Consider the following 57,083-nt stretch of genomic DNA (forward strand, 5'->3'; position numbering starts at 1 on the left):
CTGCGCACCATCCTGACCCGCGTCATCGCCCCGGTCGCCGGCCCCGGCATCGCCGCCACCTCGCTGATCTGCTTCATCTTCAGTTGGAACGAGATGCTCTTCGCCCGTGTGCTGACCGGTGTCCGGGCGCAGACCGCGCCGGTCTTCCTCACCAGCTTCATCACCAGCCAGGGCCTGTTCCTGGCGAAGGTCTGCGCCGCGTCCGTCGTGATCTCCCTCCCGGTGCTCGCCGCCGGGTTCGCCGCCCAGGACAAGCTCGTCCAGGGCCTGTCGCTAGGAGCAGTGAAATGAGGACCGCGCTCATCGAGTCCGTCGGCAAGGTCACCGTGACAACCGTTCCCGATCCCACCCCCGGGCCGCGCGAGGTCGTCGTGGACGTCGCGGCCTGCGGCCTGTGCGGAACGGACCTGCACATTCTGGAGGGGGAGTTCGCGCCGACCCTGCCGATCGTGCCCGGCCACGAGTTCGCCGGCGAGGTGGTCGGCCTCGGCAGCCAGGTGAGCGAACTGGCGATCGGCGACCGGGTGGCCGTCGACCCCTCCCTGTACTGCCAGGCGTGCCGCTACTGCCGCAGCGGGCGCGGCAACCTGTGCGACAACTGGAACGCCATCGGCGTCTCGGTCGCCGGCGGCGCCGCCGAGTACGCCCTGGCGCCGGTCGGCAACTGCGTGAAGCTGCCCGACCACGTCTCCCTCCAGGACGCCGCGCTCATCGAGCCCCTCTCGTGCGCCGTACGCGGCTACGACGTACTCAACAACCACCTGGGCGCCGAGGTGCTGATCTACGGCAGCGGCACCATGGGCCTGATGATGCTCGAACTGGCCAAGCGCACCGGCGCCGCCAGCGTGGATGTCCTCGACCTCAACCCGGACCGGTTGGCCACCGCCCGCGCGCTCGGCTGTTCCCGCGCGGCGGCCGGCGCGCGGGAACTGGACCAGCCGCGCGGCTGGGACGTGGTCATCGACGCCACCGGACACGCCGAGGCCATCCAGGACGGCCTGCGGCGGGTCGCCAAGGCGGGAACCTTTCTGCAGTTCGGTGTGGCCGACTACGCCACCACCGCGACCATCGAGCCCTACCGCATCTACAACCAGGAGATCACCATCACCGGTTCGATGGCGGTGCTGCACAGCTACGAACGGGCGGCGAACCTGTTCGCCGCCGGGGTGCTCGACCCCGCCGTGTTCATCAGCGACCGCCTGCCGTTGGAGAGCTACCCGCGGGCGCTGGAGCAGTTCCGCGCCGGTGTGGGTCGCAAGATCGTGGTGGTGCCGTAGAGCACACGCACCGAGTGCCTCTCCCGTGGACATCCGACGAGGCGGCCGGGGCATGCCCACCCCCGGCCGCGTCCACCGGGGACGAGGCCGCGTCCCCCGCGCGGCCCGTCCCCGACCCGCGCCCGCCTCTACGCTCGCCCGGCGCGGGCCTCGGCGTGCGCGGTCGGGCTCCGAGGGGCTCGCGACGGAGGGCGCCTGGCTCAGGCGTGCTTGCGCCGGCCGGCCGAGCGCTCCGCCGCCTTGGGCTGGGCGGACTTCGCGGTCTTGGTCGTACGCCCGGACTTCGGTGCCGCGCTCTTCTTCGCGGCCGCCTTGGTCGTACGGCTGGTGCCGGAGCCGGAGCCGGCCTTGGAACTGGCGGACTTCTTGCGCGCCGTGCCCTTCCCGGTGCCCGATCCGGCGGCCCTCTTGCCGCCGCGTCCGCCCTCCGGTTCCGCACGCGCGTCGATCGACGCCTGGAGCGCGGACATCAGGTCCACGACGTTGTCCGGCGGCGGTTCGGCCTCCTCACCCGAGGGCGGGGCCTTGCCCTCGAGTCGGGCGGTGACCAGTTCGTCGAGCGCGGACTGGTAGTCGTCGTGTAGCGAGTCCAGGTCGAAGTCCTCGGAGAGGGTGTCCATCAGGGACGTCGCCATCTTCAGTTCCTGGGGCCGCACGGTGACCTTGTCGGAGGGGGCGAGTCCGCTGGCGGCGCGGATCTCGTCGGGCCAGTGCATGGTGTGCAGCACCAGCACGTCCTCGTGCACCCGCAGGATGGCCAGCGACTCGCGGGTGCGCAGCGCGACCTTGGACACCGCCACCCGGCCGCTGTCCACCAGCGCCTCCCGCAGCAGGACGTACGGCTTGGCCGCCGCCGTCGAGTCGGCCCCCACGTAGTAGGCGCGCGAGAGCCGCAGCGGGTCCACGGCGTCCGCGTCGATGAAGGCGATGACGTCGATGAGCTGCTTGCTGGGCAGGGGCAACTGGGTCAGGTCGTCCTCGGTGAGCACCGCCGTGCGGCCGTCGACGTCCTCGTACCCCCGGGCGATGTCCGCGTAGTCGATCTGTCGCCCGCACTGTTCGCAGACGCGCTTCATCCGGATGCGCCCGCCGTCGGCGGCGTGCACCTGGTGCAGTCGGACTCCGTGTTCCTCGGTGGCCGGATAGAGCTTCACCTGGATCGACACCAGCCCGAAGCCGATGGCCCCTTTCCACATCGAGCGCATGACGCTGACCCCTTCTGGTGGGATATCCACCCTATGTCCGCGATCGTCCGGCGGCAGCGTGGGCGGGTGGCTTGCGGGTACGCGTCCAGTCGGTGAGCTGTCGCGCCGTCCAGGTGTTGATCACCCGTTCGGGCGGCACGCCGCAGGCGGCGGCGCGCGCACAGCCGTAGTCCAGCCAGTCCAACTGGCCCGGCGCGTGCGCGTCGGTGTCGATCGCGAAGAGCACGCCGGCCGCCACCGCCTCGCGCAGCAGCGCGCGCGGCGGGTCGAGACGGTCGGGGCGGCAGTTGATCTCCACCGCGGTGCCGGACGCGGCGCAGGCGGCGAACACCGCCCGGGCGTCGAAGTCGGAGGGGGGTCGCCCCCGCCCGGTCACCAGCCGCCCCGTGCAGTGCCCGAGCACGTCCACCAGCGGATCACCGACCGCCCGCACCATGCGTCGGGTCATCGCCGCGCCGTCCATCCGCAGCTTGGAGTGGACGGAGGCCACCACCACGTCCAGCTCGTCCAGCAGCTCGCGGTCCTGGTCCAGCGACCCGTCGTCGAGGATGTCGCACTCGATACCCGTCAGCAGCCGGAAGGGCGCGAGGCCGGCGCGCAGGTCGTCCACCACCGCGAGCTGCTCGCGCAGCCGCTCGGCGCTGAGTCCGCCCGCGATCGTGAGCCGGGGCGAGTGGTCGGTGAGCACGGCCCACGCGTGGCCCAGGTCGGCCGCCGTGCGCGCCATCACCTCGATCGGGCTGCCGCCGTCGGACCAGTCGGAGTGCAGGTGACAGTCGCCGCGCAGCGTGGCTCGCAGCCGCTCGCCCCCCGTCGCCAGCGGCTGCCGCGCCGCACTGGAGAGCGTGCGCAGATACTCGGGCTCCTCGCCGGCCAACGCCTGCTCGACGACGGCGACCGTCTTGGGCCCGAGCCCCCGGACGGACCGCAGCGTCCCCGCCGCCGCCCGGCGTCGCACCCCGTCCCCGCCCAGCTCGACCAGGGCCGCGGCGGCCGTCCGAAAGGCCCGTACCCGATAGGTCTCGGCATCCGCGCGCTCCAGCAGGAACGCGATCCGCTCCAGGGCCGCCACCGGTTCCACGGGCACCGCCTCCTTCCCACCCCCGCTAGTGCTTCGCTCGGCTGGGCCGCACCCGCTTGGGCTCGCCCGCCATCTTGGGATGGTCGGGTGGGTAGGGCAGGTCGCCGAGCCCGTGCTCGCGCTCGTCCCGCGCGGCCAGCTCCAGGGCCGCGTCGAGCGGGAAGGCGTGCGTGTCCAGGTCCGCGTGGACGTCACCGAGCTCGGCGTAGCGGGCGGGCATGGTCGCCAGGTCGAAGTCGCGCGGTCGGGCGTCGGCGACCTCCGACCAGCGCAGCGGCGCCGAGACGGGGGCATGGGGCCTCGGCCGCAGCGAGTAGGCGCTGGCGATGGTGCGGTCCCGGGCGGTCTGGTTGTAGTCCACGAAGATCCGCGCGCCCCGCTCCTCCTTCCACCAGGCGGTCGTCACCCGATCCGGAGCCCGCCGCTCAAGTTCCCGACCGATCGCGATGGCACTCCTCCTGACCTGCACGAACGTCCACTGTGGCGCGATGGGCACATAGACGTGCAGCCCCCGGCCGCCCGAGGTCTTGGGCCAGCCGCGCAGCCCGAGGCCGTCCAGCACCTCGCGGAGCTCGTGGGCCGCGCGCACCGCGTCCTCGTAGTCCGTCCCCGGCTGCGGATCGAGGTCGATGCGCAGCTCGTCGGGGTGCTCGGTGTGGCTGCGACGTACGGGCCAGGGGTGGAAGGTGAGCGTGCCCAGGTTGGCCGCCCAGGCCACGGCCGCCACCTCGGTGGGGCAGATCTCGTCCGCGTGCCGGCCGCTGGGGAAGGCGATCCGACCCGTCGGAATCCACTGCGGCAGGTTGCGCGGCGCCCGCTTTTGGAAGAACGACTCGCCGGCTACCCCGTCCGGGTAGCGCTCCAGGGTCGTCGGCCGGTCGCGCAGCGCGCGCAGGACGCCGGGGCCGACGGCGAGGTAGTAGCGGACCACGTCCTCCTTGGTGAACCCCCGCTCGGGGAAGTAGACCTTGTCCGGATGCGAGACCCGCACCGTGCGCTCACCGACCGTGATCTCCAGGGCCTCTGCCATGCGGCCACGCTAGGCCGCCGACCGCCAGCCCGCCCGTCGACGCCGCCCCGACGCCCGGGGCCGGCGGCGGGGCGCCGTGCTCGGCGGGCGGAGGCCGTGGCGGGGCCGCACAATCCAGACCATGGACCTTCCGGTGATGCCGCCCGTACGGCCGATGCTGGCCAAGGCGGCGGCGGGGATTCCGCCCGACATGAGCTACGAGGCCAAGTGGGACGGCTTTCGCGCCATCTGCTTCCGCGACGGGGCCGAGGTGGAGCTGGGCAGCCGCACCGGCAAGCCCCTCACCCGCTACTTCCCCGAACTGGTCGAGGCGCTGCGGGCCAACCTGCCCGAGCGCTGTGTCGTCGACGGCGAGATCGTCATCGCCCGAGCGGACCGGCTCGACTTCGAGGCCCTGCTCAGCCGTATCCACCCGGCCGCCTCCCGGGTCCGCACGCTCGCCGAGACGATCCCGGCCAGCCTCGTCGCCTTCGACCTGCTGGCGCTCGCCGACCACTCGCTGCTGGCGGCCCCCTTCACCGAGCGCCGCGCCGCCCTCGCCGACGCCCTGCGCGAGGCCAGGCCCCCGGTCCACCTCGCCCCCGCCACCACGGACCTCGGCCTGGCCCGCGCGTGGTTCGAGCAGTTCGAGGGGGCCGGGCTCGACGGCGTCATCGCGAAACGGCCTGATCTTCCCTATCGGCCGGGGGAGCGGGTCATGGTCAAGGTCAAGCACGAGCGCACGGCCGACTGCGTGGTGGCCGGGCTGCGTCCGCACAAGAGCGGCCCCGTCGTCGGCTCGTTGCTGCTCGGCCTCTACGACGCCGACGGCCGGCTCCAGCACGTGGGAGTGTGCGCCTCCTTCCCCATGCGTCAACGCGAGGCGCTGATGGAAGAGTTGGCGCCCCTGCGGATGGCCGACGTCCAAGGCCACCCCTGGGCGCAGTGGGGCGAGGAGAGCGCCCACGCCCACAGCAGGATGCCCGGCGCTCCGAGTCGCTGGAGCGGCGGCAAGGACCTGACCTGGGTGCCGCTGCGCCCGGAGCAGGTCTGCGAGGTGGCGTACGACCACATGGAGGGGGACCGGTTCCGGCACACGACGCGCTTTCGCCGCTGGCGGCCCGACCGGTCCCCCGGGAGCTGCGGCTACGCCCAGTTGGAGGAGCCCATCAGCTACGACCTGACCCGGGTGCTCGGCGCGTAGGACGCCCCCGTCGCGTCGCCCACGGCCCGCCGGGGGTGGCAGCCGTGAGCGGGGGGAGCCGGTGTGGAGCGGAGCGTCAGGCGGAGTGCGCCGGAAGCGCCGCCCACACCGTGCGCCCCTCGCCCCGTTCGCCGAACACCACGCCCCAGGTGTCGGCGAGCATCTCCACCAGCAGCAACCCCCGCCCGTTCTCGTCACCGGCCGCCGCGTCCCGGGGGGTGGGCCGGGTAGCGCTTCCGCCCTGGTCGCGGACCTCTATGCGCAACTGCCCCGGTATCGCCTGGAGGACGCAGGATATGGAAGTGCTGGTGGTGTGCACGACGGCGTTGGTGAACAGTTCGGATATGACCAACTGCGCCATGTTCCGGGCGTCTTCGGATACGTGCTGATAGGTGAGCCAACTCCGCACGCGATGCCGGGCGTCGGCGACGGCCGAGCGCTCGGCCGGCAGGTGAAACGCCTGGTCGTAGGGCGCGTCCAGGGTGCTGGACGACACGGGGAAGGGCGTCATTTCAGGAGCGATCACGGCCGTTCGCCTTCCAGGTGCCTTGCGGGGGGAGGTGGGTCGTGGGGAGGAACATAGGGCGCCCGCGACTCGTTAGGGTCGCCGAGCCGCGACCGCGATGCGAAGGGTGGCCACGTCTCTATGATCGCTGCCTCACTCAGTCAGCACGGGGCATTATGCGAAATGCAGAATAGCGAGCGCAGTCTGTTGGTGTCAGCCGAACCGTGGCACACTGCTGGGAACAAGCCACGTGCGGAGGTGGGATGTGGGTGAGGCGCGATCTGCCCCGACCGTTGGGCAGATAGTCCTCGGCATGCGGCTACGTGACCTTCGGGAGAAGGCCGAGGTCTCGTACGAGCAGGCGGCGAAGGCGCTGCACGTCAATCAGACGACGGTGCGGCGTATGGAGAAGGCCGAGGTCGGTCTGAAGCTGCCGTACGTGGAAAAGCTGCTCCGCACCTACGGTCTCGCGGACGAGGAGGTCAGCTCCTTCCTGGAGTTGGCCGAGGAGGCCAACCAGCCCGGCTGGTGGCACCGCTTCCGCGACGTACTGCCGGACTGGTTCAGCCTCTACGTCAGCCTGGAGGGCGCGGCCAGCCTCATCCGGGCCTACGAACCGCACTTCGTCCCCGGCCTGTTGCAGACTCCCGAGTACGCCGGCGCACTGCTGCGCGTCGGCTTCCCGCACGCCGACGACGAGGAGATCGACCGTCGCGTGGCGCTGCGGATGGAGCGTCAGCAGCTCCTGACCGGGCCCGAGGCACCGAGGCTGTGGGCCATCGTGGACGAGACGGTGCTGCGCCGTCCGGTCGGCGGCGCCGAGGTGATGCGGGGTCAGATCGACCGACTCGTCGAGGCGTTGGAACTGCCCAACGTGACGCTGCAGATCGTTCCGTTCAGCGCGGGGCCGCACCCGGGGATGTTCGGCCCTTTCCAGCTGTTCAGGTTCCGGGTGCCGGAACTGCCCGACGTCGTCTACAGCGAGGGCCTGACCAGCGCCTCCTACCTCGACGAACGCGCCGACGTGGCGGCCTACCTCGAGGCCCTCGACCGCATGGGCACCCAGGCCGTCCCAGCACCACGCACTGAGGCCCTCCTCGGTGACCTTCGCAAGGAGCTCTGACCGTGAACAAATCCGTGGCAGACACCGACCACGTCTACAACGGCATGCCCGCCAGCAATCTCGGCAGCGAGGGCTGGCGCAAGCCGTGGAGCGGCCCCAACGGCGGCAGTTGCGTCGAGGTCATGAAGCTGGCCGACGGGCGGGTGGCGCTGCGACAGTCCACCGATCCCGACGGTCCCGCGCTGATCTACACCGTGCGCGAGATGGAGCAGTTCCTGCACGGCGCCAAGGGCGGCCAGGCGGACTTCCTCCTCACCTGACGGCGTAACACGACACCACCCCGCACTACTCGCACCACTCGCACCAGCGTCCCCATCACCGCGACGCAGCCCTCGACCGCCGCGGTGGCGACAGCACCAGGAACCGGAGGAACAGATGGCCGAAGTCGGTCGCGCAGCGGGCCGGATCGACACCAGCAAGCCGCATCCGGCGCGCATGTACGACTACTACCTCGGTGGCAAGGACCACTACGAGGTGGACCAGCAGGCGGCCGAGACGGTCATCGGGATCAACCCCGGCATCAAGACCTGCGCCGGCACCAACCGCCGCTTCATGCACCGGGCCACCCGGTACCTGGCGGCGGCGGGGGTACGGCAGTTCCTGGACGTCGGCACCGGCATCCCCACCGAGCCCAACCTGCACCAGGTCGCCCAGGGCGTGGCCGCGGACGCGCGGGTGGTCTACGCCGACAACGACCCCATCGTGCTGACCCACGCCCAGGCGCTGCTGCGGAGCACCCGCGAGGGACGTACCGCCTACATCCACGCGGACGTGCGCGAGCCGGAGAAGATCCTCTCGGCGGTGGAGCTACGCGAGACGCTCGACATGAGCCAGCCCGTCGCGCTCTCGCTCAACGCGCTGCTGCACTTCGTACCCGACGAGTTCCACGCGTACGAGCTGGTCGAGCGTCTGGTCGCGGCGTTGGCCCCGGGCAGCTACCTGGTGCTCTCGCACGTCACGTCGGACTTCGCGCCCGACGTGTGGGCCCGGGTGGTGGACATCTACCACCGCGGTGGCATCCCCGCCCAGACCCGCTCGCGTGTCGAGGTCGAACGGTTCTTCACCGGCCTGGAACTCGTCGAGCCCGGCGTGGAGGTGCCCCACCGGTGGCGGCCCGACGCCGAGACCGACGGGAGCGTCACGGACGCCGACGTGTCCCTGTACGCCGGGGTGGCGCGCAAGCCGTAACCGCGCCACCGCACCGGGAGCGCGCCGCGCTCCCACTCGGACGAGGACGCCCGCCTCGGGGGTGGCGGGCGTCCTCTCGGCGTGCTCGGGACCAGCCGGCGTACGCGCGGCGTCGGGCCCACGCGCGGCGCTCAGCGCGTGGCCGCGCGACGCGGGAGGGCGCAGGCCGCGGTGCCGCCCGGCATCTGATGGCGATGGTTGGCCACCAGGCGGTAGACGGCGTGGCCGACCCAGCGCAGCGGCGGCAGGTTCAGCAGCGCGCCCAGCGGGGCCCAGCCACCGCCGGCGCTCAGCAGCGCCTTGGCGATCGCCCGCACGCCGCCGTACACGGCGCCGCTCGGCGTCACCCACAACACCTCGCGCTCGGCCCTGGCCCGCGTGGTGCCCAGGCCCGCGAGGTCGGCGAACTGCGAGGGAAGCACCTCGCAGCGGGGCCGGACACGGCGCTCGGCGAAGGTCACGCAACGGGTGCAGAAGGCGCAGTCACCGTCGTAGATCAGCACAGGTCGGGTCCGCATGAGCCCATCATGCCTCGCCGGCCCCCGGCCCCGTGACCGGGGGCCGCCCCCCCCGGGCGGGCCGGTTCGGTCCCTGGCCCTCGGCCCGGGTCGGCCGCGCCCCGCGCGGGCGGGCCGACGGGCGCAACCGTGACCTCCGTACAACCCGAGGCAGTGGCGGGCGGTCCACTCGTGTGACCGGCAGCTCAACCCTGTCTGACGGCACGGTATCGGTGAGCTGAACACGCGACGCCCGGAGGACCCATGCACCCGCGCTCCCTCGCCCTGACCACGGCCCTGTCCGCCCTCGTGGCCACCGCCGCCCTGACCGCGCCGGCCGGGCACGCCGCCGCCCGGGCCCCGGCCGCGCCCTACGACATCAACGGCGACGGTTTCCGGGACGTGGTGGTCGGCGTCCCGAACGGCACCGTCGAGGGCCGTACGCAAGCCGGATACGTCACCGTCGTGCCCGGCTCGGCGACCGGACCCGCGACCGCGCGCCGCTGGACGGTCAGTCAGGCCGGCCCCGCGGTGCCCGGCGCCCCCGAGCCCTTCGACCGGTTCGGCGCCCAGCACGCCAGCGCGGACCTCGACCGGGACGGCTACGCCGACCTCGTCGTCGCCGCGCCCGGCGAGGACGGTCCGTACGAGGACGCCGGACGCGTCGTCATCCTGTGGGGCGCGGCGGGCGGCATCGACAAGGTCACCACCCTGTCCGGCGGCACGGCCTACGGGGGCCTCGGGGGACGCGGCCTGGCGGTGGCCGACACCGACGGCGACGGGCAGTGGGACATCGTCACCGCCAACGACGGCGAGGAGCTGGACACCCTCGCCCTGGCGCGCGGCCCGTTCGCGCCGGGCCGCACTCCGGCGCCCCCCACCCGCGTCGCCGACACCGGGATCACGCACTTCAGCAGCGTGGTCGGACTGGCCGTCGGTGACGTCGACGGTGACGGGCGCGACGACGTGGCCGCACCCTGGCTCGGCACCGAGGGCAACGGCACCGCCCTGCTGCGCGGCACGCCCACTGGCCTCACCCGCCCGAGCGCCTGGCACCGGGAGACCGGCGGCCAGACCGTCGCCGCCGGCGACTTCGACCGGGACGGCTACACCGACCTGGCCATGGGCGGCGCCCGCAGCGTCGGCCCCGACGACGAGGACTGGGAGCCGCGGTACCCCGTGGCAGGCGGCGTGGGCGGCACCGTACGGGTGCTGTACGGGGGCCCGCAGGGCCCGGCCGGGGACCGGGCGCCCGCCGACCTCAGCCAGGAGACGCCGGGCGTACCGGGCGGCGGCGCGGGCGACAGCGAGCGCGAGGACGCCTTCGGACACGCGGTCTCGGCCGCCGACGTCGACGGCGACGGGTACGACGACCTGGCGGTCGGCGCGCCGGGGGAGGCCAGCGGGGCCACGGCCGGCGCGGGCCGCGTCACGCTGCTGTACGGCTCGCCCGCCGGGCTGCGGGCCGACCGCGCGCACGCGGTCCACCAGGACACCCCCGGCGTGCCCGGCAGCGGCGAGGCCCAGGACGCCTTTGGCGCGAAGGTGGTGCTGCGCGACACCGACGGTGACGGGCGCGGCGACCTGCACGCCGCCGCGCCCGGCGAGGACGGGGGCGACGGCCGCGTCTGGTCACTGTCCTGGACCACCGCTGGCGGGACCGTCACAGGGGTCGGCTACAGCGCCGCCAGCCTGCACCTGCCGGCGCCCACCCGTGGCCTGGAGTTCGGGCGCGGCCTGGGCGGCTGAAACCCCGCTCGGCGCGACACGGGCCGCCCCGCCGCCCGCGCCCGGGCCGGTCCGGAGTCGGGTCAGGGCGCGGACCTGGCCGCCGCCGGGGGCCGGGTGGCCATGCCCGCGTCGCCCAATGCGCCGTGGCCCAGGGCGCGTTCGGGGTCACAGTGTGGGCAGGGCCGGGTGCCGGGCGTGGCGAGCAGGGCCAGCGCGGCCTCGGTCGTCACCAGGTCCGCGCACGGTGCGGCGGCCCGACACACATCGCGGTGCAGCACCAGCCGGCCGCCATCCGCCGCGTACGCCGCGGACTCGTGGACCCGCCACCAGCCCGCTCCCGCGTCCTCCTCGACATGCATGGGTACGCCCCTCCCGGTCAGACGACACGTTGACATCGGCGCATGAGAGCGATGCTTGTGGCTGACGGAGGACCGATCAAGTACCTACAAAAAAGTGCGTGCGCGGCCTCGGGTGATTCGGCCAGCTACGCGCGGTACACGCCCGGCTGGGCCACCACGCAGGCCCGGCCGCCCAGGGGCAGCCCTCGCACGGCGTAGGCCGCGGGCGAGCGGATCGACGGCCAGCGGGTCGTGGAACGAGGTCCCGGGCGCGTGGTGCGCCGCGTGCGCGCGGGCGTACGGGAGGGAGGGCAGCAGGGTGCGCGCCATACCGTCGCGGCCGCGCGCGGTGGGGGAGTAGGCCGTGTTCGTGGGCCCGTCGGGCCCCGCCGACCCCGTCACGGCGCCGACCGGCCACGCCTCCCGCGTACCACCGCGCCGGCGCGCACCGGAGGCGGCCGGCGGACGGGATGGCGCGGCCGACACGGAGCCGGGCCCCGCGAGGCGCGCGGCCTGGGCCCGAACGGGCCGTGCGCTCTGGCCGGTTCCTGGCCCAGGCGCGTGGCACGCCCCCGTACCGTGGGTTTCGCGCGCGGCGGCGCGCGCGTCCGCCCGGCCCGGGTGGGCGAGGCGGGCCGACCTCCCGCGCGACTCGGGCGGCCCGCCGACGGCCCGCCCCGGAAGGAGCCCCCACCGTGCGTCACCCACCCACCTGCGTGCTCGGCGACGACGGCCCGCCGCGCGTGAGCCACGGGCACGACCCGGACCGGTACGTGGAGATCGGCTCCCTGACCAAGGTGCTCACCGGCACCGCCCTGACGCGCCTGGCGGCGGCCGGGACGCTCGACCTGGCGGACCCCGTGGAGCGGTGGCTGCCGGCGCCGCCGGACACCGGCATCACCCTGCGGCATCTGGCCGAACACACCTCGGGACTGCCCCGGCTGCCCCCCGGCCTCGGTGGCCGCGACCCGTACGCCACCTTCGACGACGCGGCGCTGCACAGGGTGCTGGGCCGGCTGGACACACTGGCCGACAGCCCGGCCGGAGCCCGGGAGGAGTACTCCAACCTCGGTTACGCCGTGCTGGGAGCGGCGCTGGTCGCCGCGACGGGCCAACCCTACGAGCAGGTCGTCCGCGACCACGTCACGCACCCGCTGGGTATCGAGGAGATGGCCGTGCGCCCGCCGGCGGGCCGGGCCCTGCGTGCCGCCGGGCTCTTCGGCCGGCCACGTGGGACGTGGACCATGGACGGCGCGATCCTGCCCGCCGGCGGGATGTGGGCCACTCCGCGCGCCGCGGCCCAGCTGGTGACCGGACTTCTCGTGGACCGCGCCCTGGGGGACCCGGCCCCGACCTGGCGCCACGCCAAGGACGTGACCTGGCACAACGGCGCCACACGCGATGCCTCCGTGTTCGCCGGTGCGCTGCCGGACGGGCGGTGGGTCCTCGTGCACCGCCTGGGCGGCTCGCCCGCGGACACCGACGCCGAGGGCGTACGCCGCCTGACCCGCCCCGCGGCCGGGTGAGGCCGACGCCGCGCGCGGGGCCCGCCACGGCCGGCGGACCGTGACGGGCCCCAGATGGACGCGCGTCACTCGGCGGCACGAGCACGCGGGGCGCCCGGCTAGCAGATCGGTACGCCGGGCAGCTGGGCCGCCGGGTGGTCGATGTAGATGGTGGAGACGAACCCGCCCTGGTCGCGGAGCTTGCTCCACCAGTTGTGGGTGTAACCCTCGGCGCTGACGGTGCTGCCCTGCTTCTGGCAGACGACGGTGACGTTGGTCGGGCCGGCCAGGGCCCCCACGACCGGCGAGTTCAGGTAGGCGTCGGCGCGCACGCGGATGTCCGAGCCCCAGGTGCGGAAGTTCGCGCCGCCACCGCCGCAGCCGTTGTCGCTGGTCAGGTACGACTGGTGGTACTGCGAGGGGTAGGGCAGCGCGGAGCCGTTGAGGACGATGTTCTGCCCCACGCCGTTCAGCAGCTGCTCGTAGTGGATGTGCGCGCCCGAGGAGTTGCCGGTGCTGCCGGTCACGCCGATCTGCTGGCCCTGGCCGACCGAGGCGCCGTTGGGCACGGAGAAGGAGGCGAGGTGGAAGTAGTACGTCCGCCAGCCGCCGCCGTGGTCGATGACGATGTAGTTGCCGGCGCCGTCGGGCTGGGACATCCGGGTGGCCGTGCCGCCGGCGGAGGCCAGGACGGGGGTGCCGGCCGTCGAACCGCCGTCCGCGCGCACGAAGTCCAACGCCCGCCGCACCTCGGCGGAGTGGTGGCTGTAGGTCCATTTCTGGCCACAGGGGAACGGCGCGCGAAAGGAGGGCGTCGCGGCCAGCCGGACACCCTCGCCCGGGGCCGTGGACGGCCCGGCGGCCCGCGCGGGCGCGCCGAGGAGGCCGGCGATCGCGAGCAGTGCGGGCATCAGGAGTGACAACGTGCGCAAGCGGCTGTGGTGCATCGAGATGACTCCTTCGTCGAAACCGGGGAGACCGACACCGCGCCGTCCGGGCGGCGTGCTCCGGGCGGCGTCGATCACGTGTACCACCGGCGCGCGGCGGTGCGCACCCCACGCGGCACACCCGCCTCCCGGCCGACCGCTGGCCGCCGCGTCAGGTTCCGGCGGCGTTCGCCCGAACGGGACGCGAACGGGACGCGTCGGACCCGGGCCCCACCCCGGCTCGCCTGCCGCGCGAGCCGGTGCCAGGCGCCCGGTCGGCGTCCGGCACCTCGCCCGAAGGTGAACGCGCAGGGGAGCGGGCGCCATATACGGGGACGTACCGGGTGCGATGTCCGACGCCTTATCGCCCTGGGCAACTGATCCTTTACGATGCGCATCGAGCCTGACGGGCAGTCAACACGACGGCCAACCACGCCATACGAGGAGATCCGAATGAACCGCAGGGGCGCTATCGCCAGCGCGCTGAGCACCGCCGTGATCGTGGTGGCGATGCCCACCGCGAGCGCGACACCGTCGGCACCGGAGCGGGCGACGCACCGCCGCACCGCCGCGCCGGCCAGCGTCAACGAGCAGTGGCGGCAGCCGTGCACCGGCGCCTACCAGGGCGACGCCCGGCTCGGCCCGGAGCGGCTGCCGAACCTGTTGCAGTTCCCCGTGGGCCCGCTGGTGTTCGGGTACCACCGCACCGGCACGCTCTCCCCGGACGCCTTCCTCAGGAAGTACTGGGAGGGCCCGGCGGACCAGGGCGGTTGGAAGTACCCGCCCAACGACGGCTTCGCCGAGGTCAACGGCAAGGTCGACAAGCGCCGTGCCGACCTGCGCCCGGGCCAGCGGCTCGACCGCTTCGGCTCCGAGTACGGCGGCTACCTCGCGCCCGCCGGCGACCGCTACGCCAAGCGGGCCCTGCCGCCGCAGAACCTCAACACCCGGGACGCCGCCTTCCCCTGCGACTACCACGTGTACAAGGTCACCAAGCGGTTCACCGTCTGGCAGGGCAAGATCGCGCCCTGGTTCGAGCAGCCGGGCGGCGGCCAGCAGATCAAGCTCGATCCGGCCCTGGTGGACCCGGGACAGGGGCAGCGGCTGAACGTGAAGTGGCTGCTCGACCACGGCTACCTCGCCTCGGTGAAGCGGTAGCCGGCGTGGACCGTCGCGCGTTGCGCGAGGCCCTGCGCGCGGCGCGGGTGGGGGATGACTACTACTGGATCGAGGGCGTCCACGAGCCCGTCCCCACCCCCACCGACCACCTGTTCCTGCGGACCGGTGACGGTGGCGGCTGGCAGGTCGGCGCCTACGAACGGGGCGCCAGCGAGGTCATCGCCGAGCACGCGGACGAGGCGAGCGCCTGCGCCCACCTGCTGGGGCTGTTGACCTGACCCGTCGGGTGTCCGGCCGTCGCCGGTCGGACACCCGACGGGCACGGGCGGCGGCGTCAGAGGATGTCCACCGACGCGCTCGGCGCCAGCCGGCGGCGGCAGTCCAGCACATAGGGCGCGTGCTCGGGAATGGCCTGGTAGTCGAACGCGTCGTGGTCGGTCAGCAGCACCACCGCGTCCGCCGCCGCCAACTCGGCCGGCCCGAAGTCCACTCGACGCAGCGAGCTGTCCACCGTCACCGACTCCACGACGTGCGGGTCGGCCGCGTACACCTCGGCGCCGAGGTCGATCAGCAGCTCGGCGACCCTGAGCGCGGGCGACTCACGGGCGTCACCCGTGTTGGCCTTGTACGCCAGGCCCAGCAGCAGCACCCGTGCCCCGTTGAGCGGGCGGCGGCGGGCGTTGAAGGCGAGCAGCAGTCGCTGCACCACGTGGTCGGGCATGTGGCTGTTGATGTGGTTGGCCAACTCCACGAAGCGGAACCGGCGGCCGAGCGTGCGGTGGACGCGCCAGGACAGGTACTCCGGGTCGACCGGCAGACAGTGCCCGCCGACGCCCGGGCCCGGCGTGAACCGCATGAAGCCGAACGGCTTGGAGGCCGCCGCGTCCAGCGCCTCCCACACGTCGATGCCCAACTCGTGGGCATACATGGCGATCTCGTTGACCAGGGCGATGTTCACGTGCCGGAAGGTGTTCTCCACCAGTTTCGACAGCTCGGCGACCTCGGGGGTGCGTACCGGCACGGTCGTCTCGGTGATCGAGTCGTAGAAGCCGCGCACGGCGGCCAGGGACGCCTCGTTCACGCCGGAGACCACCTTCGGCGTGTTGCCCAGGTGCCAGACGGGGTTTCCGGGGTCGATGCGCTCGGGGCTGTAGCCGAGGAAGAAGCCCTCGCCCGCCACCAGCCCGGAGCCGTCCTCCAGGATCGGCCCCACCAGCTCGCCGGTGGTGCCCGGGTACGTGGTGGACTCCAGGACGACCGTGACCCCGGGCCGCAGCCGGGTGGCCAGCGATCGCGCGGCGTCCTCGACGTAGGACAGGTTCGGGACCCCGTCCTTGAGCGGTGTGGGGACGGTGATGACGGCCACGTCGAAGCCGTCGAGGTCGGTGGCGTCGGTGGTGGGCAGGTAGCTGCCGGCCGCCAGCAGCGCGGTCAGCTCCGCGCCGGGCACGTCCTCGACGTAGGACTCACCGGCGGCGAGCCGCTTGACCCGGTCGTCGTCGATGTCGTACCCGACCACGTGGTGTCCGGCGCGGGCTGCCCGCACGGCGAGGGGCAGGCCGACGTAGCCCTGGCCGAGTATCGCGATCTTGCTGCTCACGGATCGATCCTCCTGGGGACGGCGGTACGTACGAGCGGGCGGCGGTCAGCGGAAGAAGGCGTCCACGGCGTCCGCGATACGACGGACCTGGGCCTGGTCGAGCTGGGGGTGGAGCGGCAGGGCCAGGTGCCTGGCGCTGGCCCGCTCGGCCCCGGGCCAGCGCGCGTCGGCGGGGGCGTAGCGGGCGAACGCGGGGAGGCGGGGGAGGGGGAGCGGGTAGTAGACACGGGTGCCGATCCCGTGAGCCGCCAGGTGACGGGCCAGCGCGTCACGCCGCTCGCTCTGCACGGCGTAGACGTAGTGGCCCTGCTCGGCACCCGGGGCCGGCGCGCTGAGCACGCCACGCGCGCACAGCGGCGCGAACCGCTGGCTGTAGTACGCGCTGATCCGCGCCCGGCGCGCGATGCGCGCGTCCTGCGTCGCCAGCCGCGCGAGCTGGAAACCCGCCTGCACCTCGTCGAAGCCGCTGTGGTAGCCGATCTCGTGCCGGAGGGGGGTGTCGCCGTCCTGGCCGTGGTTGCGCAGCAGCCGGACGGTGCGGGCGATCGTGGGGTCGTCGCACAGCACGGCCGCCCCCTCACCCGGCATCCCGAACGGCTTGGCCGGAAAGAACGAGTACAGGCCCACATGTCCCCACGTGCCCGCGGCCCGCCCGGCCAGCGTCGCGTCCTGGGCCACCGCCGCGTCCTCGATGACGGTCAGCCCGTGGGCCGAGGCCAGCTCCGTGACCGCGCGCATGTCGACCAGCGCGGTGAAGGTGTGGGCCGGGACGAGCGCCCGGGTGCGCGCGGTGACCCGGCGGGCGGCGTCGGCCACGTCGATGACCATCGTCAGCGGGTCGACGTCGGCGAACACCGGCACGGCGCCCGCCCCGACGACGGTGGCGGCCAGCGGTTCAGCGCCGAAGGCCGGCACGATCACCTCGTCAGCGGGGGCCAGGGACGCGGCGCGCAGCGCCAGGCTCAGCGCCGAGGTGCCGCTCGCGCACGCGATCACGTCGCCGACCCCGGTCCGGTGCCGAAGGCGCCGCTCCAACTCGGCGGTGCGGCGCCCCAGGACGAAGCGCTGCTCGGGGTCGGTGGCCACCTCCCGCACGGTCTCCAACAGCAGCTCACGGGCGCCGGGGTCGAGCAGCGAGCCGCTGTAGGGCACCGGCGTCGTGTCGACCGCGGGTGCCGAGTCCACCACACTCATCACACAGCACCTTCCGGGGCGAAGGAACGGACGGCGGCACACACGTCCGCGACCTGACGCAAAGACAGGTCCGGGTAGAGGGGCAGTGCGATCACGTGTCGGGCCGCCTCCTCGGCGTGGGGGAAGTCACCCTCCTGGTGACCGTGGTCGGCGAAGCAGGGTTGGAGGTGCGCCGGCCGTGGATACGTCTCGGTGCTGATGCCGGCCCGCGCCAGATGCCCGGCCAGCCCGTCCCGGTCGGCGACCTCGACGGCGTACACCGCGAAGACCGGGTCGACGCGGGCCCGCGCGCCCTGGACCACCTCGGGCAGCCGCCGTACGCCGGGCACGCCGCGCAGGTAGTGGGTGTACGCGGCGGCCAGCTCCGCGCGGCGGTGGATGTCGGCCTCGGTGCCGGCCAGCCTGCCGAGCAGCACGGCCGCCTGGACGTCGTCCATCTTGGCGTTGACGCCCAGGAGTTCCCCCTGGCGGGCCACCTCGGCCGCGGCCGTCCGCCCGGCCGCCGGCGCCTGGTGGACGGGGGCGCGGGGCGCCGTACGGCCGTGGTCGCGCAGGGCTCGCACGCGCGCGGCGAGCGCGTCGTCACGGGTGAGCACCATGCCCGCGTCGCCCAGCGCCCCGAGCGTCATCGTCGGGCACAGCGACACCGCGCCGCCCGCCCCGACCAGCCCGGTGTGCACGCCGCCCCAGCGCATCCCGAGGCCGTGCGTGCCGTCCTCCAGCACCAGCAGGCCGTGGCGCGTGGCCACGTCCGTCACCTCGGCCAGGTCGGCTGGCTGACAGAACAGGTGCGCCGGGAGCACGGCCCTGGTCCGCGCCGTGATGGCCTTCTCGACCGAGGCGGGGTCGATGCCGTAGGTGACGGGGTCCACGTCGGCGAAGACCGGGCGGGCACCCACCAGCGCCACCGAGGAGGCCGGCGTGGCGAACGCGAACGCCGGCACCACCACCTCGTCGCCGGGCCCGATTCCCGCCGCGCGCAGCAACAGCACGAGGGCGTCGGCGCCGTTGCTCACCGCGATGGCGTGCGGGGCGCCGGTGTAGGTACGGAGCGCCGCCTCGAGCTCGGCGGTCTTGGGCCCGTTCGAGTAGACCCCGGAGTCGAGCACGTCTTCGATCTGCCGGCGCACGGATGGCCACAAACGCTCGAACGAGGCCGCCTGGGTGAAGAACGGGACTCCGGCCGGTGCCGCCGCCCCGGGGCTTCCGGGAATGCTTTCCGTCACTCTCCTGCCCATGTCTCTCCATTCGTAGTACCCGCATTCGAAAATAGGCGGCCCACGAGTTGTCAGGGATAGCAATCCGCAGACAATGAGATGGCAGATTCAGTGCCTCACCTGTCACTCTCGGACAGAGTTCTGTGTCTTTTCGACCCCTCAATTGCTGTCCGGACAGGCCGTCTTGACCGGCGTGTTGTCCACCGTTGATGGTTGCTAACGTTGACGACTTCCAGGCCGGGGGGCGGTTTCCAGAGATATGGACACCCGAAGAAGTTTCGGCTTTGCCGAGTACCGGGATTCTCGTTGGCTCGTGGCCAGTGGGGCGGCGCGGGCACATCGGTGGACGACATCCGGCGCGCCCCCACGCCCCCCTTCCACTCCGACTGACTCCCGTGCGCGACAGCACGCGCGTCACTGAGGCGCCGGCGGCACCCGGCCGGCGCGCCGACGGATTCGCGCGCATCGCCACCCGGCCCGCTCCGCGAGCGCCCCCGCCACCCGCCGCCCCGCTGTCCGAGGCGTCCGGACGGACACGCCGCCCCGCGCAGCGCGCGAGGCGTCCGCCGGTCGGCCACACCGGTGATCGCAGAGAGGAACCGCAAACATGACCGTGTCACCGATGGCACCCGTGGCCACCACCGGCCGCGCCGCTCAGGCCCGAGCCGGGATTCTCGCCCGTACCGAAACCCGCCTGGACGCCCTGCTCGCCGCCGAACGCGCCCAGTGGGCCGGCGTCGACACGCGCGCCACCGCCCCCGTCGAGAGCGTCGGCCAACTCGTCCGCGCGGGCGGCAAACGCCTGCGCCCCGCCTTCTGCGCGGCCGGCTTCCTGGCCGCCGGTGGCGCGGAAGCCGACACGCAGGTGGTCGAGGCCGCCGCCGCGGTCGAGTTGCTGCACGCCTTCGCCCTGATCCACGACGACGTCATCGACGACTCGCCGCTGCGCCGGGGCGAACCCACCGCCCACGTGCGCGCCATCGAGCACCACCGCGCCCTGGGCTGGCACGGCGAGCCGCGCCGCTACGGCGAGGGCATCGCCGTACTCGCCGGCGACCTGGCGCTCTCCTACGCCATGCGGCTCGCCCAGGAACTGCCCGCCCCGGCCCGGCTGGTCTGGGGGGAACTGGTCACCGAGATGATCGTCGGCCAGCACCTGGACGTGGCCGTGGCCGCCGAGGGGGTGGCCGACACACGCCTGTCGGAGTACATCGCCAACGCCAAGTCCGGCCGCTACAGCATCCGCCGCCCACTCGAACTCGGTGCCGCCATCACCGGGAACACCACGCTGGCCACGACGTTCGAGGCCTACGGCGCCGCACTCGGCGAGGCATTCCAGCTCCGAGACGACCTCATCGACGCCTACGGCGACGCGGACGTGGCCGGCAAGCCCGTGGGCGCCGACGCCGAGAACCACAAGATGACCCTGCTGATGAGCCTGGCCGTACGACGCAGCGAGCGGGTGCGGAGCCTGGTGGCGGCCGGCGACCGGGACGAGGCGGCGCTGCGCGAGGAGATCGACGCCATCGACGTACGCGCCGAGGTGGAGCGCCGCATCGACACGCTGGTGGACCAGGCCCGCGAAGCCCTGGCCGACGCGCCGCTGCCCGAGGAGTGGCGCGAGGAGCTGGCCGGCATGGCGGTCGCCGTCGCCTACCGCGAGAAGTAGCCCGCATCCCGCGCGCCGACGGGGCCCGGTCGCCAGCCGCAGCCGAGCCCCGCCGGCCCACCCGGTGGGGCCCGGCACTCCCTCGGCGCGCCGGCCGGGTCAGGAGCCGCCGGGCCGGCCGTCGGTGCCGCGTCCCGCCGGGGGCGCCGTCAGACCACGCGCGGCAGGCCGCCGGGGCCGGCGAGCCCGCCGTCGGCGGTGGCTCGGGCGCTGAGCACACGGTTGGCGACCTGGACCCGCGAGGTGCAGTCGAGCTTGCGCATCACCTTGCGCAGGATGTTGACCGCCGTCCACTCGGCCGTACCCAGACGCCGGGCCACCTCGCGGTTGGTCAACCCCTCGGCGACCAGCGCCGCCACCTCCTGCTCGCGGCGGGTGAGGGTGTCCGCGGCGGGCGGGGCCTGCGGCGCCGCGGGCGGCGGGGCCAGCGGAGCCAGCGCCAGGGACACCGCCTCGTGCGCGGACAGCCGCGCACCGGCCCGGCTGTGCTCGTCGAAGGCGGCCTCCCCCAGCCGCTGGCCCGCCTGGGTCAGCAGGCCCTGCCGGGTCGCGGCCGGCAGACGCGTCGGCAGCCCGCCCGCCCCGGCCTCCAACACACCCGCCGCGGCAACGAGTTGGGCGGCGCGCTCCCAGGCGCCGGTGGCCCTGCCGTGCCGACGCACCAGGAGGTTGGCGGACACGTGCAGCGCGCAGGTCAGCGCCGGCACGTCGCCCAGTTCGCGCAGGGTCAGCAGCGCCTGGCGCGCCATCCGGTCGGCGCTGGCCGGCGCCTCTCCCTCCGCCAGCACACCGGCGAGCACGAGCTTGCCCAGCGCGGCCCGCCGCGCGTCGCCGGTCTCCTCGAAGCGTCGCACCGCGTCCTGCCCGTACCGCACCGCGGCACTCGTCTCCCCCAGATCCCGACAGACCTCGGCGAGGTGGCCCGTCGCCGAGGCCAGGCCGTGCGCGTCGGCCAGCTCGCGACAGCGTGCGACGACCTCCTCCAACAGGGCCTTGGCCTCCGTCAACTCGCCCCGGGCGTGGGCGAGTCGGGCCAGGAGCTCGGTAACGGCCACCGTCCCGGCCCGGTCGCCCTCCGCCTCGACGTGGGCGAGCGCGGCCCGCAGCTCCTCCCGCGCCTCGGAGTGTCGACCGGCCCACAGGCGCGCCTCACCCAGGGCCGTCCGCAGCGCGGCGCCCACGTGAGCGGCGGCCGGCCCGGCGGCGCGGGCCGCCGTCAGCCGCGCCGTGGCCTCCCGCGACTCGCCACGGATCAGCCAGTACGGCAGCAGCGTGGCGGCCAGCTCACCGGCGCCGTCACCGTCGCCCACGTGCACCAGATGGCCGAGCGCGGCCAGCGTGTCCTGGTGCGCCAGGCCCAGGCGAGCCAGCGTCGCCCCCTGCCCGGGCCCGCTGAGCCGGGGCACCGTGGCCCGCGCCCGGCGCAGCACGTGCGCGGCATGGCGGCTCCTGACCGCCTCCAGGTCGCCGGTGTCCGCGAGCTGCTCGACGGCGTACGCGCGCGAGGTGCGCAACATGTGGAACCTGATGCTCCCGTCCGGCTGCTCCCGTGGCAGCAGCAGGCTGCGGTCCACGAACTCCTCCAGCGCCGAGCGGGCCTCGTACACCGAGAGTTCCAGCACCTCGGCGGCCTGGGCGCCGTCGAAGGAGGAGGCGAAGACCGCCAGCTGGCCGAGGAGCGCGCGCCGGTCCGGTGTGAGCACGCCCCAGCTGTGCTCGATCGCCTCGTAGATGCTCAGGTGGCGCGACATGGTGTCGGCGGCGGTGCCGCGCAGCGCGCCACACGAGCGGTCCAGCTCGTCGAGCAGGGCCCGGGGGGAGGAGACCTTGAGCCGCGCGGCGGCGAGTTCGAGTGCCAGCGGTAGCCCGTCCAACCGCACACACAGCTGGGCCACCGCCTCCCGGTTCTCCTCGGTGAGCCTGAATCCGGGCCGCAGCGCCCGGGTGCGCTGGACCAGCAGCCGTACCGAGGCCACCTCGGCGAGCGGTCCGCTGGCCGTCGCCGAGCCCGGCACCGCCAGCGGGGCGAGCTGGATGCGCCGCTCGCCGTAGACCCCCAGCACCTGGGTCGCGACGGTCAGCACGCACAGCCCGGGGGCCCGGCCGGCGAGGTCGGCCACCAGCGCGGCCACGTCCTGGGGCGGCCGTGAGCCGCAGTCGAGTACGAGCAGGAAGTCGAGGTCGCGAAGGGACTGGTCGTCATCGGCCGGGCCGTCACCGCACAGCGCGGCCCGCACCGCGCCGACCAGGTCCTGGCGCCGGTCCTCAAGGTTGAGATAGCACCCGCCGTCACGGAACGCACTGACAACGTCGTCAGCGAGCACCGTGGCCAGTCGGGTCTTGCCGACGCCGGTCGGGCCGGTGAGGGTGAGCACCTGGGTGTCCCGGGCCAGGATCTGCGCTCTCAACCGGGCCACCTCGTCGTCCCGGCCCACCAGCGGTGACAGTGGTCGTCGGCTGGAACCGGTCGCGGCCGGTTCCGAGGTGAAGCCGTCCTGCTGCGCGTGAGTGCCTGCCTGCACCATGCGGCTCCTTCCGTTGGGGCCCGCGGGAACTTCCACGCTGGTCGGCCAACGGTCGCAGGGAGCGGCAAAAGCCCGGTCAAGGGTCGTGAAACGCGCAGGTAGAAACACCTTTTCGCGGCACGCCCGATTCGCCTGTGGTTCCACTGGAGCTTGGATGATCCACAAACGCCGGTCATCGAACAATGTCTTGCGCGCACCCTACTAGGTCGTGTGTAGCAACTCCGAACCGGGGGGTGTGCTACGGAGTTCGGGCAGGTCAACGGGGTGTCGCGGCCACCGCCTCGCCACCGGGTCGAGCCCTGGTCCAAGGGAGAGCGAAGGCCCCGGCAGCACGCGGGCGCGCTGGCGGGGCCCGGGCTCCCGCGCGGGGTGGCGGGCCCGCGGTGGGCGGCCTTGACCGGTCGTTAGCCGGCGCGGGAGAGCAGCCGCTCGGCCGCCAACTCACCCGACTGCACGGCCGCCTCGCTGGAGGGCCGCTGGTAGACCCAGTCGCCCGCGTACTCCACCGCACGGGCCGCGCGACCGACGAAGGCGCTCTGCAGCCGCAGGGCCTGCGGTGACGCCTCCGGCGACGCGTACGGGAAGCGGTGGACGAACGCCTGCCGCAGCGCCGCGCCCAGACCCGGCGCGTACCGCTCGGCCCGCGACACCAGCGCCGCGAGCACCTCCTCGTCGGGCGCGTCGAGCAACTCCCGCGTCGCCCGCCGCGCGGTGAGGATGCTGACCAGGCCACGGCCGGCCGGAGCGCGGTTGGCGGCCTTGGCGTGCTCGAACGTGACCCCGCTGACGTAGCCGTCCTCCACCTCCGGTACCAGCACGGCGTACACCCCGGGCGTGCCGCGCCGCCGCGGCGGCAGCAGCGGGCGGTCCACCAGACAGGTGATCCGCATCATCGGCGTGTACGAGGCCGCCCGCAGGAAGGGGGTCTCGTCGGCGGGGGCGTTTGGCCGCAACCTGGCCGCCAGCGGCGCTGGCACGGCCAGCACCACCTCACGGGCCGTCAGGGTCTGCCCGTCGGCGAAGACGAGGGTCACCCCGGCGTCGGTGTCCTTGACCTCGGTGACGGCGCGCTCGGTGCGCACGTCGAGGCGGTCGGCGACCGCGCGGGCCAGCGCGTCCATGCCGTCCCGGTAGGTGCGCCAGCCCAGCAGGCCGCGTGTGGAGAGCATCGTGGACACCAGCGGACCCGCGCACGAGCGGTGCGGGTCCCACGCCCAGGCGGTGGCCACCGCCGGTTGCAGTACGTAGTCGTACAGCTCGCGGTCGCGGCCCGTGGCGAGGCTGGCCACCGACCGGGTGCCCAGCGGGCTGTGCCCCGGGTGACGGGTGTCGAAGCCACCGGCGGAGCCGGCGATCTCGCCGACCAGCGAACTGAGGGCCATCCGCCCGCCGAGTGAGAGCCCCGAGCCGCTGAGCGCGCCGAACCAGTGCCCGGTGCCGGCGTGCGCGCGCCCGTCCCGCCACACCCCGGCCAGGCTGGTCACCTTCTGGACGCCGCCGTCGCGGTCGAGCCCGACGGACCTGACGAGCCGCCAGGTCGCGTCGTACCCGGCCGCCGCGAGCGTCTCGGTGCCCTCCTCGACGATCCAGCCGTCCACCCGACGGGCCTTCATCCGCCCGCCGACCGCCTCCTGGGACTCGAAGACGACCGGCCGGCGGCCGGCCTCCTGCAGCCGGTAGGCCGCGGTGAGGCCGGAGATCCCCGCACCCACGACGGCGACGTCCACATCGGCCAGGTCCTGCGCCATGCCGTTCCCTTCCCCTTCGTCGTTCAGCCGCGGGCGCCCGGTGGTGCCCCGCGTTTCCTCGCGCCCGCACGGGGCGCCCCGATCCCGCGCCCGGTCAGGTCCAGCGCCCGCTGCCGTACGCGCTCGCCTCGCCCAGCAGGCGTTCGCGTAGCTCCATGCGGCGCACCTTGCCGGTGCTGGTGCGCGGGAACTCCTCCCAGGCCAGCAGGCGCGGGTCGGCCATCCGTGGCAGGTCGGCGGTGGCCCGCTCCCAGGCCGCCTGGTCCCAGGAGCCGTCCCGGGTGCACACCACCGGCAGCGGCAGCTCGCCCGGCACCCCGATCACCGCCGCCTCGGTGAGGCGCGGCAGCCGGTCGGCCAGCACGTCCTCCAGCTCGATGCAGCTCATCCCGGGGATCACGTCGACCTCCCGGTCCAGCAGCCGAAACGCCCCGCTCCTGCCGCGCACCGCCCAGTCGCCGGTGTTCCACCACGTGCCCTCGGCCTTCAGGTGCCAGCGATCCTCCTCGCCGAGGTAGCCCACGCAGCGGCCGTGGGTACGCGAGAGCACCACGCCCGGCGTGCCGTCGGGCACCGGACGCAGCGTCCGCGGGTCGACCACCCTCATCCCCGTGAAGCCGGGGATCGGGCGGCCGACGTCGCGGATGGTGGGATGCCGGTCGCCCTGGGCCTCCAGGTCCCGACGGGCCAGCAGGCGGAAGGTCATCGGGCCCGTCTCGGACTGCCCCCACCCCTGGAGCCAGGTTGGGAAGCGTCGCTCGCTGGCTCGCAGGAAGGCGCGCACCGTCGGGGGGTGCATCGCGTCGAAGGTGCTGACGTAGACGCGCACGTCCGTGAAGACGTGGTGCCGCCGCTCCGTCAGCGGCTCCCAGCCCACGTAGGTGGCGGGCAGCGCCTCCAGGTAGGTGGGTCGGTGCCGGCGGAACATCCGCTCGGCGGTGGCCGGCTCGCCGTCGGTGAGGATCAGCGCGTTCCTGGGTTCGAGCCGCAACGTGCCCGCGCTCCAGGTGATCATCCGCATGTGGTTGTACGCGATGGCGGTGGCCACCGTGTCACGGTGCTTCATCCCGACGATGGGCCACGGCAACGACTCGGTGCGGCTGAGGTGCCCCATGATCGTGTCGGCCGAGTGCACGACCAGCTTCGGTACGCCGGTGGTGCCCGAGGTGTGGGTGGCCACCATCGGTTCGTACGAGGCGGCGCGTACGGTGCCCGGCACCCGCGCCCCACGGAACTCGTCCACATGCGTCGCGCCCTCGACGGGACCGTCGATGGTCACCACCCGGGGGGCGAACGCGGTGATGTCGACGCCGGCCGCCGCGGCGCCGCGCACGATCGCCCCCGTGGTGACCAGCACCCGCGCGTCCGCCCGCTTGAGCACCGTCTGGAGCGTGTCCGGCGGCAGCGAACCGGCCACCAGCACCGGCAGCGCGCCGATCCGCGCGGCGGCGGCGGCCAACAGCAGGTAGTCCCAGTGGTTGTCCTTGGCGATCGCCACCCGCGAGCCGGCTCGCGCCCCCGCCTCGTACAGCCACGCCGACGCCTCCGCCACCAGGTCGGCGAGCTGCCCCACGGTGTACTCCGCCCCCCGCTCGGGGGCGATGTCGAAGGGCCTGCTCAGGTGGAAGCGCGTGCGCCGGCCCCGTTCCGCGTGGCTCTCAAACAGCGAACCCAGGCCGGAGGGCCTGCTCTTGCCACTCATGACTCTCCCGTTAGTGAATGAGGTTGACCAGGATCAGGCAGGCGACCCCGGTACGGAACGCCAGGACCCCGCGCCGGCGGGCCAGCAGCGCGTCGCCGTCGCGGACGAAGCAGACGTACTGCCGCACCCGCAGGGCGGTCAGGGGCAGCATCGCCAGCGCGAACCACCACGGCGCCCAGCCGACCGCCGCCGCCGTCCCGGCCAGCAGCACGTCCACGGCGCTCAGCGCGCCGATGAAGCGGCGGTTGCCCCGCTCCGAGGCGCGCACGGCCACCGTGCTGCGCCCCACCGCCGCGTCACCCTCGATGTCCTTGGTGTTGGAGTACGCGGAGACCAGGATCTGCCACAGCCCGAACAGCACGCCCTCCACGAGCAGCAGCGCGGGCAGGTCACCGGCGACGAACCCGTACGGCGCGAGGACGATGGCCATCGGGCAGCCCGCGATGAGGAGTTCGCCCAGCCCCCGGTAGCTGAGCTTGAGCCCCCACGAGTACTGCCAGCTGGAGACGAGGACCAGGCCCGTGACGACCAGCGCCCACAGCGGTCGGTGTGCGGCGGCGGTGGCCGAGAGCGACCAGAACAGCGCGCCCCAGGCCAACGAGAGGTAGCCGAACCACTGGGCCTGGCGCAGCCGTAGCGCCCCCGTCAGCAGTGGCTTGCGCTGGAGCGGGCGTAGTTCGGTGCCGTCCTCGCTGAGGTAGTTCGCCGCGTCGCTGCCGTCCTGGTACCCGTTGACGTCGTCGAAGGCCATCACGGCCGAGACCACGCCGATCTCACCGAGCAGGAAGAGCCCGAGGGTGAGCAGGCTGTCACCGGCGAACCGGGAGCCCGCCGCCAGCGCCGAGAGGACCACCAGGACGCTGAGGTAGTAGTCGAGGACGAACTCGAACTTGGCCAGGCGGGCGAAGGCCGACAGATGCGAGGCGAGCCCCCGGGCCGGCGAACCGGAGCCGGGCGCGCCCTGGGCGCGCCGGGCTCCGGCGGCGGTGATCGCGTTCATGGACGGCCCGCCGAGCCTCAGCCGACCGTGAGCAGCTTGTCGGCTGCCCGGATGCCCGAGAGCATCGCGGCCTCCGAGATCGGCGAGGTGAAGTAGTCGCCGGCGAAGACCACGGGGGCGTGCTGGAGTCGGATGACGCGGGCCGACTTGCGGTAGCGCCCCGGCTCGGGCACGGGCATGGCCAGCGGGCGCTCGGCGATCTCGAACGGCTCGGCGTCGGCGGGGAAGTCCGGCCACAGCGAGGTGACCAGGCGTGAGGTCTCCGCGAACTGCTCCTCGGTGGAGAGCTTGAGCAGCCGGCGGGTGGCCGCGCGGCCCGGGTAGACGAAGGCCAGGTGCTTGTCGACCGGGCGTCCCTTCGCGTCCCGCACCTGCCGAGGGAAGGTAATGATCGTCTTGACCGGCGGGTCCTGGGCGCCGGCGGCGACGATGTGCGCCTCGGAGGGCATGCTGGAGAAGTCCACCAGGTACGACACCGACAGCGCGGGCTCGTACTTCTGGGTGGCCAGGAAGTCCCGGGTGTCCTCGCCGACGATCTGCCGCGGCAGCGCGGCGGTCAGCTTGGCGGCGACCGGGGCCGGGGTGGCGACCACGACGTCGTCGAAGACCTCCTCGCTGAGCGTGCCCTCGGCGTCCCGGGCGGTGATCCGCACCTGCCCGTCGCCGACCTGGAGGTCGGTCACCTCGCTCTCCAGGCGGATGTCGGCGCCCTCCGCGTTCCTCTCGGCGATCACCTCCATGCCGCCCTTGAAGACGTAGAACTTGGCGCCGGCGATCTGTGCCTGCATGGCCCGTACGTGCGCGGCGGAGATGTCCTCGCAGCGCCACAGCCAGAACGACTCGATCTCCGGGCGCAGCAGATTGTCGAAACCACGCTGCGACATGCTCCTGCGGGCGTACTCCGCCGCATTCGTGCCGTCGTCGTACTTGGCCAGCTTCACCGGGTCGAAAAGGTCGAGTTCCTTGCGCTTCAGCGTTTCCCGGAGCGTCGCGGTAAGGAATCCGATACGGTCGCCGAGTTTTACGTGGGGGAAGGTGAAGAGGCTCTTCATCGAGTCGGAGAGAAGCTCGGCCGGCTTTCCGTTGTCCACCACGATGACGTTGTTGGACATTTCCGTGAGCTGGTCCTCTAGACCGTACTCGTGGATACGTTCGAACATGATCTTGTAGAAGCTCGTAAACCACAGGTTGACGCCGACGTCGGGCTCGATCTCCGGACGGTGCCAGGACCGCGCGCGCCCACCGAGTCCGGCGGTGGTCTCGTAGACGACCACCTCGCGCCCGTTCTTCAGCAGCTCCTTAGCGGCGGCGCAGCCAGCCATACCACCGCCGACGACGGCAGTCCTCTTACGTCGAGCCATGCGTGTCGCACCTCCACAGAACAGGGTTGCTTCCGAGCTCTCGGAAAACGTAAATCCGTACGGAGGAGCGATAAATAGCAGGCACGGGACAAGAGTTGGTAAGCAGACTCTTGCCATGACCGAGAAACGGTCGCGCGCGCTGGCGTGGGAGTAGCCTGACCCCCCACGTACACCAGCCGACCGTGCCCCCAATGAAGGGTTACGTCAGATGTTCGCCTCTCTGGCCCGCTTCACGTCCGGTCGTAGCAGACTGGTGCTGTATCTGTCCGGAGTTCTGTTCGTCATCGCGGGAGCGCTGGGTGGCGGAGTCATCTCCAAGCTGTCGGCGGGCGGCTTCATCGACAGTTCCACGGAATCGGCGAGGACCGCCGAGATCATGGACGAACGCTTCCACGCGGGCGCCCCCAACCTCACGTTGCTGATCACCGACAAACGGGGTGTGGACGCGCCGGAGGTGACCGCGGCGGGCCGCGACATCACCACCAGGCTGGGCCAGGAGAAGAACGTCGAGCAGGCCGTTTCCTACTGGTCGCTGGGCGGGGCCGAACCGCTGCGCGGCAAGGACGGGAACCGCGCCCTGGTGCTGGCCCGGATCAACGGTGACGAGGACCAGGTCCAGGACCGGTTCGAGCGGCTGGAGTCGCGCTACCAGGGCGAGATCGACGGCGTCGACGTCCGGATCGGCGGCAGCGCGCTGGCCAACAAGGAGATCGTCGAGACGACCGAGAAGGACCTCCTCAAGATCGAGATGGTCACCTTCCCGATCCTGTTCGTCGTCATGCTCTTCGTCTTCCGCAGCCTGGTCGCCGCCCTGGTGCCGCTGCTGGTGAGCGTGCTGACCATCGTCTCGGTGCTGCTGACGCTGCGCGTCCTGACCCTGTTCACCGAGGTCTCGGTGCTGGCCACCAACGTCGCCACCGGTCTGGGTCTCGGCCTGGCCATCGACTACAGCCTCATCCTGATCAAGCGCTACCGCGAGGAGTTGGCGAAGGGCGCCGAACCCGACGGGGCGATCGCCCTCGCGCTGCGCACCGCGGGCCGCACCGTCGTCTTCTCCGCGGTCACCGTCGCCCTGGCCCTGGCCGCACTGCTGGTCTTCCCGTTCTACTTCCTGCGCTCCTTCGCCTACGCCGGCATCCCGACCGCGTTGCTGGCCGCCGCCGTCTCGGTGACCTTCCTGCCCGCCCTCCTCAAGGCGCTCGGGCACCGGATCGAGAAGGGCCGGGTGGGGCGGCGGAAGCCGCCGGTGGAGGAGGCCGCGGCGCACGGCGGGGAGGTCGAGGGCTTCTGGCACCGGCTCGCCCTGACCGTCATGCGCTTCCCGGTGCCGGTGGCCACGGCCGTCATCGCCCTGCTGCTCTTTCTCGGGGCACCGTTCCTGGACCTGAGGATGAGCCTGGCCGACGAGCGTGTGCTGCCCTCCCACACCCACTCGCGCGAGGTCGGGGAGACCATTCGAGCCAATTTCCGGGCCCAGGAGACGCAGGCGCTCAACGTGGTGCTCGATGACACGCCGGCCAGGGGCGAGCGCGACGTCGCCGGTTACGCCCGCGACCTGTCCGACCTGGAGAACGTGGCCCGCGTCGACACGGAGGTCGGCACCTTCGCGGGCGGCCGGCAGGTCGCCCCGCCGACTCCGGCGGCGGCGCGGTTCGGCGTCGCCGACAGCACCTACCTCTCGGTCGTACCGCAGAGCCAGTCGCTGTCCGAGAAGGGCCGCCAGCTGGTCAAGGACGTCCGCGCCGTCGACGCCCCGTACCCGGTGAGCGTGGGTGGGCCGGCCGCCGAGCTGGAGGACTCCATCACCTCGATGAACGACCGGCTGCCGCTCGCCCTCGTGGTGATCGCGCTCAGCTCGTTCGTCGTGCTGTTCCTGTTCACCGGCAGCGTCGTGTTGCCACTGAAGGCCCTGGTGCTCAACTGCCTGAGCCTGAGCGCCACCCTCGGCGTGCTGGTCTGGGGCTTCCAGAACGGCCACCTGGAGGGCCTGGTAGGCGACTTCGTCGTCACCGACTCCATCACCTGGACGGTGCCGGTGCTGCTGTTCTGCATCGCGTTCGGCCTATCCATGGACTACGAGGTCTTCCTGCTCTCCCGGATCAAGGAGGAGTACCAGCTCACCGGTGACAACACCCGGGCCGTGGCCCGCGGTCTGGAGCGCACCGGCTCGACCGTCACCGCCGCCGCGCTGCTGATCGCCATCGTCTTCCTGGGCTTCGTGATCTCCGGCATCGTCTACCTCAAGGCGATCGGTGTCGGACTGGCCATCGCGGTGCTGATGGACGCCACGCTGGTGCGGGGCGCGCTGGTGCCCGCGTTCATGCGGCTGGCCGGCCGCGCCAACTGGTGGGCCCCGGGCCCGCTGCGCGCGCTGCACGACAGGATCGGCCTCAGCGAGGGCGAGGGGGACGCGCACACCCCGCGCGGCGCGGCGCCCCGTCGCAGCCCGGAGTCGGTGGGCCGGGACTGACGTACGCCACGTGCGCGGGTGGGGCCGGCGGCCGGCCGGTCCCACCCGCGCACGGTCGTCACACTCGGGTGGGGCCCGCCCTGCCCGCGCACGGACGTCCCGGTCGGGGCCGCCGTGAGCGGTCAGGGGGCGCGGGGGTGGCTCAGCGCTTCGCGTCGCCCACGTACAACAGGCGGTTGGGTGAGCCCTTGCCGATGCCGGTGAGCTGCCCCTGGGTGGCCGTGGAGGCGATCAGCCTCTTCGCCTCGGCCATGGTCAGGTGCGGGTTGTCGCGCCGGGCGACGGCCACGGTGCCGGCCGCCAGTGGAGCGGCGAACGACGTGCCGTTCCACCCCTTGAGCACCTCGGTGTCGCTGCCCTGACCCGCGCCCGAGACTCCCGCGCCGGGGGCGAAGGCGGTCAGGCACGACCCGTAACTGGACGGGTTGGCACCGGTGTTGCGCGCGTCCTTCCTGGTGGTGGCGCCCATAGTGATCGCGCGCGGGTCCTTGGGCGAGTTCTGGCAGTCGCCCTTGCCGAAGTTGCCCGCGATGAACACCACGATCAGACCCTTGTCGATCATGGCCTTGGCCGCGTCGTCCATGGCCCGGTCGGTGACCCCGTCCGCGCTCTGGATGCTCATGTTGACCACCGACGAGGCGGGCGCGTTCTTGGTCGTCCAGTTCATCCCGTCGAGGATCTCCTCGGTGGTGGCGCTGTTGTCGCAGCCCAGGATGCGGACGGCGCGTATGGTCGCCTTCTTCGCCACGCCGTAGGTCCGGCCCGCGATGTGGCTGGCCACGAAGGTGCCGTGGCCGGCGCAGTCGGCGGTGCCGTTGCCGTCCTTGATGGCCGAGTAGACGCCCGACGCCCGCCCCTCGAACTCCTTGTGGCTGGCCCGTATGCCCGAGTCCAGCACGTACACCGGGACCCCGGAGGCGTCGCCGGTAGCGGCGTACGTCGTGTTCAGCGGCAGCTCGCGCTGGTCGATCCGGTCCAGGTGCCAGGGGGCGGAGCGTTGGATCGCCGGGGCCGACCGGGCGGGCGGCGTCGACTCCTGGCGGTGTACGCGGACGGGCTGGACGTAGGCCACCGACGGGTCCTGCCGCACCCGGTCCAGGGCGGTGGCGGGCAGGTCGGCCGAGAAGCCGCGGAACGTGGCGGTGTACGAATGGCGCACCGTGCCGCCCGCCTCCCGGGCCGTGGTCGCGGGCCCGGCCAGTGTCCTGGCGGCCGGGGTACGGGCGTCGCCCGCCGATGGCCTGAGCACGACGATGTAGCGGCCCTCGACCGCGTCGGTCCCCGCGGCCTGGAGCGGCGCCAGGCGATCGGGCGGGGCGGGCGCGGCGCTGGCCGGCCAGGCGAGGACGGTGCCGCCGGTGGCGACCAGGGCAAGAGCCAGGGATGCGGCCAGGGTTGATCTCGCCATGACGGGTGTCTCCTGTGAGGGTGGTGGGCCGCGGTGGCACGACCGCGGGGTGGGGCGGCATGAGGTCGGGGACGGTCGGGGTGCCGAAGCGGACGACGGCGCCACGACGCGTGCGGGGCACTGGTGGGGCCGATGGTGTCGAACTCGTGGCCTAAGAACAAGGAACGGTCGGCAACCTTGTTCGATCTCCGTGCGCGGTGTGCTCCATGTCCGACAAAGGCTTGATATGAGGGGCCGGGGTGGGTGAGGGGCGCGCTGTCGCCGGAGCGTGCCGGCTCGACGCTGCTGCGCTCCGGCACCCGGCTCCGCGCGCGACCTCGCCCAGGACTTCGGACACCCGCTGACGACGCGCGGCTGGCACCACCTGAAGGACGGCGTGCGCACCGGTGAGCGGGGCTTCGACAAGGAGTGCGGCACGGACTTCTCCGGCTACCTCGCCACCCAGCCGGAGCTCTCCCACCAGAGCGAATCCGCCATGAGCCAGGCCCCCCGACTGACCGCCACCCACCTCGCAGACCAGGATGACTTCGGCGACTTCCCGCACGTCATGGACGCCGGCGGCGGGGACGGCACGCTGCTCACAGCGGTACTGACACGCTTCCCCGAGCTGTGTGGCAGCCTCTACGCCACGGCCGAGGGGCTCGCCCAGGCACCGGACCGGCTCGCCGTGGCGGGTCTGACCGAGCGGTGCGCGCCGCGGGTCGGTGACTTCATCGCCTCGGTGCCGGCCGGCGCCGACCTCGACCCGGCCACGAGCGTCCCGCACGACTGGAGCGGCGAGGACTGTGTGGGCATCCTGCGCCACTGTCGCGCGGCGCTGCCCGTGCTCGGGCGGATGCTCGTCGTGGAACCCCTCCTGCCGTCCCTGGTGGACCCACGGATCGCGGGCCGGTACCTCGGTGACCTGAACATGCTGGTCAACGTGGGCGGCAGGGAACGCACCCGGGAGGACGTCACCGAGCTGTGCGCCAACGCCGGACTCGCCGTGACCTCGGTGACCGCGCTGCCGGCCCCACCGCCCTCTCGCTGATCGAGGCGGCGCCGGCGCGACCGCGCGCCCCGCCCCGACGGCCGTGCGCGGGGCGGCCGTGGGTGGCTACATGGGTTCCTCGCGGACCACCGTGTGTGGCTCGCGGTCCTCCCGCAGGCCCAGGAAGCGTGGATGGCGCAGCATGCCGTCCCGGGTCCACTCGGTGAAGGCGACCTGTGCCACCAGCGCCGGCCGCACCCAGTGAACCCGAGGCTCACGCACCGCGTCGGCGAACGGCGACGCGTCGCTGGCCAGCTCGTCCAGCCGGGACCGCAGGCGGCCCAGCGTGACCTCGGTGAACCCGGTGCCGACCTTGCCGGCGTAGCGCAACCGCCCCCGCGCGTAGTGACCGAGCAGCAACGCCCCGAACCCGCCCCGACCACCCGAGGGCTCGGTGAAACCCCCGATGACGAACTCCTGGCCCCGCGCACACCTCAACTTCAGCCAATCGGGTGAACGGCGCGGCAGGTAGCGACCTTGGGCGCGCTTGGCGATCAGCCCCTCCCAGCCGCGATCGCACGCCTGGTCCAGCAGCTCCTGACCGCCCCTGTTGCGGTGCGGGGTCATCCGCAGCGGCTCTCGGTAGGTCAGGGCCCGGCGCAGCAGGGACTTGCGGGACCGCAGGGGAAGCCCCGTGGTCTGGTAGCCCTCCAGCGCCAGCAGGTCGAACAGGTAGTACGTCACGGCGACGCCGGTGGCCCGAGCGCGGCGCGGATCGGTCAGGCCCATCCGCCGCTGCAACCGCGCGAAGTCGGTGCGCCCCCGCGTGAGCGCGACGATCTCGCCATCCACGGTGAAGTCCGCGCACGGCTGCGAGGCGAGCGCCTCGACCAGTTCGGGATACGTGGAGTTCAGGAGCTGCCCCCGGCGTGAGAGCAGCCGCACCGGTTCCCGGTCGCCCGGCCCGCGCACGGCCAGGGCCCGCACCCCGTCGAGCTTGCGCTCGAAGATCCAGTCGCCGTCGAACACCCGCCGGTCACTGAGCCGCGCGAGCATCGGCCCCGCCGCCAGCTCCACGCCCGGCGGCGCGACCGTCAACAGCCGCCGCTGTGCGGCCGGCAGCCCGGCCAGCAGGTCACTCACGGGCCGAGGCCCCCGCCGGCCGACGCCCCCACCGGTGGACCGCTCCTGGAAGGCCAGCCGGCCCGGGGCCGGGGGAGCGCGCCGCCGACCTCCCGCCAGGAGCCGGAGTGGGAGGGAGCCCCACGTCCCCGCCGGGCGCCAGGCCGCGCCGGGTCCCGGGCGCGACATGCGGAGCCCGCCCGCCGACCCCGTCGACCGCGCCGCACCAGGGCTCGGGCTCCCGGCGGTCGACGTGTGGACGGTGGGGATACGCCTCAGGCCGGTTGTCGCGACACATGGGCTCGCCCTAGGCGGGCAGCGCGGGCCCGCCGCCCTCGGGCCCGGCACCGGTCAGTTGTCGGCGCGCCGCGCGCAGCGCCGCCTCGATCTCGCGGGTTCCGGTCGTCACACACAGGGTGTAGGCCACATCGTCCATCCGCCGGCGCTCGCGGGTGCCACCGGCGGCGCCGGAGCGCCGGCGCAACATCTCGTACCGGTCGACGAGTTCGCGCAGCACCGAGGGGTGAGCTATCAGCATCGAGGGTCTCCTTCCGCCACCCGCGCCGCCCACGGCGCGCGGGGCGGCCCCGAGTGGCTGGTTCTGTCGCCCATGATGCGCGGCGACAGGCGGCCCCGCACGGCGGGAGCGAACCCCCGTGCGGGGCCGGGTCGCGCGGCGGGCGGGGCGGGAGCAGCTGGGCACCGGCCCCGGTCCTCGGCCGGCGCGGTTATCCCGGGTGCTCCGGGACCTCGGGTTCGTCATGCGGTCGCTTTCCCACCGGGGCGTCCTCGGCGGGCGGTGGCCTGCCCGCTGAGTCGGTGTCCGCCTCCGGCACCTCGACGGTCGGCGGGAGGTCCGGCGTCACCTGGGTCTCGTCCGGCTCCTTGGGCTCCACCTGCTCCGGTCGCTCCGGCCGGCGCGGTTGGTCGGCCCCTGTGGGTTCCTGCTGGTCTGAGCTACGCATGGACAGCGGGTACCCGAGGAAGCCGCGTCGACTCCTGGCCCCGCCTCCCAGCCTCCGCGCACGGCGCTCGCGGCGCCGGCCGACCCTCCCCGAGGCGGGCCGGCCGTGCTGGACGCGTGACCAGGGGCCCGCAGTGCGAGAGCCCGGGTGCGCGAGCGCGGCCCGGACGCCACGCTGTACGGCTGAGCCAGGCTGTACGGTCGCGTGTCCGTCAGGCAGGTCGGGTCGTGTGCGGCGCCATCCGGGACGGCGCTGACCGTCAGGGCGCCGCACGGCCCGCCCGACCACCGGGTACGTCCACCTCACCGACGTCCCGCCCCTCGCGTGGCAGGCGATGGCCGTCGCACCCGCCGCCCCGGCGAGCTCGTCGCCAGGCCCCCGCGCTCGCCACCAGAGGCGAAGGCCCCTCCCCTGGCGGCTGACCTGGCCGGGGGAGAGGCGACTTCAGCGTTCCGGCGCGAGCGTGACCGCCAGCGCGGCATGCGTGTCCGCGCTGGCTCCCCGCTCGAAGGCCTCCTCGTACGCCCGGTCGCCGGCGGCGGCCCGCGCCGCGCGCTCGAACTCGTCACGCACCGCCCGCACCTCCAGTGTGCCGCGCTCCGCGTCGCCGACCGTGCGCCAGTACGCCTGGCCCAACCCGTAGACCAGCGCGGCGCGCGTGCCGTCGCCCTGGGCCGCGATCGAGGCCGCCAGCAGGTCGAGCCCCAGGGCGATGCCGAAGCTGTCGCCCATCTGCTCCTTGCCCAGCAGCATCGCCTTGGCGTGCTCGGCCGCCTCCCGTGGCCGGTTGGACAACAGGGCTATCAGGGCGAGCTGGTGCTCCACGTACGCCCGGGTCCAGTGCTCGCCGATCTCCGTGCACCCATCCCGCAGCCGCAGTGCCTCCTTACGCGCCTCGGTCAGCCTGCCCAGCGCCGTCAGCGCGAAGACGTGCGCCAGGTGGCAGCGCAGCCGGGAGGCCGAGTCGAAGGGCTGGCCGGGGATGCTGGCCAGCGCGCGGCCGGTCAGCACCCGCGCGGTCAGCGGCTCGCCACGCAGCAGCGAGTTGAGCCCCGCGAGATAGGCGGCCGCCAACCGGGCTTCCTCGTCACGGCTCTCCCGGGCCGCGCGCGCGCACTGGTCGCTCAGCTCGCGCGCGGCCGTGTACTCGCCCTGGAGCGTGAGGGCCACACCCAGCGCCCACAGGCCGCGCGTGCGCTCGGGGCTGGGTGCCTGGCACAGCGCCAGGGCGCGCTCCAGGAAGCTGCGCGCCTCGCGCAGATGTCCGCAACAGCTCCAGAAGTAGCCCACCAGACCCGCCAGTTCCAGCGCCCGGATCGGCCGGGTGGCCAACAGGTGTTCCAGCGCCACGCACAGGTCCTGGTGCGCGCGGGAGATCCGGCCGTACCAGCTGACCTGGTCATAGCTCAGCCATCCGGCCTCGGCCTGGCGTGCCAGTCCCAGGAAGTGGTCGGCGTGCCGGTCCAGGAGGGCCGCCTCCTCGCCGGTCGCCCGCAGCCACTCCGCGCCGTACTCGCGCAGCGTGTCCAGCATGCGGTAGTTCTCGCCGTCCCGGCCCAGCACCGACTTCAGGTGCAGCCCGCCGAGCGCGTGGGACACGGCGTCGACCGTGAGCTGGCCGTCCGCGCACACCGCGCGCGCCACCGCCCCGTCGAACGTGCCGCGAAAGACGGACAGCCGTGCCCACAGCAGCCGTTCGGCCGCCGTGCACAGCCCGTGGCTCCAACCGATGGCCGTACGCAGCGTCTGGTGGCGCTGGGGCCACACCCGCTCCGCGTGTTCCAGCACGTCCAGGCGCGCGTCGAGCCGCTCGCGCACGTCGGTGACCGGGCGTCGGGCGACCTGCGCGGCGGCGAGCTCAAGGGCGAGCGGGATGCCCTCCAGCCGCTGGCACACGGCCCGGGCCGCCGCGTGTTCGCCGGCCGAGCCGAACGAGACCCCGGGCGCGACCGCCTCGGCCCGCTGCGTGAACAGCGCCAGCGCGTCGGGTCCGTCCGGGTCCAGCGGAGGCACCTCGACCACCCGTTCGCGCGGCAGCTCCAGCGGCTGCCTGCTGGTGACCAGCAGGGTCAGCCCGGGGGCGGTCATCAGCAGGTCGCCCAGCAAGTGCCGACACGACTCGATCAGGTGCTCGCACGAGTCGAGCACCAGCAACAGCCGCTTGTCGCCGAGCCATTCGCACAGGTCCTCCACCGGTATGCCCGGCGTGTGGTCCGACAGGTCCACCGCGTCGGAAACCGTCGCGAGCAGCAGCCGGTCGCCGTCCAGCGGTGACAGGTCGGCCCACCACACCCCGTCGGGGTAGCGCGGCGCCGCGAGCGCGGCGGCGCGCAGCGCCAGTCTCGTCTTGCCCACGCCGCCGGTACCGGTCAGCGTCACCAGTCGCTCGCTGCCCAGCGCGCCCGCCAGCCAGGTCAGTTCAGCCTCGCGTCCCACGAAGCTGGTCGTCTCTTCGGGAATGTGCCCCACCACGCGCACATTCTGTCCCAAGCCGTGCCCCGGACGGCAACCGCGTCAACGCGCTTGACGGAGTGCGGGGCCTACCCGGTGGCGTGCGGAAGTACGGGTGTGCCCCTTGGCCACGGGCCGTCCAGCATCACCTCGCGTCACGGCGAAGAACGACCCGTTTGCCACACGACTGCTCTCCTGTGCGAGTGGCCGACCGGACATCGAAGCGATCGTGCGCACCGGATCGCGAGCGCGACGAGGCGGCCGGTGCGCGGCGCTGGCGCGCCACGACATCGAGCTGCGCTCCACCGAACCGGAACGCCACGGAGGTGACGGCGACCGGGGCGGGGGACGGGGCGCCGCCGACGCGGGTGTCGGACCGGAAGGGCCCGGGGACGACCCCGCGTGGCCGGTGTTCCACGCGGGCGCTCTGGCGGTGGACTTCCAGGTCGTGCCGGTGCGGCAGCTGGGCGAGCTGGCCGCCGAGGAGCGTGACGCACCGCGTCGGCGTGGCCACCGGATCCCGCTCGACGGGGAGGGGCCGGCCGGCGCACCGCCCGCGCCCAGCGGGGCCGCCCGGGAAGCGGAACGTCCCGACGAGGACGGGTTCCAGGAGCTGGGCGCCGCGTTCTGGCACGGGGTCGCGCACCTGTCGCGCTGTCCGGCCCGAGGGGGGCTGTGGGTGGCCAAAGCCCGCGACGGGACCGCCAGGACACTCCTCCTGACGGTGACCGTGTGCCCCGCGCACAGCCGCCGTGGAGTCCGGCACGACGCGTGGCGCCAGGGTGCCGAAACGCGCGGTGGGGTCGCCCCCGGCGCACGGGAGCGTGTGGCCGGCGCCTGCGGGGGATTCGCTCCCGACGCGTGCCCGCGCGCTGCCCGGACGGCGGCCGACCTGTTCGCGGAACTCTCCCGCGAGGTGACCGGTGCGTACGGGTTCGGCGCCCCGGAGGCCGTCGCGTACGCCGTCCGTCCCCCTCTCGACCGGCTCCCCGCGCCCCACGACCGAGCCCGCTCCCCGGCCACCGCCACCGCCCGGCGCGGGCGCGCGGCAGGCCGCCCCGTGCGGCGGGCGGGGGGCGGAAGCGAGGCCCACGGCGTCGCGGGGGCCGGCGGTGGCGGCACGCGTGCGCCGCCGGCCCGGGGCTCAGCGACGGGGGAGGCCCCCGACGGTGACGCCGAAGTGGGCGGTCCGCGCGCCCTCGCCGAGGCGTAGCAGCCCGGCCTTCTCCAGGACCCGGGCCGAGGCCGGGTTGGACAGCTCCACGGAGGCGTGCACCGTGTGCACCTCGGGCGCGGTCAGCGCGAACTCCACGATGGCGCGCGCCGCTTCGGTGGCGTATCCACGCCCGCGACGGGAGGCGACGACGCCGTAGCCGAACTCGACGGCGCCCTCGTCGGGCGGCCAGAACAGGCCGATGGCGCCCACCGCCAGGCCGCTCTCCCGCTCGATGATCTGGCGCTGACCGTAGCGGCCCCGGCCCTCGGGGCGGGTGGCGAGGTAGTCGGCGATGACCCGGTCCCCCTCGGCGGGGAAGTCCTCGGCCCAGTGCGCCCGGCGCGCGCCGTCGACGACGGCGGCGAGCTCCTCGGCGGACCACTGTCGTAGCGCGAGGCGGTCTGTGAGCAGGTCGGGCACCGGCATGTGGGCGTCGGGCGATGGCGTGCCGGCGGTGGGACTGGATGACATGTGAGGCTCCTGGTCGTGGCGGTGACCGGGTCGCTCACCTGTCGCGGCGACCCGGGGGAGGGCATGCTGATGACGTCGTCGGCCGGGCCATGTTCATCAACCTCCTGGTCCTCGCGTGCGGTCGGGGGAGTGAGCGGCCCCCGCGCGACAGCTGCCTGTCGCGTACACGCCGGAGCGTAACAAGGGCTCGGGGCGCGGTCGCCCGGACCCCGGCGAGTGGGCGGGGCGAGGGGGCGTCAGGGCGCCGGGAGACGCAGGGCGAGCATGGCGATGTCGTCGCGACCGGTCTGCGCGGGGTGGGCCAACAGCACGTCGCAGAAGACGTCGAGGGGTTCGCGAGCGAGGGCTACCGCATGGCGGCGCAGTCGCTCAAGCCCCTGGTCCAGGTCCTCGTCCGGACGCTCGACCAGGCCGTCGGTGTACAGCAGCAGGGTGCAGCCGTGGGGCAGCTCCCGCACGCTGCTGGCCCGCGGCTCCTGGGGGCTGAGACCGCCGAGCAGGATGCCCTGCGCGTCGTCGAGGAAGCACGCCGCGCCCTCCCAGGTCACCAGCAGCGGCGGTGGGTGACCCGCGACGGAGTAGTGCAACCGCCACGGCCCGCCGGGTGGGCCCTCCACCCGGGCCAGCACACAGGTGGTGGTGGACTCCTGCGGGCTCAGGACCAGCGTGTTGACGTCCAGGCGGCGCAGGATGTCACCGGGCGGCTCCTCCCGGTCCACGGCCAGCGCGCGCAGCATGTTGCGGGTGCGGCTCATGGTGACGGCGGCGTCCAGGTCGTGTCCGGCCACGTCGCCGATGATCAGCATGGTCGCGCCGTCGCGCAGCACGAACGCGTCGTACCAGTCGCCCCCGACCTCGGCCGCCGCGGGGCTGGCCAGATAGCGGGCGGCCATCGCCAGGTCGGGTACCTCGGGTGGCGGCGTGAGCAGGCTGTGCTGCAGGGCCTTGGCCACCTGTTGGCTGCGCTGGAGTTGCAGGGCCCGACTGAGCGGGGTGTGGGCCCGCTCGAACAACTCGCGCATCAGATCGCGGTCGGCCGCCGACAGGGGCTCACGATCGCCGCAGGCGTACGCCACGACGACGGCCACCACCTCACCGTCCACCAGGACCGGCAGCATCGCGCCGCTGTGCGCGCCGATGTGGTTCAGCCAGACCCTGGTACCCGGCACGGCGAAGTCCGAGGGCACGGCGCCGGCGGCGAACGTGGCGTGCAGGGGTTGCCGTCCGTGCACCACCCGTGCCATGGCGTGGTGCGGGTCGATCAGCTCCTCGCCGCGCAGCGGCGGCGTCGGCGGCAGGCCGGGGCGGGCGGTGGCCGCGACCCGCTCCACGGCCAGCGGGGCGGCGTCGGGCTTGCACTCGGGGCCGGAGAACTCGTTGAGGAGGTAGACGCCGCACTCGTCGGCGAGCGCGGGCACCAGGACCGAGCTGAGCACGGCGAACGCCTCGAAGGCCGTCGGCGACTCGGTCACCGCGCGTGCGGCGCGCCTGATCAGCGCGCTGCGCCGGTCGGCCAGCCAGCGCTCCTCGATGTCGGTGTAGGCACCCACCCACTCCAGCACCCGCCCGTCCTCGCGCACCGGGACCGCGTGCAGCTCGCAGTGGCGGTAGCTGCCGTCCGCCTGGCGCAGCCGGTACGCGTACCGGAAGACGTCGGGCACCTCCTCCAGCGCGCGCAGCCACGCGCGCGTCAGCTCGGCGCGGTCCTCGGGGTGGGCGCTGTCCAGCCAGCCCCGCCCGCGACTGGCCTCCTGGGTCTGGCCTGTCGTCCGCTCCCAGGCGGCGCTGTGCTCGATGACCTGCCCGTGGCCGTCACTGACCCACACCTGCTGGGTGAGCGCCGTGGTCAGGCACTCGTACCGCCGCAGCGCCCGCCGTCGCTCCTCGGCCAGCACCCGGGTGCGCTGGGCGGCGTGCACCTGCTCGGTCTCCTCGGCGACGACCAGCAGCAGGCCGGGCTCCTGGCCGGCGAGCTCGATACGGGTGGCGCTGAACGACAGGTACCGCTGGAACCCTCCCCCGGCGGGAGCGCCGCCCACGGTGAAGGGGATCGCGGACGCCTGTGTCGGCCGGCCGGTGCGGAAGGCCGCCTCCAGCAGGTCCAGGTCCGCCTGCTCGCGCAGGTCGGCGAAGAGCTCGCGCAGGGGTACGCCGAGCGGACGGGCGCCGAAGATCGCGTGGTAGGCGCGGTTGGTGTACGCCAGGGCCAGCCGGTCACCGCGGTAGACCGCGACCCCGACCGGCGCGGTGTCGAAGACGTCCAGCGGCAGACCACTGGAAGTGATTTTCTCCTCATTACGCCGCAAAGACGACATACCCATATCATGCGCCATGATCGCTCCGGCCGTCACGGGGCGGCCGGGCGCTCCGGCCGGGGGTGGGTCCGACGCACCGGACCCGCGCCGAGGGCCGGGCGGCGCGCCACGAGGCCGGTGCCCCCGACACCGGTGACCGGCGCGTGCTTCCCGCGGCCCGGCTCCCCGCCCGACGGCTCCCCGGCTGTCGGCCCCGCTCGCCCCGCTCAAGCGACCCGGGGCCGGCCGCGGCCCCACCGGGGAAGGTGCGCCCGGCGCGTGGACCGCGCGGGCCCGGCCGTTCACCCCGCCCGGCCCTTCACCCCGCCCGGCCGCTCACGCTGCCCCGGTGGCGAACGCGTCCACGCCCGCCCACTCGGCCGTCAGCGCCCACAGCCGCGCCGCCTGGTCCGGGTCGACGGCGTAGTCGCGGACCCCGCCGCTCATCGGGACGGCGCCCTCGGGGAACATCTCGGCGACGTCGCAGTTCTCGCAGTAGAGGCCGCCCAGGCCCGCCAGGCGGGGGGAGGTGGCCGCCCACACCTGGGTCGCCGCGCCCTGCTCCGGGGTCTTGAACCTCGCGGCGGGGGCGCCCGCCTCGTCGATCCACTCCTGGTCGATCATCTCCTGGCGCGTCAGGTGGCGCTGGAGCGAGGTGAGGATCGCGCCGGGGTGCAGGGCGAAGGCCCGCACGCCCGCGTCGCGGCCGAGCGCGTCGAGATGTACGGCGAAGAGCGCGTTGGCCGTCTTCGCCTGCCCGTAGGCCAGCCACCGGTCGTAGCCGCGGGTGAACCACGGGTCGTCCCAGCGGATGTCCGAGAGGTGGTGACCGGCCGACGACACGGAGACCACGCGCGCGCCGCGCCGGGCCAGCGCCGGCCACAGGTGGTTGGTGAGCGCGAAGTGCCCCACGTGGTTGACGGCGAGCTGGGCCTCCCACCCGGGGCCGACCCGGGTCTCGGGGCAGGCCATGATCCCGGCGTTGTTGACGAGGATGTCGAGGGGGCGCCCCGAGTCCAGCACGCGCGCGGCGAACGCGCGCACGCTGTGCGGGTCGGTGAGGTCGAGTGAGTCGACCTCGACGCCGGCGATGCCCTCCAGGGCCCGCTCGGCGGCGTCGCGTCGCCGGGCCGGGACGATCACGTGGGCGCCGGCGCCGGCGAGCGCGCGCGTCGTCTCGCGCCCGAGCCCCGAGTAGCCGCCGGTGACGATGGCGAGGGTGCCGGTGAGGTCCACTTCGCGCAGGACGTCGGCGGCGGTGCTGTGGGCGTCGAACTCCGACCCCACGGTGTGCTGGGAAGGCGCTGTCATGTCGCGCACGCTAGGGGTTGGAGAGCGCTCGAAGGCAAACGTGGGCCCGTGCGGGGGCGGGCCTCACGGGTGCAGCGGGATCTCGTAGTGCACCGTGCCGAAGCCCGGCCCGTGCTCGCCGGTGGACCTGGCGTCGAAGACCTCTTTGGCGACGCTGTCCCAAAAGCCCCGCGCGCCGGGGATGTTGACGTTGGTGTGCAGGTAGACGCAGTCGTATCCGGCGGTCGCGGCGGCGAAGTCGCACGCCCGACGCACCATGGCCCGCGCCAGCCCGTGCCTGCGGTGTTCCTCCGTGACGTAGACGCGCACCAGTTGCGCGGTGGAGCCGGAGGGGTAGCGCTCGGCCAGCCAGCGGGGGTGCGGCGGGTGCGCGGGGCCACGGGAGAGCAGTCCGGTGGTGCCCACCACCCGCCCGTCGTGGACCGCCACGACGAGTAGATGGCGCGGATCCTTGAGGTAGGCGCCCTCGATGTCGACGACGTCCGCGTGCCAGGCCGGTACGTAGCCGTACCCGAACTCGCGGTAGAAGGTGTCCAGCATGACCCGTCGGGCGCCTTCCGTGTCCGTCGACCGGGCCGCGCGCAGCTCGTAGGGGCCCACGCGGTGGGAGGTGGTGTCGCGATCCATGGCGCACACCCTACACCGGACATGAAAACCATTATCAGCAACGGATCGGGGTGCCCGCCGCCCGCCGTCCCGGGGCGCGCCCCGAAACGGCGGGCGGCGGGAATCGCTCAGTCGCTCGCGTCCGTGCCGGCCAGCGCGTTGTCCACCAGCCGCAGCGCAGCCCTGGCCTGCGCGTCCGTCGGATCGCCCGTCATCCGCAGGGTGAAGATCGCGGCGCTGGCGGCCCGCGAGCCGTCGGGCCGTACGCCGCTCTCGGAGACCACACCCAGGTGGGTACCGCCGTGGAACCACAGCCCCTCGGCGCTGCCGCGCGCCGGCCGCCAGGCGATGCCCAGCCCGTAGCGCACCCCGCTCGCCGCGATCCAGTCCTCGGCCGGCACCGTCTGCCGCATCGCGGCGAGCTGGGCCGGCCGCAACAGGCGACCGCCGAACAGCGCGCGCAGGAACGTGGCCAGTTCGCGCGGCGTGCTGATCAGCGAACCGTCCGCGTATCCGCCGTGCGCCAGCGTCGTGTCCGTCAGGCCGCTCCCGTCGGGGAAGGCCGTGTACGCGGTGGCCGTCGGTTGTGGCACGTACGGTGAGGTGCCCGGGATCAGGGTGTGGCGCAGGCCCAGCGGCTCGATGATGCGCTCGTGCACCTCCCGCGCCCACGGGTGGCCGCTCACCCGCTCGATGACCAGGCCCGCCAGGACGTAGTTGGTGTTGGAGTAGGACCACCGCCGCTCGCCGGCCGGGTCGTCCGCGTCGGGCAGCCACAGCGGTGGTTCGCTGAGCGCGGCGGCCACCTGCTGACGGGGCGTGCGCCAGGTGAAGCGCCCCTCGCGGTAGCCCTCGGGCGTGGGGGCCTGGCCGCCCGAGACCGCGAGGTGGTCGTTGAGGCCGCTGGTGTGGCGCAGCAGGTTGGCCACGGTGATGCGCCGCCCGTCGTTGCCGTTGCCTCGCACCAGGCCCGGCAGCCAGCGCTCGACGGTGTCGGTGAGGGCGAGCCTGCCCTCGCCGACCAGTTGCAGGGCGACGGTGGCCGTGAACGTCTTGGTGTCACTGCCGATCCGGTAGTACGCGTCCCACGGCACCGGATGACCCGACCTCAGGTCGGCGACACCGGCCCGTGCCGCCGCGCGGGCAGTGGCCGACCGCACCTCGGCCAGCACGCCGGTGGCCCCCGTCGCGTGGAGGGCGTCCACGTCGCGCTGCAGGCCCGGGTCAAGGTGGGCCCGGTCACCGGCGCGCGCTGGTCCGGTGGCGGCACTGGCCGCCGCCGGGGAGGCGCCGGCCAGCAGCGCGGCGGCGGCCGACATCCCCGTACGCCGGCTGAAGGCCGGCTTGGCCGCGCTCACCCTCGCGCCCCGGCCGGGGCGCAGGTCCGGTCGGTGGCGGGCAGCGCGCCACCACCCAGGTACGCGTTCACGGCCCGATCGGCGCACGGTACGGGCGTCAGGCCGTCGTTGCCCCGCCCGTAGACGCCGTGCGCGCGGATGTCGGCGGTGATCAGGCGCGAACCGGTGAGCTTCTGGTGCAGGGCCAGCGCTCCCGCGTAGGGCACGTTGTTGTCGCGCCGGGCCTGGAGCATCAGGACGGGCACGTCGTTGCCGATCCGGGTGCCCGGCTCGGCGGGCTCGGCGCCCCAGAAGGCGCACGGGGCGATCATGCCGTTGACGAACGGTCCGAAGACCGGCTGCGTCGCCCGGCTGCGCTGCGCGTTCTTCCAGTACGTGGACGGCTTCTTGGGCCAGCCACCGGCCGGCCACCCGCCGTCGCCGCACATGAACAGCGCCCCGCCCACCATGCTGTCGGCCAGGTCGGGGGAGCGCAGCAGCTCCAGCAGACCGGCGAGCTCGGGGCCGGGCTTCGTCAGCTCACCGGCGTCCGCGGCGACCAGGTCCCGCACCACGCTGGCCAGCATCGCGTCGTGCTCCTGGTGCTGGATGAACTGACGCAGCAGCAGCCGCAGCAACGGGGCGTCCAACCGCTGGCCGTCGACGACCAGCGGTCGCCGCTCGGCGTGGTCGAGCACCCGTAGCACGCTGGCGCGGACCGCCGCACGCGTGGCGCCGAGCCGGTAGGTGGCATGCCGCTCGGCGGCCCAGGTGGCCCACTCGTCGAGGGACTCCTCCAGCGGCTCGCCGGCCCGCTGGAACAGCTCGTACTGGGTGGCCGCCGGGTCGGTCGAGGAGTCGATGACGACGCGGTCGGCGCGCGCCGGGAACATCTGCGTGAACACCGCCCCCAGGTCGGCGCCGTAGGAGACGCCGTAGTACGACAGCTTCCGCTCGCCGAGCACGGCCCGGATGGTGTCCATGTCCCGGGCGACGTTACGGGTGGAGGCGTGCGGCGCCAGCGTCGCGTTCTCGCCGTGCTCCACGCAGCGCCGCGCGGTGTCCCGGGCGGCGCGTACGGACGCCTCGAAGTCCCGCCGGGGACTGGTCGTGGGTCCCGGCGGAGTCGTCGGCGCGGCCGGGGCGCAGGACAGCGGGCTGCTCTCGCCGAGGAAGCGCGGATCGAAGCCGACAAGGTCGTACGCGTCCGCCACCGTGCCCAGGGTGGGCCGCAGGGCCAGCGGGTAGTCCAGCCCGGTCCCTCCTGGCCCGCCCGGGTTGGCGAGCAGGATGCCGCGCCGCTGGCCCGGGTCCTTGGCCCTGATCCGCGAGATGGCGATCTCGATCGTGCGACCGCCCGGGTCGGCGTAGTCCAGCGGTACGCGCACCCGCGCGCACTCGGCCCCCGCCGCCCGCAGCGCGCTCTGCCCGGCCGAGCACGGGCCCCAGTCCAGAGGCTGCCGCTGGTAGGCGGCGCTGGCGGCGGGCGAGTGGGGTGCGGAGGCGGCGGTGGGCGCGGACCGGGGTGGTGGGGCGGTGTGGGCCAGCGCGGGAACCGCTCCCGCCAGCAAGCCGGTCAGCCCGAGTGTGGCGGTGACCGTTGACGCGACGCGCATCGTGCTCCTTCGAAGCGAAAGGGACCGTCGTCGAGCAGGTGGTGACGACCTGGATGACGCTAGAAGGGGGGACGCGGCGGGACCATCAGGCCACCTGGCCGGTGCCAACGGGGGCCACCCCCCGCACGGTTGGCGGGCTGGCGGGCTGCGGGGGCTGTCGGTGATCTGCTAGCCCGGGTCCGTACGCACCGGGGGCGAGCTCCGCTCGCCGGCGAGCTGGCGAGCAGGGTGGCCGCCCAGTCGTCCGAGCCCCGGAAGGCGAGCACCGGACCCCGCCTTCTCACCTCGGCCCTCAGCCCGACCCTCGGGCCGGCGGCACGCGAAGACGGGTCCGCCGCGCGTGGGCGCGCGACGGACCCGTGGGGCGCCCCGGACGCGGCCCGGGGGCCGGGTCAGGACTGGGGGCGCCGGCCGTGGTTGGCGGCGTGCTTGCGGCGGGCCTTCTTCTTGCGGCGTCGCTTGGACGACATGTCATGCCTCCTCGGGGTGTCGGGTTCTCCCTCCCATGATGGGAGCTTTAGTGAGCTTCCACCCTTTTACCCGACTTCGCGGCGTATGGCGCGAGGCTTTAGGCGCGTCGCCGGCCCGCGCCGCCCGTGGCCGCGCCGCTCGGGCGAGCCCCGTCAGGTGCCGGGGCGACAGTTCATTTGGTGGTTGATCCACAATCCCCCCACAAAGCCTCCAGAAAGCGGGAGTTCATGCGAAGATTCCGTCCCCGGCTCGACCGGGCCGGGGTGACAAGGGGAAACAACGTGATACCTAAGACCTTCAGATCCGCCGTCGGGGCGGCCCTGACGGTAGCCGTCTCCGCCGTGCTCCTGCCGGCGTCGGCCGCCAGCGCGGCCGAGGGGGCGAAGGCACAGCCGCGCGGCGCGGACGCCGCGACGATCGCGACCTTCAGCCGCATCGCGGACGCCGTACTCTCCGAGCGTACGACCGCGGTCGTCGACGGCAAGTCCGCGCGCCGCGCCGCCAAGCTCGGCGACGGCGGCGTGCGCCTGTCGACGAAGCTCGCGCGCTCCGAGGACGGCGCCGTCTCCTCGCTCGGCAAGCGCAAGGCGCGCCTGGCCGCGCTGGGGGAGGCGTACAGCTCCGGCGACACGAAGGCCACGGTCGAGAAGGCCAGTGTGCGAGGCGACCGGGCCACGGTCCAGGTCACCGAGACCACCACGCTGCGCTACAAGAAGATCCGTGGTGACGAGCCCGCGACGACCGGGTTCCAGGCCCACCACGAGCTGACCCTGGCGCGCAAGGCGGGCGGTACCTGGGAGCTGATCGGCCTGCGCTCCACCGACGAGGGGCCGGTGGCCATCAACGCGCCCGCCGTGGCGCCGGTGGCCGCGGCCAACGCGCTTCCCAGCGCCAAGCCCGCCGCGACGAAGAAGCCCGCGAAGCCCCAGAACAAGCCGCCCGGGACCGCCGGCCTCGACTACAAGGCGATGGCCACCTACGCCGAGAAGTACTGGCAGAACTACAACCCGGCCTACCGCAAGTTCAACGACGCCGGCGGGGACTGCACCAACTTCGTCAGCCAGGCGCTCAAGGTCGGTGGCTGGAAGCACGACTCCGGCGACTACGCGGACTACCGCAACTGGTGGTACGACTCCTCGTACCAGAGCCTGTCGTGGGTCGGGGCCAACGAGTGGTCCTGGTTCACCCTGCACCACAAGCGGGCGACCAACCTGGCCAACGTCTACGACATGGGCGTCGGCGACGTCATGCAGATGGACTTCGACCGGGACGGGTCCAAGGACCACACCATGCTGACGACCTACCGGAGTGCGAGCGGCGTCCCGTACCTGACGTACCACTCGGTCAACACCTACCGGAAGTCGGTGGCGAGCATCATCGCGTCCTACCCCAACTCGCTCTACTACGCCTACCGCGTCTGACGCGGATGAGGCGGAGCCCGCACCGCGCCGGCTGACCGCCGGTGGGGCGGTGCGCGGACCGACCGCCCGCCACTGGCCGCCGCTGCCGCGCGGCCACCCGGGCGGGCCGCACACCGTCCCGGGCCCCGTCGGTGCCGCGCCACGGCACCGGTGGGGCCCGGCCGTTGGCGCGCGAGACCGGCGCGGTGGGGCACGGGGCGGCGGGGGTAAACCCCCGCCCGGCCGTGGGGGTAGCGGCCGTCGGCGCCGGGGGAGTGCCGGCTGCCGCCGCGCGCACCACTCGGCGAGGCTGGTCCCGCATCCCAGCCACACCCACCGAGCCCGCAGGAGACCCGTGCACCAGCGCGAACGCCACCCCCGCCGCCTCTTCCGACCCCGGTCCGACGCCGGGTCGCTCACCCCCACCGCCCGTCGCCGAACCGGCGCCCGCACCGCGGTCCTGGCCACCGTGTTGGCCCTGACCTGCGCGCTGCCCGCCACGGCGAACGCGGCGGCCCCCGACCATGCGGCCGCGACCCGGGGCGACCACCAGGCGACCCAGCGGGCCATCGACGCGGTCGTCGCCGGCGGCTCGCCCGGCGTGCTCGCACGGGCCAGCCAGGGACCCGCCACCTGGACCGGCCAGGCGGGCACCGCCAACCTGGACACCGGCGCACCACGCCAGGCCGACGAGCGGTTCCGCGTCGGCTCGATCACCAAGACCTTCACCGCCACGGTCGCCCTCCAGCTGGTGGGCGAGGGCACGCTGCGGTTGGAGGACACCGTCGACCACTGGCTGCCCGGCCTGGTACGCGGAAACGGTCACGACGGCCGGCGCATCACGCTGCGCGAGCTTCTGGGCCACACCAGCGGGATCTACAGCTACACCGACGACGCGGACGTCCAACGTCGGGCCTTTGGCACCGACTTCCTCCGCCACCGCTACGACACCTGGAGCCCGCGCGACATCGTGGGGATCGCCATGTCCCATGAGCCCTACTTCGCCCCCGGCGCCGGGTGGCACTACTCCGACACCAACTACGTCGTGGCCGCCATGGTCATCGAGGCCGCCACCGGCCACCCCTACGCGCGCGAGGTCGAACGCCGCGTCCTGCGCCCGCTGCGCCTGACCGGCACCACCCTCCCCGGCACCGCCGCCAGCCTGCCCGCACCCAGCGCCCGCGCCTACTCCAAGCTGACCGGCACACTGGGCGGACACGGCCAGCCGGGCGACCCCACCTACGACGTCACCGACCTGAACCCCACCGTCGCCGGCGCGGCGGGCGAGATCGTCTCCACCACGCGCGACCTCAACCGGTTCTACCGGGCACTGCTCTCGGGCGAACTGCTGGCGCCGCGCCAGCTACGCCAGATGACCACCACCGTGCCGATCGAGGGAACGCCGTTCTCCTACGGCCTGGGGCTCATGAAGCAGCGAACCTCCTGCGGCGACCTGTGGGGCCACAACGGCGCCATCCAGGGCTCCCTGTCGACCACGCTGGCCACCGCGCACGGCGAGCACGCGTTGTCGGTGCACATCAACGGCGACTGGGGCGGTGCCTACCCCCAGGTCGTGGAGGCCGAGTTCTGCGGGACGTAGCCCCCGCCGGGCCCACCGGCGGTCCGCGCCGCGCGCCACCCGAGGCGGACACGGGTGGCGCGCGAGAGGCACCGTGGGGCGCCCCGGGGCTCAGCCCGTCCGCTCCGCGCGCCGACCGGCGGCGGCCAGGGCCAGCCCGACGGCGCCGAGCACGGCGGCGATCCACAGCGGGGCCGTCAGGCCCCACCCCGCCGACAACGCCCCGCCCGCCAACAGCGGACCACCGGCGTTGCCGACGTTGAACGCGGAGATGTTGGCCGCCGAGGCCAGGTCGCCCGCCCCGTCGGCGCTCGCCAGCACCCGGGTCTGGAGCGGCGGGATGACGGCGGCACCCACCAGCCCGAAGAGCAGGAAGCCGACGATCGCGGCGGGCTTGCTGTGGACGGCGGCGAGCAGCAGGGCGGAGACCACCGTGACCCCGGCCAGCGCCCCGAACAGCGTCGGCAGCAGCGCACGGTCCGCCAGCCGCCCGGCCAGCGGCGTCCCCACCACCATGCCGACGCCGACGAGGACCAGCATCAGCGGGACCGCGTGGGTGGAGAACCCGGTGACGTCCGTGAGCAGCGGCGAGATGTAGGTCAGGACGGTCAGGAACGGGGCCCAGCCGCAGGCCGTCGCCGCCAGCGCCAGCCACACCCGGCCGCGCCGGAAGACCGCGAACCCCCGCCGTGGGTCCACCCCGGTCGGCGCCGGAGTCCGCGGCACGTACCGCGCCAGCGCCACCAGCAGCACGACGCCGATGCCGGTGACCGCCCAGAACGCGGCCCGCCACCCCCACGCCTGTCCGAGCGCGGTGCCCCCCGGCACACCGACCACGTTGGCCAGGCTCAGCCCCATGAACACGGTGGCGATCGCGCTGGCCCGCCGCTGCGGGGCGACCACGTCGGCGGCCACCACGGCGGCGATCCCCACATAGGCGCCACCGGCCAGCGCGGACAGCACCCGACCCACCAGTAGTACCGCGAATCCGGGCGCCATAGCGCTCAACAGGCTGCTCACGACGAACAGCCCGGCCAGCCACAGCAGCAGACTCCGGCGGGCGACCCGGGCTCCCGCGACGGTCAGGAGCGGCGCGCCGACCACCATGCCCGCCGCGTACCCCGACACCAGCAGTCCCGCGCTGGTCAGCGAGACGTCGACACCGGCCGCCACCTCCGGCAACAGCCCCGCGATGACGACCTCGGTCGTCCCCACGGCGAACGCTCCCAACGCCAGGGTGAACAGCGCGGCCCGGCCCCCCGTACGCCCCCCGTCGGGAGCCGGCCGACCTGTCGCGGCCGGAGCCAGGGCCGAGGGGTCGACGGGCGCCGGCGGAGCCGGCTCACGCGGCGGTGACAGGGCGTCGGGGGGCGTCGAGGGGGGCGCCGCGGCCGTGGCGGGCGCGGCGGGGCGGGAGGCGGTCAGGGGAGGATGCGAAGGATCGTGGTTCACGCCCTCCAGACTGGTCGTCGGTCGGCGCGGAAACAGCCCCGGTTCGCGCAACCACCGGTAAGCCGGGCTTACCGATGCCTAGCCACCCCCGGCGCGCGGCTCCGTCGCGGTCCGGGCCACCCGCTCGGCCACCTCGACGAAGGCACGGACCCGGGCGCTGTCGCCGGCCGCGCGCCAGACCAGCGCGTACTCCAACGGTTCCGCGTCACTGAAGGGCACGTACAGCACGCCCCGGGGCGTGTACGCGCGGGCCACGTCCGCGCCCACCGGTGAGATGCCCTGCCCCGCGCCGACCATCGCCAGCGTCTCCTGGAGTGTGGCCGCCGACCGGCCGCGCCGCACCGGCTGGCCACCGGGAGTCAGCGACGGCGCCAGGTGCTCCTGCCAGTACTCCGGCACCGTGCCCCCGCACGCGAAGACCCGGTCCCGCGCCAGGTCCTCGACGCGGACCGTGGCACGGCCGGCCAGCGGATGGTTGGCCGCGACGGCGAGCATCCGTGGCACCCGCAGCACGACCGGCCCGCACACCAGGTCGGGCTCGACGACCGGAAGCTGGGTGACCAGCACGTCCACCTCACCCGTCCGCAGCGGCCCGAACATGTCCTTGATCTGCGTCTCGTGGATGCGCACCTCGGTGCCGGGATGCCGGCCGGCCAGCGCGCGGACCACGTCCATGACGAACTCCCCGGCCGCCGTGCCCAGGTAGCCGACCGGAAGATCCCCGTCCACCCCTCGGGCCTCGGCCCGCGCCCGCTCCAGGGCGTCCTCGATGCGCCGGTAACCCGGTTCGACCTCCGCGTGCAGCCGCCGGCCGAGCGGAGTCAGCCGCACGCTGCGGCTGGTGCGCTCGAACAGCGGAGCCCCGATCCGCCGCTCCAGGCCCCGGATCGTCTGGCTCACCCGGGCCCGCGACACATGGAGCCGCTCGGCCGTCCGCCCGAAGTGCAGCTCCTCGGCGAGGATGACAAAGCTCTCGATCTCCAGCCGCTCCAGCACCCGTCCGACCCTACCTCGGGCGAACACCCTCCCGCCCGGGCCGGCAGCCGCGCCCGCCCGCCGCGTACGCCCTGCCCCCTGACCACGTAAGGCCACAGCCGCCAACCGCGCCACGTCCCGTACGGCGCACCCCGACGCTGGCGCGGCGCGACGCGTGGGAGCCCGTGGGTGGCAGGCGACAGGCGGCAGCCGCCCCTACGAGCCGCGTGGCGGGCCCCCCGAGCCCCGTACGGCGCCGATCCGTGGGGGGAACCTCACGGCCGTACGCCGTACCCCGTACGCCGCCCACGTGCCCGCGACAGCCCGTGGCCCGCTCCGTCCGACGGGCCGGACGCCCCGGGAGGGTGGAGCACGGGCCGCCGCCCCGGGGGACGGGCCCGCCCGCCCGGGAGACGGGCCCCCACGCCGAGTCCCGGTCCTCCCGGGGCGGGCCCGCGCGACGGTCTCCCCAGGCCGAGGGTCGGCGCCGCCACACGGCGGCGGTCGCGCGCCCCTGCCGAGTGGGCTACGCGCCCGCGCGGGCGGGGCCGAGCGCCAGCCGGGCGGTGATCGTCTTGGGCCGCTGGTACTCGTGCAGCGCCAGCACGCTCAGGTCTGTGCCGTGGCCCGAGGCGCCCCGGCCTCCGTGCGGCAGCTCGGCGGTCTGGACGAGATGGCAGTTCACCCACGCCTCGCCCGCGTCCAGCCGGCCCGCCAGCTCCAGACCCGCCCCCACGTCCCGTGTCCACACACTCGCCGCCAGCGCCTGCGGCACCCCGCCGGCCATCCGCAGGGCTCCTTCCACGTCCGGGGCCCACTGGACGGTCAACAGCGGGCCGAACACCTCTTCCACCACCGTGGGGTCATCGTCCGGCACATCGGCCAACACCCGGGCCCCGCGCCAGAACCCACCCTCCTCACCCGCCGGCGGTGCCACCGGTGCCCGCTCGTCGCGCCCCGCGCGCGAGGCCGCGACGAGCCGGTCGTAGCGCGCCGCCTGGTCGGCGTTGTTCAGCGGCCCGAAGTCCCGCCCCGCCACCCGCCGCGCCATCGCCTCCGTCAGCCGCTCGACGGCGACCTCGTAGTGCTCGCGCAACGTGATCACCCGGGCCGGGGCCGCACAGCTCTGCCCGGCGTTGTACGTACAGGCCCGGGCCAGCTGGTCCCAGGTGTCCTCGGGCGCGTCGGGCAGCACCAGCGCGGGCGCGTTGCCGCCCAGCTCCAGACTGACCCGCCGGGCGCCGGCTCGGGCCGCCACATCCACCCCGGCCGGCTGGCTGCCGGTGAAGGCCACCATGTCCACCTCCGCCTCGACCAGCAGCCGCCCGGTGGTCCGGTCGCCGGGCAGCGTCAGCAACACGCCCGGGCCGAGCGCCTGGTCGGCGTGCTCGGCCAGCAGCTCCAGCGCGTCGGGTGTGGTCTGTGCCGGCTTGACCACCACCACGTTCCCCGCCGCCAACGCGGGCGCGCACCGCCAGGCGGCCATCATCAGCGGATAGTTCCACGGCACGATCACCCCCACCACACCCAGCGGCTCCCAGCGCACCCAGCTCTCGTGCCCGGCCACCAGCCGCCCGGCCGCCGGCGTCAGCTGGGCACGCGCCGCCGACGCGTAGAACCGCACCAGGTCGGCGACCTGCTCCACCTCGCCCGCCGCCTCCGCGACCGGCTTGCCCGTCCCGGCCCGCTCCCGGGCCACGTACGACTCCGCGTGCTCCTCGATCAGCGCGGCCAACCGGTCCAGCCGCCGCGAGCGCTCCCTGGGCGTCAACTCCCGCCAGGCCGGCCAGGCCGCGCGTGCCGAGGCGAGCGCCGAACCCACCTCGGCCTCGCGCCCCGCCCGCGCCACGGCCCGCACGCGCCCGGTACGCGGATCGAGCAGGGGCGACGAACCCGCCTCGGATGTCGGGGTACTCATGGCCACGTCCTCCAGATGTCGACTCGTCCAACCCAACTCAACCCAGTCCCACCCCGCCCCGCCCCACTCACGCGGCCCACCCCCGCTCGACGGCCCGACGCCCGGGCCCGCCGCGAACCGTGCCGCGCCTCACAACGCGTAGGAGCGCAACCACAGTTCGAGGGTGAGGACCAGCCACAACTTGCTCCCCTGGCGGGGCAGCAGGGTGCCTTCGCCGTGCATCCAGGTGCGCACCGTCTCCGGTCGGAACAACCCTCGCTGCCGCGCGGCCCGCCCCAACAGCAGGTCGCCGCCGAGCTCGCGGAGCGGCCCGCTCAGCCACTGCTGCACCGGCACCCGCATCCCGCTCTTGGGCCGGTCGACCACGGTGGCCGGCAGCAGGTCGCGCACGGCCTCCTTGAGCACCCACTTCTCCACCGTGCCCCGCAGCTTGAGCCCCGGCGGGGTGGCGAACGCGTGGTCGACGACCCGGCGGTCGAACAGGGGTGAGCGGCCCTGCACACCCTGGGAGGCGGTCAGCCGCTCCACCTTGGTCAGAATGTGGTGCGCGCCCTTGGTCCGCAGGTTGCAGTGCAACAACTGGTTGAGCAGGTACTCCATGCGTTCCGGGCCGCTCAGGTACGGCTCGACGAACCGCTGTGGCGCGGGCGCGTCGGCCAGCGCGCGGAGCGCCTCGGGCGTCAGCAACTCCGGCAGGTCGCTCCAGCACTTGCGGTACGAGCGCAGATACGCCGTGGCCCGGTCCTCGCCTGCCCCCGACGGGTCGCGGTGCATCTCGTGGACCAGCATCGGCAGGTTCTTCGGACCGCCGAAGACCGGGTCGCCGCCCTCCCCGTTGAGCGCCACCCGCAGCCCGTCACCCGCCACCGCCTCGGCCAGCATCAGGTTGGGCACCGTCAACGGGTCACCCACCGGACTGTCCAGTAACGCCGCCGCGTCCGCCAGCCGTGCGGCCACCGACGCGCCCGAGACCGTCAACACCCGGTGACGGGTGTGGCAGTGCGCGGCCACCAGGCTCGAATAGCCCAGCTCGTGTGGGAGCCCGTCGCCGAAACTGATCGAGTACGTGTGCACCGGGTGCGTGTGCAGCTTCGACGCCAGGGCCGTGACCAGGGAACTGTCGATTCCCCCCGAGAGCAGCACCCCGACGGCCGCGCCCTCGGGCAGGCGGCACGCCGTCGCCTCCTCCAGGGCGGCGCGCAGCGCCAACACCGGCCCCGACGGGTCGTCGGACACCGGGTCGGCCAGGCGCTCACGCGGCTCCCAGTACACCCGCTCCACCACCTCGCCCCCCGCCGTGAGCCGCACCACCCGGCCCGGCAACACCTCGCGCACGCCGCGCAGCAGCGTCTCGTCCCCGGGCAGGTAGGCGAAGGTCAGGAAGGAGCGCACCGCCGCCAGGTTCACTCCCGTACCCAGCGCCGGCCACCGACGCAGCGCCCGCAGCGACGACGACGCGGCCCAACAACCCTGGGCGCGGGCGTAGAACAGGGTGCGGGCCCCCACGTGGTCGCGGATGAGCAACAGGTCGGTGCCGTCCAGGACGGCCAGCGCGAACATGCCCTCGGCCAGGGCGACGCCCCGCTCACCAAGCCGCGCCCAGCAGCGCAGCAACAACTCGCCGTCGGCACAGCCGGGCGGCGGCGCCGCGCCCACCGTCGCCAGCGCGGCCAGCAGCTCGCCACGGTTGTGCACGGTGACCTCGCCGACACCGGTCACCCCGTCGGCGACGAAGGGGCCGGTAGCGTGCCCCGGCTCGTCCCACACCAACCCGGCCCCGGCCGCCCCACCGGAGCCGGTCGGGCCGGGTGGCGCCGCGCCGGCGACGGTGTCCCGAGTGGCGCCCGGGGTGGCGCCCATCGCGGCGAGGTGGGCGCGGGCCCGGTCGGCGTCGGGCGCCAGACAGGCGCACAGGCGAGCCATGTCAGGCTCCTCTCCCTGATCGGTGTGCGGGGTGAACGGGTGGGATGGTCCGGGTCGGCGCGCGCCGACCGGGGTCGCTGACCGGCCGGCGCGAGAGCCGGGCCCGCTACGCCGTCGCGTGCGCGGTGCGCGTCGGTGGGCCGACGCGGGCGCGGGTTCGCGGGGCGCGTGCGCGCGGATCAGCCGAAGTCGTCGTCGCTCCAGCCGCCGTCGTCCGCCTCCCAGCTCCCCTCCCAGCCCTCCTCCTCCGCGCCACCCGCGTCACCGCCACCCCCACCGCCGCCCGCTCCCTGGGCCGCCTGCTGCTGGCGCAACGCCTCCTCCTCGGCGGGCGTCAGGTGCGCGGGGGGAAGCTGCGCGGCGGTGACGGCCAGACCGGCCACCCCGAGCGCGGCCAGCGCGAC

47 protein-coding genes (2 of these 47 cut by a window edge) are annotated in these 57,083 nt (G+C 73.9%); 16 read left to right on the forward strand and 31 right to left on the reverse strand.

What is annotated here, in order from left to right; genetic code table 11:
• Positions 1-291, forward strand: the 3' end of a protein-coding gene (locus ACFVFR_RS17745; RefSeq protein WP_383702506.1) for a carbohydrate ABC transporter permease. Its footprint begins 624 nt before the window's first position; 291 of the gene's 915 nt are visible here — the last part of the coding sequence; its start codon lies beyond the left edge, outside the window; the stop codon is at positions 289-291.
• Entirely contained in the window at positions 288-1,277 is a 990-nt protein-coding gene (locus ACFVFR_RS17750; protein ID WP_383702508.1) for a zinc-dependent alcohol dehydrogenase family protein, read from the forward strand. Before ACFVFR_RS17745 ends, ACFVFR_RS17750 begins: the two co-directional genes overlap by 4 nt.
• Before the next feature lie 200 nt (positions 1,278-1,477).
• On the opposite strand, the gene ACFVFR_RS17755 is transcribed toward ACFVFR_RS17750, so the two are convergent.
• From ACFVFR_RS17755 to ligD (ACFVFR_RS17765), 3 genes are read right to left on the reverse strand one after another with little or no spacing between them, the layout of a single operon-like run.
• Positions 1,478-2,482, reverse strand: a complete 1,005-nt coding sequence (locus ACFVFR_RS17755; RefSeq protein ID WP_383702511.1) for a Ku protein — start codon at positions 2,480-2,482, stop codon at positions 1,478-1,480.
• A 31-nt stretch (positions 2,483-2,513) separates the two neighbouring features.
• Complete coding sequence (locus ACFVFR_RS17760; RefSeq protein WP_383702667.1) at positions 2,514-3,563, reverse strand: PHP domain-containing protein; 1,050 nt, start codon at positions 3,561-3,563, stop codon at positions 2,514-2,516.
• 25 nt (positions 3,564-3,588) lie between these two features.
• Positions 3,589-4,593, reverse strand: a complete 1,005-nt coding sequence (ligD, locus tag ACFVFR_RS17765; protein ID WP_383702513.1) for a non-homologous end-joining DNA ligase — start codon at positions 4,591-4,593, stop codon at positions 3,589-3,591.
• Positions 4,594-4,714: 121 nt separating this feature from the next.
• On the opposite strand from ligD (ACFVFR_RS17765), the gene ACFVFR_RS17770 reads away from it, so the two are divergent.
• Positions 4,715-5,776, forward strand: coding sequence for an ATP-dependent DNA ligase (locus tag ACFVFR_RS17770; RefSeq protein ID WP_383702515.1), 1,062 nt, complete (start codon positions 4,715-4,717; stop codon positions 5,774-5,776).
• 76 nt (positions 5,777-5,852) lie between these two features.
• Here the strand turns inward: ACFVFR_RS17770 and ACFVFR_RS17775 are convergent, their stop codons facing one another.
• A complete protein-coding gene (locus ACFVFR_RS17775) occupies positions 5,853-6,302 on the reverse strand; it encodes an ATP-binding protein (protein WP_383702517.1) in 450 nt (149 codons plus the stop codon).
• Positions 6,303-6,546: 244 nt separating this feature from the next.
• Here ACFVFR_RS17775 and ACFVFR_RS17780 point away from each other — a divergent pair, with 244 nt between their 5' ends.
• The 3 genes from ACFVFR_RS17780 (at position 6,547) to ACFVFR_RS17790 (ending at position 8,592) form a co-directional block, all read left to right on the forward strand.
• Positions 6,547-7,404, forward strand: a complete 858-nt coding sequence (locus ACFVFR_RS17780) for a helix-turn-helix domain-containing protein (protein WP_383702519.1) — start codon at positions 6,547-6,549, stop codon at positions 7,402-7,404.
• Between the two features lie 44 nt (positions 7,405-7,448).
• Positions 7,449-7,664: a DUF397 domain-containing protein gene (locus tag ACFVFR_RS17785; protein ID WP_383702669.1), complete on the forward strand. Its 216-nt coding sequence runs from the start codon at positions 7,449-7,451 to the stop codon at positions 7,662-7,664.
• Between the two features lie 115 nt (positions 7,665-7,779).
• On the forward strand, positions 7,780-8,592 hold the full coding sequence (locus ACFVFR_RS17790; RefSeq protein WP_383702521.1) for an SAM-dependent methyltransferase: 813 nt from the start codon (positions 7,780-7,782) through the stop codon (positions 8,590-8,592).
• Between the two features lie 131 nt (positions 8,593-8,723).
• On the opposite strand, the gene ACFVFR_RS17795 is transcribed toward ACFVFR_RS17790, so the two are convergent.
• A complete protein-coding gene (locus ACFVFR_RS17795) occupies positions 8,724-9,110 on the reverse strand; it encodes a thiol-disulfide oxidoreductase DCC family protein (RefSeq protein WP_383702523.1) in 387 nt (128 codons plus the stop codon).
• A gap of 243 nt (positions 9,111-9,353) precedes the next feature.
• Between ACFVFR_RS17795 and ACFVFR_RS17800 the strand changes: the two genes are divergently transcribed.
• Complete coding sequence (locus tag ACFVFR_RS17800; RefSeq protein WP_383702525.1) at positions 9,354-10,838, forward strand: FG-GAP and VCBS repeat-containing protein; 1,485 nt, start codon at positions 9,354-9,356, stop codon at positions 10,836-10,838.
• 62 nt (positions 10,839-10,900) lie between these two features.
• On the opposite strand, the gene ACFVFR_RS17805 is transcribed toward ACFVFR_RS17800, so the two are convergent.
• Complete coding sequence (locus tag ACFVFR_RS17805) at positions 10,901-11,179, reverse strand: DUF6233 domain-containing protein (protein ID WP_383702527.1); 279 nt, start codon at positions 11,177-11,179, stop codon at positions 10,901-10,903.
• A 674-nt stretch (positions 11,180-11,853) separates the two neighbouring features.
• Here ACFVFR_RS17805 and ACFVFR_RS17810 point away from each other — a divergent pair.
• A complete protein-coding gene (locus ACFVFR_RS17810; protein ID WP_383702529.1) occupies positions 11,854-12,684 on the forward strand; it encodes a serine hydrolase domain-containing protein in 831 nt (276 codons plus the stop codon).
• A gap of 98 nt (positions 12,685-12,782) precedes the next feature.
• On the opposite strand, the gene ACFVFR_RS17815 is transcribed toward ACFVFR_RS17810, so the two are convergent.
• On the reverse strand, positions 12,783-13,610 hold the full coding sequence (locus ACFVFR_RS17815; protein ID WP_383702531.1) for a M23 family metallopeptidase: 828 nt from the start codon (positions 13,608-13,610) through the stop codon (positions 12,783-12,785).
• A gap of 432 nt (positions 13,611-14,042) precedes the next feature.
• On the opposite strand from ACFVFR_RS17815, the gene ACFVFR_RS17820 reads away from it, so the two are divergent.
• Positions 14,043-14,747, forward strand: a complete 705-nt coding sequence (locus tag ACFVFR_RS17820; RefSeq protein ID WP_383702533.1) for a TNT domain-containing protein — start codon at positions 14,043-14,045, stop codon at positions 14,745-14,747.
• A 5-nt stretch (positions 14,748-14,752) separates the two neighbouring features.
• A complete protein-coding gene (locus tag ACFVFR_RS17825; protein WP_383702535.1) occupies positions 14,753-14,986 on the forward strand; it encodes a hypothetical protein in 234 nt (77 codons plus the stop codon).
• Between the two features lie 56 nt (positions 14,987-15,042).
• On the opposite strand, the gene ACFVFR_RS17830 is transcribed toward ACFVFR_RS17825, so the two are convergent.
• Genes ACFVFR_RS17830 through ACFVFR_RS17840 form a run of 3 tightly spaced genes read right to left on the reverse strand, consistent with a single transcriptional unit; the run spans position 15,043 to position 18,740 of the window.
• Positions 15,043-16,308: a nucleotide sugar dehydrogenase gene (locus tag ACFVFR_RS17830; RefSeq protein WP_383702537.1), complete on the reverse strand. Its 1,266-nt coding sequence runs from the start codon at positions 16,306-16,308 to the stop codon at positions 15,043-15,045.
• A gap of 45 nt (positions 16,309-16,353) precedes the next feature.
• The gene (locus tag ACFVFR_RS17835; RefSeq protein WP_383702539.1) at positions 16,354-17,502 is read right to left on the reverse strand and encodes a DegT/DnrJ/EryC1/StrS family aminotransferase; all 1,149 of its coding nucleotides are present in this window, start codon (positions 17,500-17,502) and stop codon (positions 16,354-16,356) included.
• Positions 17,502-18,740, reverse strand: coding sequence for a DegT/DnrJ/EryC1/StrS family aminotransferase (locus ACFVFR_RS17840; protein ID WP_383702541.1), 1,239 nt, complete (start codon positions 18,738-18,740; stop codon positions 17,502-17,504). Before ACFVFR_RS17840 ends, ACFVFR_RS17835 begins: the two co-directional genes overlap by 1 nt.
• Positions 18,741-19,326: 586 nt before the next feature.
• Between ACFVFR_RS17840 and ACFVFR_RS17845 the strand changes: the two genes are divergently transcribed.
• Positions 19,327-20,388 (forward strand): polyprenyl synthetase family protein, encoded by a 1,062-nt coding sequence (locus ACFVFR_RS17845; RefSeq protein ID WP_383702543.1) that lies wholly within the window; start codon positions 19,327-19,329, stop codon positions 20,386-20,388.
• 149 nt (positions 20,389-20,537) lie between these two features.
• Here ACFVFR_RS17845 and ACFVFR_RS17850 read toward each other — a convergent pair whose 3' ends face one another.
• From ACFVFR_RS17850 to ACFVFR_RS17870, 5 genes are all read right to left on the reverse strand, one after another.
• On the reverse strand, positions 20,538-22,913 hold the full coding sequence (locus tag ACFVFR_RS17850; protein ID WP_383702545.1) for an ATP-binding protein: 2,376 nt from the start codon (positions 22,911-22,913) through the stop codon (positions 20,538-20,540).
• A 404-nt stretch (positions 22,914-23,317) separates the two neighbouring features.
• Positions 23,318-24,661, reverse strand: a complete 1,344-nt coding sequence (locus ACFVFR_RS17855) for a protoporphyrinogen/coproporphyrinogen oxidase (protein ID WP_383702547.1) — start codon at positions 24,659-24,661, stop codon at positions 23,318-23,320.
• A 94-nt stretch (positions 24,662-24,755) separates the two neighbouring features.
• Positions 24,756-26,363: a class I adenylate-forming enzyme family protein gene (locus ACFVFR_RS17860; protein WP_383702549.1), complete on the reverse strand. Its 1,608-nt coding sequence runs from the start codon at positions 26,361-26,363 to the stop codon at positions 24,756-24,758.
• Between the two features lie 10 nt (positions 26,364-26,373).
• On the reverse strand, positions 26,374-27,363 hold the full coding sequence (locus ACFVFR_RS17865) for a UbiA family prenyltransferase (RefSeq protein WP_383702551.1): 990 nt from the start codon (positions 27,361-27,363) through the stop codon (positions 26,374-26,376).
• A gap of 17 nt (positions 27,364-27,380) precedes the next feature.
• Complete coding sequence (locus tag ACFVFR_RS17870) at positions 27,381-28,724, reverse strand: FAD-dependent oxidoreductase (RefSeq protein ID WP_383702553.1); 1,344 nt, start codon at positions 28,722-28,724, stop codon at positions 27,381-27,383.
• 208 nt (positions 28,725-28,932) lie between these two features.
• On the opposite strand from ACFVFR_RS17870, the gene ACFVFR_RS17875 reads away from it, so the two are divergent.
• The gene (locus ACFVFR_RS17875; protein ID WP_383702555.1) at positions 28,933-31,194 is read left to right on the forward strand and encodes an MMPL family transporter; all 2,262 of its coding nucleotides are present in this window, start codon (positions 28,933-28,935) and stop codon (positions 31,192-31,194) included.
• A gap of 142 nt (positions 31,195-31,336) precedes the next feature.
• Here ACFVFR_RS17875 and ACFVFR_RS17880 read toward each other — a convergent pair whose 3' ends face one another.
• Entirely contained in the window at positions 31,337-32,602 is a 1,266-nt protein-coding gene (locus ACFVFR_RS17880) for a S8 family peptidase (RefSeq protein WP_383702557.1), read from the reverse strand.
• Positions 32,603-32,870: 268 nt separating this feature from the next.
• Here ACFVFR_RS17880 and ACFVFR_RS17885 point away from each other — a divergent pair, with 268 nt between their 5' ends.
• Positions 32,871-33,632: a methyltransferase gene (locus tag ACFVFR_RS17885; protein WP_383702559.1), complete on the forward strand. Its 762-nt coding sequence runs from the start codon at positions 32,871-32,873 to the stop codon at positions 33,630-33,632.
• A 66-nt stretch (positions 33,633-33,698) separates the two neighbouring features.
• Here ACFVFR_RS17885 and ligD (ACFVFR_RS17890) read toward each other — a convergent pair whose 3' ends face one another.
• The 4 genes from ligD (ACFVFR_RS17890) to ACFVFR_RS17905 all read right to left on the reverse strand — a co-directional run bounded on the left by ligD (ACFVFR_RS17890) (position 33,699) and on the right by ACFVFR_RS17905 (position 38,131).
• Positions 33,699-34,715 (reverse strand): non-homologous end-joining DNA ligase, encoded by a 1,017-nt coding sequence (ligD, locus tag ACFVFR_RS17890; protein WP_383702561.1) that lies wholly within the window; start codon positions 34,713-34,715, stop codon positions 33,699-33,701.
• Positions 34,716-35,001: 286 nt separating this feature from the next.
• Positions 35,002-35,232, reverse strand: a complete 231-nt coding sequence (locus tag ACFVFR_RS17895) for a DUF5133 domain-containing protein (RefSeq protein ID WP_383702563.1) — start codon at positions 35,230-35,232, stop codon at positions 35,002-35,004.
• A gap of 190 nt (positions 35,233-35,422) precedes the next feature.
• A complete protein-coding gene (locus ACFVFR_RS17900) occupies positions 35,423-35,659 on the reverse strand; it encodes a hypothetical protein (protein ID WP_383702565.1) in 237 nt (78 codons plus the stop codon).
• 444 nt (positions 35,660-36,103) lie between these two features.
• Entirely contained in the window at positions 36,104-38,131 is a 2,028-nt protein-coding gene (locus tag ACFVFR_RS17905) for an ATP-binding protein (protein ID WP_383702567.1), read from the reverse strand.
• A 388-nt stretch (positions 38,132-38,519) separates the two neighbouring features.
• Here ACFVFR_RS17905 and ACFVFR_RS17910 point away from each other — a divergent pair, with 388 nt between their 5' ends.
• On the forward strand, positions 38,520-39,323 hold the full coding sequence (locus ACFVFR_RS17910; RefSeq protein ID WP_383702671.1) for an aminoglycoside 6-adenylyltransferase: 804 nt from the start codon (positions 38,520-38,522) through the stop codon (positions 39,321-39,323).
• Here the strand turns inward: ACFVFR_RS17910 and ACFVFR_RS17915 are convergent.
• The 6 genes from ACFVFR_RS17915 to ACFVFR_RS17940 form a co-directional block, all read right to left on the reverse strand.
• The gene (locus ACFVFR_RS17915) at positions 39,255-39,797 is read right to left on the reverse strand and encodes a GNAT family N-acetyltransferase (protein WP_383702569.1); all 543 of its coding nucleotides are present in this window, start codon (positions 39,795-39,797) and stop codon (positions 39,255-39,257) included. The genes ACFVFR_RS17910 and ACFVFR_RS17915 overlap by 69 nt on opposite strands.
• Before the next feature lie 236 nt (positions 39,798-40,033).
• Positions 40,034-42,112, reverse strand: a complete 2,079-nt coding sequence (locus tag ACFVFR_RS17920) for a SpoIIE family protein phosphatase (protein ID WP_383702571.1) — start codon at positions 42,110-42,112, stop codon at positions 40,034-40,036.
• A 315-nt stretch (positions 42,113-42,427) separates the two neighbouring features.
• The gene (locus tag ACFVFR_RS17925; RefSeq protein ID WP_383702573.1) at positions 42,428-43,402 is read right to left on the reverse strand and encodes an SDR family NAD(P)-dependent oxidoreductase; all 975 of its coding nucleotides are present in this window, start codon (positions 43,400-43,402) and stop codon (positions 42,428-42,430) included.
• Positions 43,403-43,465: 63 nt separating this feature from the next.
• Complete coding sequence (locus tag ACFVFR_RS17930) at positions 43,466-44,029, reverse strand: GNAT family N-acetyltransferase (protein ID WP_383702575.1); 564 nt, start codon at positions 44,027-44,029, stop codon at positions 43,466-43,468.
• 107 nt (positions 44,030-44,136) lie between these two features.
• A complete protein-coding gene (locus ACFVFR_RS17935) occupies positions 44,137-45,327 on the reverse strand; it encodes a serine hydrolase domain-containing protein (RefSeq protein WP_383702673.1) in 1,191 nt (396 codons plus the stop codon).
• 35 nt (positions 45,328-45,362) lie between these two features.
• Positions 45,363-46,961 (reverse strand): alpha/beta hydrolase, encoded by a 1,599-nt coding sequence (locus ACFVFR_RS17940; protein WP_383702577.1) that lies wholly within the window; start codon positions 46,959-46,961, stop codon positions 45,363-45,365.
• A 752-nt stretch (positions 46,962-47,713) separates the two neighbouring features.
• Between ACFVFR_RS17940 and ACFVFR_RS17945 the strand changes: the two genes are divergently transcribed.
• Positions 47,714-48,853 (forward strand): amidase domain-containing protein, encoded by a 1,140-nt coding sequence (locus ACFVFR_RS17945; protein WP_383702579.1) that lies wholly within the window; start codon positions 47,714-47,716, stop codon positions 48,851-48,853.
• Between the two features lie 334 nt (positions 48,854-49,187).
• The gene (locus tag ACFVFR_RS17950) at positions 49,188-50,432 is read left to right on the forward strand and encodes a serine hydrolase domain-containing protein (protein ID WP_383702581.1); all 1,245 of its coding nucleotides are present in this window, start codon (positions 49,188-49,190) and stop codon (positions 50,430-50,432) included.
• A gap of 90 nt (positions 50,433-50,522) precedes the next feature.
• Here the strand turns inward: ACFVFR_RS17950 and ACFVFR_RS17955 are convergent, their stop codons facing one another.
• The 5 genes from ACFVFR_RS17955 to ACFVFR_RS17975 all read right to left on the reverse strand — a co-directional run.
• Positions 50,523-51,641, reverse strand: a complete 1,119-nt coding sequence (locus ACFVFR_RS17955) for an MFS transporter (protein WP_383702675.1) — start codon at positions 51,639-51,641, stop codon at positions 50,523-50,525.
• Positions 51,642-51,941: 300 nt separating this feature from the next.
• Positions 51,942-52,859 carry a LysR family transcriptional regulator gene (locus tag ACFVFR_RS17960; protein WP_383702583.1) on the reverse strand — a complete coding sequence of 306 codons (918 nt, stop codon included), beginning with the start codon at positions 52,857-52,859 and terminating at the stop codon, positions 51,942-51,944.
• A gap of 505 nt (positions 52,860-53,364) precedes the next feature.
• Positions 53,365-54,756: an aldehyde dehydrogenase family protein gene (locus ACFVFR_RS17965; protein ID WP_383702585.1), complete on the reverse strand. Its 1,392-nt coding sequence runs from the start codon at positions 54,754-54,756 to the stop codon at positions 53,365-53,367.
• 129 nt (positions 54,757-54,885) lie between these two features.
• Positions 54,886-56,679, reverse strand: coding sequence for an asparagine synthetase B family protein (locus ACFVFR_RS17970; protein WP_383702587.1), 1,794 nt, complete (start codon positions 56,677-56,679; stop codon positions 54,886-54,888).
• Between the two features lie 179 nt (positions 56,680-56,858).
• On the reverse strand, positions 56,859-57,083 hold the 3' portion of the coding sequence (locus ACFVFR_RS17975; protein WP_383702590.1) for a hypothetical protein. It continues 297 nt past the right edge of the window; 225 of the gene's 522 nt are visible here — the last part of the coding sequence; the start codon falls outside the window, past its right edge; its stop codon occupies positions 56,859-56,861.

Source organism: Streptomyces sp. NPDC057702, assembly GCF_042799315.1.
Classification (GTDB): Bacteria; Actinomycetota; Actinomycetes; order Streptomycetales; family Streptomycetaceae; genus Streptomyces.

Excerpts from the sequence above, each read along its gene's own strand:
- ACFVFR_RS17755 (WP_383702511.1), bottom strand. The coding sequence starts at position 2,482 with ATGCGCTCGATGTGGAAAGGGGCCATCGGCTTCGGGCTGGTGTCGATC.
- ACFVFR_RS17770 (WP_383702515.1), top strand. The coding sequence starts at position 4,715 with ATGGACCTTCCGGTGATGCCGCCCGTACGGCCGATGCTGGCCAAGGCG.
- ACFVFR_RS17840 (WP_383702541.1), bottom strand. The coding sequence starts at position 18,740 with ATGGGCAGGAGAGTGACGGAAAGCATTCCCGGAAGCCCCGGGGCGGCG.
- ACFVFR_RS17795 (WP_383702523.1), bottom strand. The coding sequence starts at position 9,110 with ATGCGGACCCGACCTGTGCTGATCTACGACGGTGACTGCGCCTTCTGC.
- ACFVFR_RS17855 (WP_383702547.1), bottom strand. The coding sequence starts at position 24,661 with ATGGCGCAGGACCTGGCCGATGTGGACGTCGCCGTCGTGGGTGCGGGG.
- ACFVFR_RS17820 (WP_383702533.1), top strand. The coding sequence starts at position 14,043 with ATGAACCGCAGGGGCGCTATCGCCAGCGCGCTGAGCACCGCCGTGATC.
- ACFVFR_RS17790 (WP_383702521.1), top strand. The coding sequence starts at position 7,780 with ATGGCCGAAGTCGGTCGCGCAGCGGGCCGGATCGACACCAGCAAGCCG.
- ACFVFR_RS17875 (WP_383702555.1), top strand. The coding sequence starts at position 28,933 with ATGTTCGCCTCTCTGGCCCGCTTCACGTCCGGTCGTAGCAGACTGGTG.
- ACFVFR_RS17930 (WP_383702575.1), bottom strand. The coding sequence starts at position 44,029 with ATGGATCGCGACACCACCTCCCACCGCGTGGGCCCCTACGAGCTGCGC.
- ACFVFR_RS17850 (WP_383702545.1), bottom strand. The coding sequence starts at position 22,913 with ATGGTGCAGGCAGGCACTCACGCGCAGCAGGACGGCTTCACCTCGGAA.
- ACFVFR_RS17870 (WP_383702553.1), bottom strand. The coding sequence starts at position 28,724 with ATGGCTCGACGTAAGAGGACTGCCGTCGTCGGCGGTGGTATGGCTGGC.
- ACFVFR_RS17800 (WP_383702525.1), top strand. The coding sequence starts at position 9,354 with ATGCACCCGCGCTCCCTCGCCCTGACCACGGCCCTGTCCGCCCTCGTG.
- ACFVFR_RS17965 (WP_383702585.1), bottom strand. The coding sequence starts at position 54,756 with ATGAGTACCCCGACATCCGAGGCGGGTTCGTCGCCCCTGCTCGATCCG.
- ACFVFR_RS17925 (WP_383702573.1), bottom strand. The coding sequence starts at position 43,402 with ATGACAGCGCCTTCCCAGCACACCGTGGGGTCGGAGTTCGACGCCCAC.
- ACFVFR_RS17815 (WP_383702531.1), bottom strand. The coding sequence starts at position 13,610 with ATGCACCACAGCCGCTTGCGCACGTTGTCACTCCTGATGCCCGCACTG.
- ACFVFR_RS17835 (WP_383702539.1), bottom strand. The coding sequence starts at position 17,502 with ATGAGTGTGGTGGACTCGGCACCCGCGGTCGACACGACGCCGGTGCCC.
- ACFVFR_RS17935 (WP_383702673.1), bottom strand. The coding sequence starts at position 45,327 with ATGTCGGCCGCCGCCGCGCTGCTGGCCGGCGCCTCCCCGGCGGCGGCC.
- ACFVFR_RS17750 (WP_383702508.1), top strand. The coding sequence starts at position 288 with ATGAGGACCGCGCTCATCGAGTCCGTCGGCAAGGTCACCGTGACAACC.
- ligD (WP_383702513.1), bottom strand. The coding sequence starts at position 4,593 with ATGGCAGAGGCCCTGGAGATCACGGTCGGTGAGCGCACGGTGCGGGTC.
- ACFVFR_RS17940 (WP_383702577.1), bottom strand. The coding sequence starts at position 46,961 with ATGCGCGTCGCGTCAACGGTCACCGCCACACTCGGGCTGACCGGCTTG.
- ACFVFR_RS17865 (WP_383702551.1), bottom strand. The coding sequence starts at position 27,363 with ATGAACGCGATCACCGCCGCCGGAGCCCGGCGCGCCCAGGGCGCGCCC.
- ACFVFR_RS17805 (WP_383702527.1), bottom strand. The coding sequence starts at position 11,179 with ATGCATGTCGAGGAGGACGCGGGAGCGGGCTGGTGGCGGGTCCACGAG.
- ACFVFR_RS17845 (WP_383702543.1), top strand. The coding sequence starts at position 19,327 with ATGACCGTGTCACCGATGGCACCCGTGGCCACCACCGGCCGCGCCGCT.
- ACFVFR_RS17970 (WP_383702587.1), bottom strand. The coding sequence starts at position 56,679 with ATGGCTCGCCTGTGCGCCTGTCTGGCGCCCGACGCCGACCGGGCCCGC.
- ACFVFR_RS17880 (WP_383702557.1), bottom strand. The coding sequence starts at position 32,602 with ATGGCGAGATCAACCCTGGCCGCATCCCTGGCTCTTGCCCTGGTCGCC.
- ACFVFR_RS17860 (WP_383702549.1), bottom strand. The coding sequence starts at position 26,363 with ATGAGTGGCAAGAGCAGGCCCTCCGGCCTGGGTTCGCTGTTTGAGAGC.
- ACFVFR_RS17920 (WP_383702571.1), bottom strand. The coding sequence starts at position 42,112 with ATGTCGTCTTTGCGGCGTAATGAGGAGAAAATCACTTCCAGTGGTCTG.
- ACFVFR_RS17785 (WP_383702669.1), top strand. The coding sequence starts at position 7,449 with ATGCCCGCCAGCAATCTCGGCAGCGAGGGCTGGCGCAAGCCGTGGAGC.
- ACFVFR_RS17895 (WP_383702563.1), bottom strand. The coding sequence starts at position 35,232 with ATGCTGATAGCTCACCCCTCGGTGCTGCGCGAACTCGTCGACCGGTAC.
- ACFVFR_RS17900 (WP_383702565.1), bottom strand. The coding sequence starts at position 35,659 with ATGCGTAGCTCAGACCAGCAGGAACCCACAGGGGCCGACCAACCGCGC.
- ACFVFR_RS17915 (WP_383702569.1), bottom strand. The coding sequence starts at position 39,797 with ATGTCATCCAGTCCCACCGCCGGCACGCCATCGCCCGACGCCCACATG.